At 51.8% G+C, this 56,442-nt stretch carries 61 protein-coding genes (1 of these 61 only partly in view); 50 read left to right on the forward strand and 11 right to left on the reverse strand.

Going from position 1 to position 56,442, the window contains the following annotated elements:
- From R7F07_RS19005 to sul2, 3 genes are all read right to left on the reverse strand, one after another.
- The coding region (locus R7F07_RS19005) for an aminoglycoside phosphotransferase family protein (RefSeq protein WP_219564665.1) at positions 1-80 on the reverse strand (80 nt) is incomplete at its 3' end.
- Complete coding sequence (gene aph(3'')-Ib, locus R7F07_RS19010) at positions 80-883, reverse strand: aminoglycoside O-phosphotransferase APH(3'')-Ib (protein ID WP_077202330.1); 804 nt, start codon at positions 881-883, stop codon at positions 80-82. The genes R7F07_RS19005 and aph(3'')-Ib, both read right to left, overlap by 1 nt.
- A 60-nt stretch (positions 884-943) precedes the next feature.
- Entirely contained in the window at positions 944-1,759 is an 816-nt protein-coding gene (sul2, locus tag R7F07_RS19015; protein WP_001043260.1) for a sulfonamide-resistant dihydropteroate synthase Sul2, read from the reverse strand.
- 306 nt (positions 1,760-2,065) lie between these two features.
- Between sul2 and R7F07_RS19020 the strand changes: the two genes are divergently transcribed.
- The 4 genes from R7F07_RS19020 (at position 2,066) to R7F07_RS19035 (ending at position 4,842) form a co-directional block, all read left to right on the forward strand.
- The gene (locus R7F07_RS19020; RefSeq protein ID WP_000338945.1) at positions 2,066-2,377 is read left to right on the forward strand and encodes a hypothetical protein; all 312 of its coding nucleotides are present in this window, start codon (positions 2,066-2,068) and stop codon (positions 2,375-2,377) included.
- Between the two features lie 173 nt (positions 2,378-2,550).
- A complete protein-coding gene (locus R7F07_RS19025; RefSeq protein ID WP_001151304.1) occupies positions 2,551-3,336 on the forward strand; it encodes a ParA family protein in 786 nt (261 codons plus the stop codon).
- 3 nt (positions 3,337-3,339) lie between these two features.
- Positions 3,340-4,521, forward strand: a complete 1,182-nt coding sequence (locus R7F07_RS19030) for a ParB/RepB/Spo0J family partition protein (protein ID WP_001207227.1) — start codon at positions 3,340-3,342, stop codon at positions 4,519-4,521.
- 48 nt (positions 4,522-4,569) lie between these two features.
- On the forward strand, positions 4,570-4,842 hold the full coding sequence (locus R7F07_RS19035; protein WP_000703827.1) for a helix-turn-helix domain-containing protein: 273 nt from the start codon (positions 4,570-4,572) through the stop codon (positions 4,840-4,842).
- A gap of 52 nt (positions 4,843-4,894) precedes the next feature.
- Here the strand turns inward: R7F07_RS19035 and R7F07_RS19040 are convergent, their stop codons facing one another.
- The gene (locus R7F07_RS19040; RefSeq protein WP_000074431.1) at positions 4,895-5,530 is read right to left on the reverse strand and encodes an N-6 DNA methylase; all 636 of its coding nucleotides are present in this window, start codon (positions 5,528-5,530) and stop codon (positions 4,895-4,897) included.
- Positions 5,531-5,621: 91 nt separating this feature from the next.
- Positions 5,622-5,765 carry a hypothetical protein gene (locus R7F07_RS19045; RefSeq protein ID WP_000939033.1) on the reverse strand — a complete coding sequence of 48 codons (144 nt, stop codon included), beginning with the start codon at positions 5,763-5,765 and terminating at the stop codon, positions 5,622-5,624.
- Between the two features lie 318 nt (positions 5,766-6,083).
- Here R7F07_RS19045 and R7F07_RS19050 point away from each other — a divergent pair, with 318 nt between their 5' ends.
- The 11 genes from R7F07_RS19050 to R7F07_RS19100 all read left to right on the forward strand — a co-directional run bounded on the left by R7F07_RS19050 (position 6,084) and on the right by R7F07_RS19100 (position 12,442).
- The gene (locus R7F07_RS19050) at positions 6,084-6,461 is read left to right on the forward strand and encodes a hypothetical protein (protein WP_001125905.1); all 378 of its coding nucleotides are present in this window, start codon (positions 6,084-6,086) and stop codon (positions 6,459-6,461) included.
- A complete protein-coding gene (locus R7F07_RS19055; RefSeq protein WP_000044824.1) occupies positions 6,454-6,735 on the forward strand; it encodes a hypothetical protein in 282 nt (93 codons plus the stop codon). The genes R7F07_RS19050 and R7F07_RS19055 overlap by 8 nt, the downstream gene beginning before the upstream one ends.
- On the forward strand, positions 6,710-7,384 hold the full coding sequence (locus R7F07_RS19060; RefSeq protein ID WP_000344151.1) for a thymidylate kinase: 675 nt from the start codon (positions 6,710-6,712) through the stop codon (positions 7,382-7,384). Before R7F07_RS19055 ends, R7F07_RS19060 begins: the two co-directional genes overlap by 26 nt.
- On the forward strand, positions 7,377-7,883 hold the full coding sequence (locus R7F07_RS19065; protein ID WP_000566600.1) for a hypothetical protein: 507 nt from the start codon (positions 7,377-7,379) through the stop codon (positions 7,881-7,883). Before R7F07_RS19060 ends, R7F07_RS19065 begins: the two co-directional genes overlap by 8 nt.
- 5 nt (positions 7,884-7,888) lie before the next feature.
- Positions 7,889-8,200, forward strand: a complete 312-nt coding sequence (locus R7F07_RS19070) for a hypothetical protein (RefSeq protein WP_002210541.1) — start codon at positions 7,889-7,891, stop codon at positions 8,198-8,200.
- 8 nt (positions 8,201-8,208) lie between these two features.
- Positions 8,209-8,709, forward strand: coding sequence for a hypothetical protein (locus R7F07_RS19075; RefSeq protein ID WP_000647189.1), 501 nt, complete (start codon positions 8,209-8,211; stop codon positions 8,707-8,709).
- Positions 8,710-8,712: 3 nt separating this feature from the next.
- Complete coding sequence (locus tag R7F07_RS19080; RefSeq protein ID WP_000936896.1) at positions 8,713-10,140, forward strand: DNA cytosine methyltransferase; 1,428 nt, start codon at positions 8,713-8,715, stop codon at positions 10,138-10,140.
- On the forward strand, positions 10,140-10,796 hold the full coding sequence (locus R7F07_RS19085) for a hypothetical protein (RefSeq protein ID WP_000268551.1): 657 nt from the start codon (positions 10,140-10,142) through the stop codon (positions 10,794-10,796). Before R7F07_RS19080 ends, R7F07_RS19085 begins: the two co-directional genes overlap by 1 nt.
- 205 nt (positions 10,797-11,001) lie before the next feature.
- Positions 11,002-11,220, forward strand: coding sequence for a hypothetical protein (locus R7F07_RS19090; RefSeq protein ID WP_000362482.1), 219 nt, complete (start codon positions 11,002-11,004; stop codon positions 11,218-11,220).
- 93 nt (positions 11,221-11,313) lie between these two features.
- The gene (locus R7F07_RS19095; RefSeq protein WP_000464631.1) at positions 11,314-11,931 is read left to right on the forward strand and encodes a hypothetical protein; all 618 of its coding nucleotides are present in this window, start codon (positions 11,314-11,316) and stop codon (positions 11,929-11,931) included.
- Positions 11,932-12,163: 232 nt separating this feature from the next.
- Complete coding sequence (locus tag R7F07_RS19100) at positions 12,164-12,442, forward strand: hypothetical protein (protein ID WP_014386427.1); 279 nt, start codon at positions 12,164-12,166, stop codon at positions 12,440-12,442.
- A 91-nt stretch (positions 12,443-12,533) separates the two neighbouring features.
- Here the strand turns inward: R7F07_RS19100 and R7F07_RS19105 are convergent, their stop codons facing one another.
- Genes R7F07_RS19105 through R7F07_RS19120 form a run of 4 tightly spaced genes read right to left on the reverse strand, consistent with a single transcriptional unit; the run spans position 12,534 to position 16,061 of the window.
- Positions 12,534-13,022 (reverse strand): hypothetical protein, encoded by a 489-nt coding sequence (locus tag R7F07_RS19105; RefSeq protein ID WP_000468105.1) that lies wholly within the window; start codon positions 13,020-13,022, stop codon positions 12,534-12,536.
- Positions 13,023-13,036: 14 nt separating this feature from the next.
- Positions 13,037-15,229 (reverse strand): DNA topoisomerase 3, encoded by a 2,193-nt coding sequence (locus R7F07_RS19110; protein WP_000366822.1) that lies wholly within the window; start codon positions 15,227-15,229, stop codon positions 13,037-13,039.
- Positions 15,229-15,462, reverse strand: coding sequence for a hypothetical protein (locus R7F07_RS19115; protein ID WP_001191892.1), 234 nt, complete (start codon positions 15,460-15,462; stop codon positions 15,229-15,231). The genes R7F07_RS19110 and R7F07_RS19115 overlap by 1 nt, the downstream gene beginning before the upstream one ends.
- The gene (locus tag R7F07_RS19120; protein WP_001249396.1) at positions 15,444-16,061 is read right to left on the reverse strand and encodes a hypothetical protein; all 618 of its coding nucleotides are present in this window, start codon (positions 16,059-16,061) and stop codon (positions 15,444-15,446) included. The genes R7F07_RS19115 and R7F07_RS19120 overlap by 19 nt, the downstream gene beginning before the upstream one ends.
- Before the next feature lie 167 nt (positions 16,062-16,228).
- Between R7F07_RS19120 and mobH the strand changes: the two genes are divergently transcribed.
- The 24 genes from mobH (at position 16,229) to traN (ending at position 44,395) form a co-directional block, all read left to right on the forward strand.
- Positions 16,229-19,207 (forward strand): MobH family relaxase, encoded by a 2,979-nt coding sequence (mobH, locus tag R7F07_RS19125; RefSeq protein ID WP_001337757.1) that lies wholly within the window; start codon positions 16,229-16,231, stop codon positions 19,205-19,207.
- A complete protein-coding gene (gene traD, locus R7F07_RS19130) occupies positions 19,204-21,069 on the forward strand; it encodes a conjugative transfer system coupling protein TraD (RefSeq protein WP_000178856.1) in 1,866 nt (621 codons plus the stop codon). Before mobH ends, traD begins: the two co-directional genes overlap by 4 nt.
- Before the next feature lie 49 nt (positions 21,070-21,118).
- A complete protein-coding gene (locus R7F07_RS19135; RefSeq protein ID WP_000228720.1) occupies positions 21,119-21,664 on the forward strand; it encodes a hypothetical protein in 546 nt (181 codons plus the stop codon).
- Positions 21,621-22,250 (forward strand): DUF4400 domain-containing protein, encoded by a 630-nt coding sequence (locus R7F07_RS19140; protein ID WP_000743450.1) that lies wholly within the window; start codon positions 21,621-21,623, stop codon positions 22,248-22,250. The genes R7F07_RS19135 and R7F07_RS19140 overlap by 44 nt, the downstream gene beginning before the upstream one ends.
- A 47-nt stretch (positions 22,251-22,297) precedes the next feature.
- Positions 22,298-22,474: a hypothetical protein gene (locus tag R7F07_RS19145; RefSeq protein WP_169342285.1), complete on the forward strand. Its 177-nt coding sequence runs from the start codon at positions 22,298-22,300 to the stop codon at positions 22,472-22,474.
- Between the two features lie 241 nt (positions 22,475-22,715).
- Complete coding sequence (locus tag R7F07_RS19150; protein ID WP_000869261.1) at positions 22,716-23,093, forward strand: hypothetical protein; 378 nt, start codon at positions 22,716-22,718, stop codon at positions 23,091-23,093.
- On the forward strand, positions 23,093-23,755 hold the full coding sequence (locus R7F07_RS19155; RefSeq protein ID WP_001231463.1) for a hypothetical protein: 663 nt from the start codon (positions 23,093-23,095) through the stop codon (positions 23,753-23,755). Before R7F07_RS19150 ends, R7F07_RS19155 begins: the two co-directional genes overlap by 1 nt.
- Before the next feature lie 180 nt (positions 23,756-23,935).
- Positions 23,936-24,079: a hypothetical protein gene (locus R7F07_RS19160; protein ID WP_001275801.1), complete on the forward strand. Its 144-nt coding sequence runs from the start codon at positions 23,936-23,938 to the stop codon at positions 24,077-24,079.
- A gap of 11 nt (positions 24,080-24,090) precedes the next feature.
- Positions 24,091-24,456, forward strand: a complete 366-nt coding sequence (locus R7F07_RS19165) for a hypothetical protein (protein WP_001052531.1) — start codon at positions 24,091-24,093, stop codon at positions 24,454-24,456.
- 144 nt (positions 24,457-24,600) lie between these two features.
- Positions 24,601-24,882: a type IV conjugative transfer system protein TraL gene (gene traL, locus R7F07_RS19170; protein WP_000805625.1), complete on the forward strand. Its 282-nt coding sequence runs from the start codon at positions 24,601-24,603 to the stop codon at positions 24,880-24,882.
- On the forward strand, positions 24,879-25,505 hold the full coding sequence (locus R7F07_RS19175) for a TraE/TraK family type IV conjugative transfer system protein (protein ID WP_001049716.1): 627 nt from the start codon (positions 24,879-24,881) through the stop codon (positions 25,503-25,505). The genes traL and R7F07_RS19175 overlap by 4 nt, the downstream gene beginning before the upstream one ends.
- Positions 25,489-26,406: a type-F conjugative transfer system secretin TraK gene (locus tag R7F07_RS19180; RefSeq protein ID WP_000794249.1), complete on the forward strand. Its 918-nt coding sequence runs from the start codon at positions 25,489-25,491 to the stop codon at positions 26,404-26,406. The genes R7F07_RS19175 and R7F07_RS19180 overlap by 17 nt, the downstream gene beginning before the upstream one ends.
- A complete protein-coding gene (locus R7F07_RS19185; protein WP_024131605.1) occupies positions 26,406-27,719 on the forward strand; it encodes a TraB/VirB10 family protein in 1,314 nt (437 codons plus the stop codon). Before R7F07_RS19180 ends, R7F07_RS19185 begins: the two co-directional genes overlap by 1 nt.
- The gene (gene traV / locus R7F07_RS19190) at positions 27,716-28,294 is read left to right on the forward strand and encodes a type IV conjugative transfer system lipoprotein TraV (RefSeq protein ID WP_000793435.1); all 579 of its coding nucleotides are present in this window, start codon (positions 27,716-27,718) and stop codon (positions 28,292-28,294) included. The genes R7F07_RS19185 and traV overlap by 4 nt, the downstream gene beginning before the upstream one ends.
- Positions 28,295-28,372: 78 nt before the next feature.
- Positions 28,373-28,690, forward strand: a complete 318-nt coding sequence (traA, locus tag R7F07_RS19195; protein ID WP_064754699.1) for a TraA family conjugative transfer protein — start codon at positions 28,373-28,375, stop codon at positions 28,688-28,690.
- Between the two features lie 200 nt (positions 28,691-28,890).
- Positions 28,891-34,422 carry an Ig-like domain-containing protein gene (locus R7F07_RS19200; RefSeq protein WP_000606833.1) on the forward strand — a complete coding sequence of 1,844 codons (5,532 nt, stop codon included), beginning with the start codon at positions 28,891-28,893 and terminating at the stop codon, positions 34,420-34,422.
- Between the two features lie 148 nt (positions 34,423-34,570).
- On the forward strand, positions 34,571-35,278 hold the full coding sequence (locus R7F07_RS19205; protein ID WP_001259347.1) for a DsbC family protein: 708 nt from the start codon (positions 34,571-34,573) through the stop codon (positions 35,276-35,278).
- Positions 35,275-37,722, forward strand: coding sequence for a type IV secretion system protein TraC (gene traC / locus R7F07_RS19210; protein ID WP_000637386.1), 2,448 nt, complete (start codon positions 35,275-35,277; stop codon positions 37,720-37,722). Before R7F07_RS19205 ends, traC begins: the two co-directional genes overlap by 4 nt.
- 14 nt (positions 37,723-37,736) lie before the next feature.
- Complete coding sequence (locus R7F07_RS19215; protein ID WP_000351984.1) at positions 37,737-38,054, forward strand: hypothetical protein; 318 nt, start codon at positions 37,737-37,739, stop codon at positions 38,052-38,054.
- A complete protein-coding gene (locus tag R7F07_RS19220; RefSeq protein WP_001010738.1) occupies positions 38,051-38,581 on the forward strand; it encodes a S26 family signal peptidase in 531 nt (176 codons plus the stop codon). The genes R7F07_RS19215 and R7F07_RS19220 overlap by 4 nt, the downstream gene beginning before the upstream one ends.
- The gene (locus tag R7F07_RS19225; RefSeq protein ID WP_000621288.1) at positions 38,544-39,809 is read left to right on the forward strand and encodes a TrbC family F-type conjugative pilus assembly protein; all 1,266 of its coding nucleotides are present in this window, start codon (positions 38,544-38,546) and stop codon (positions 39,807-39,809) included. Before R7F07_RS19220 ends, R7F07_RS19225 begins: the two co-directional genes overlap by 38 nt.
- A complete protein-coding gene (locus tag R7F07_RS19230; protein WP_001337754.1) occupies positions 39,806-40,477 on the forward strand; it encodes an EAL domain-containing protein in 672 nt (223 codons plus the stop codon). Before R7F07_RS19225 ends, R7F07_RS19230 begins: the two co-directional genes overlap by 4 nt.
- The gene (locus R7F07_RS19235; protein ID WP_000983283.1) at positions 40,474-41,481 is read left to right on the forward strand and encodes a TraU family protein; all 1,008 of its coding nucleotides are present in this window, start codon (positions 40,474-40,476) and stop codon (positions 41,479-41,481) included. Before R7F07_RS19230 ends, R7F07_RS19235 begins: the two co-directional genes overlap by 4 nt.
- A gap of 115 nt (positions 41,482-41,596) precedes the next feature.
- Positions 41,597-44,395 carry a conjugal transfer mating pair stabilization protein TraN gene (gene traN, locus R7F07_RS19240; protein WP_001256487.1) on the forward strand — a complete coding sequence of 933 codons (2,799 nt, stop codon included), beginning with the start codon at positions 41,597-41,599 and terminating at the stop codon, positions 44,393-44,395.
- Between the two features lie 38 nt (positions 44,396-44,433).
- Here traN and R7F07_RS19245 read toward each other — a convergent pair whose 3' ends face one another.
- Together R7F07_RS19245 and R7F07_RS19250 are read right to left on the reverse strand one after the other, a co-directional pair.
- Positions 44,434-45,294 (reverse strand): hypothetical protein, encoded by an 861-nt coding sequence (locus R7F07_RS19245; RefSeq protein ID WP_000709517.1) that lies wholly within the window; start codon positions 45,292-45,294, stop codon positions 44,434-44,436.
- Positions 45,295-45,416: 122 nt separating this feature from the next.
- Complete coding sequence (locus R7F07_RS19250) at positions 45,417-46,058, reverse strand: hypothetical protein (RefSeq protein WP_000796664.1); 642 nt, start codon at positions 46,056-46,058, stop codon at positions 45,417-45,419.
- 293 nt (positions 46,059-46,351) lie between these two features.
- Here R7F07_RS19250 and R7F07_RS19255 point away from each other — a divergent pair, with 293 nt between their 5' ends.
- The 11 genes from R7F07_RS19255 to R7F07_RS19305 form a co-directional block, all read left to right on the forward strand.
- Positions 46,352-46,672: a hypothetical protein gene (locus tag R7F07_RS19255; protein WP_000547566.1), complete on the forward strand. Its 321-nt coding sequence runs from the start codon at positions 46,352-46,354 to the stop codon at positions 46,670-46,672.
- 303 nt (positions 46,673-46,975) lie between these two features.
- On the forward strand, positions 46,976-47,161 hold the full coding sequence (locus R7F07_RS19260) for a hypothetical protein (RefSeq protein WP_001186917.1): 186 nt from the start codon (positions 46,976-46,978) through the stop codon (positions 47,159-47,161).
- Positions 47,162-47,380: 219 nt separating this feature from the next.
- Positions 47,381-48,349 carry an AAA family ATPase gene (locus tag R7F07_RS19265; protein ID WP_000085162.1) on the forward strand — a complete coding sequence of 323 codons (969 nt, stop codon included), beginning with the start codon at positions 47,381-47,383 and terminating at the stop codon, positions 48,347-48,349.
- Between the two features lie 10 nt (positions 48,350-48,359).
- Entirely contained in the window at positions 48,360-49,268 is a 909-nt protein-coding gene (locus R7F07_RS19270; protein ID WP_000739139.1) for a hypothetical protein, read from the forward strand.
- A 60-nt stretch (positions 49,269-49,328) separates the two neighbouring features.
- On the forward strand, positions 49,329-49,859 hold the full coding sequence (gene ssb, locus R7F07_RS19275; RefSeq protein WP_000987165.1) for a single-stranded DNA-binding protein: 531 nt from the start codon (positions 49,329-49,331) through the stop codon (positions 49,857-49,859).
- A gap of 94 nt (positions 49,860-49,953) precedes the next feature.
- On the forward strand, positions 49,954-50,943 hold the full coding sequence (bet, locus tag R7F07_RS19280; protein ID WP_001282585.1) for a phage recombination protein Bet: 990 nt from the start codon (positions 49,954-49,956) through the stop codon (positions 50,941-50,943).
- A 62-nt stretch (positions 50,944-51,005) separates the two neighbouring features.
- Positions 51,006-52,016, forward strand: coding sequence for a YqaJ viral recombinase family protein (locus tag R7F07_RS19285; RefSeq protein ID WP_000706865.1), 1,011 nt, complete (start codon positions 51,006-51,008; stop codon positions 52,014-52,016).
- A 199-nt stretch (positions 52,017-52,215) separates the two neighbouring features.
- Entirely contained in the window at positions 52,216-53,493 is a 1,278-nt protein-coding gene (locus R7F07_RS19290) for a DUF3150 domain-containing protein (protein ID WP_000170086.1), read from the forward strand.
- A gap of 84 nt (positions 53,494-53,577) precedes the next feature.
- Positions 53,578-55,374 (forward strand): VWA domain-containing protein, encoded by a 1,797-nt coding sequence (locus R7F07_RS19295; RefSeq protein ID WP_000039318.1) that lies wholly within the window; start codon positions 53,578-53,580, stop codon positions 55,372-55,374.
- A 61-nt stretch (positions 55,375-55,435) separates the two neighbouring features.
- Positions 55,436-55,771, forward strand: coding sequence for a hypothetical protein (locus tag R7F07_RS19300; protein ID WP_001071288.1), 336 nt, complete (start codon positions 55,436-55,438; stop codon positions 55,769-55,771).
- Between the two features lie 264 nt (positions 55,772-56,035).
- Positions 56,036-56,442: the 5' portion of a hypothetical protein gene (locus R7F07_RS19305; protein ID WP_000018872.1), read on the forward strand. The gene runs 133 nt beyond the window's last position; 407 of the gene's 540 nt are visible here — the first part of the coding sequence; the start codon lies at positions 56,036-56,038; its stop codon lies off the right edge, out of view.

Below are 56,442 nucleotides of genomic sequence, written 5' to 3' on the forward strand. Positions count from 1 at the left end.
ACGAGGCTGGAAAAGGTGTCCGCAATGAGAACAGGTTGCGAAACGTGCCAATGAGCAGGAAAAACAGGCGGCATGAACATCAACCCCAAGTCAGAGGGTCCAATCGCAGATAGAAGGCAAGGCGTTCGCGGTCGGGGGCTTCGATCCCCAATACATTGAATAGGACAGCGAAGGCGCGCTCTGCTTCATCTGGCGCTGCCCAGTTCTCTTCGGCGTTAGCAATCATGAGTGCCAAATCGGCATAGCGATCTGCTGTTCCGAGCCGCCCAAGGTCGATCAGACCCGTGCATTGAAGAGTTTTAGGGTCCACCATGAAGTTCGGCATGCAGGGATCACCATGGCAAACAACCATATCGGTGCGCTCTTGGTCGAGCCGCACCGGTAGCTCTCGTTCGACACGAGCCAAAAGATCGAGCTGCGGCGTACTCTTGTCCTCGTCCGGTAAGAAGTCGGGATTGACGGCATTGCGGGACACCACATCAACGGCGCGTCCGAACATTCGCGACAGCCTGCGCTCAAACGGACATTGATCAACCGATAGGCTGTGAACAGCGCCAAGTTGCTGCCCCATTGACGGCCACGCTTTGAGCAAATCCGCTCCAGACAGATCAGCCGCCGGTACTCCCGGAATTGCCGTTATCACCAAGCATGCACCCTCCTGTTCCTCCTGCCAGTTGATCACCTCGGGGCAAGCCACACCTCGACCTTTGAGCCAAATGAGGCGGTCACGCTCTCCAGCGAGCTCACCGCGGCAGGAAGCAGGTGCGATTTTCGCGAAGGCATGCCCGTCACCACGTCGAAAAACAAAATCACCAGATTCTCCGCCTCTGACAGGCAACCAGTCAGAATGCGATTCACCAAAAAAAATATTAGTTCGATTCAATGGAGGTTCCTTCAGTTTTCTGATGAAGCGCGAATATAGAGAAATATCCCGAATGTGCAGTTAACGAATTCTTGCGGTTTCTTTCAGCGCCGCCAATACCGCCAGCCCGTCGCGCAAGGGGCGCGGCTCGTGTGTGCGGATGAAGTCAGCTCCACCTGCGGCGGCGGCAAGCTCTGCAGCGAGTGTCGCGGCCCCGACATCCCCCGGACCACGGCCTGTGAGCGCGCGCAGAAAGGATTTGCGCGAAACAGACAGAAGCACCGGCAAATCGAAGCGCAGCCGCAATTCATCGAACCGCGCCAGCACCGAGAGCGAGGTTTCGGGAGCAGCCCCCAGAAAAAACCCCATGCCGGGATCAAGGACAAGGCGGTTGCGTTTGATACCGGCACCCGTCAGCGCCGCGATGCGCGCGTCAAAGAACGCCGCAATGTGATCCATGATGTCGCCAGCGGGTGCCTCGCGCCGATCTGCCTGCCCGTCTTGCACCGAATGCATAACGACGAGTTTGGCAGATGATTTCGCCAATTGCGGATAGAACGCAGCGTCTGGAAAACCGCGAATATCATTGAGATAGGCTACACCACGCGACAAGGCATAGGCTTGCGTCGCGGGTTGATAACTGTCGAGCGAGACGGGAATGCCATCTGCCTTGAGCGCGTCCAGCACCGGCGCGATACGCGCGATTTCTGTGTCGGACGAAACAGGCGCGGCGTCGGGATTGCTGGATGCCGGACCGAGGTCGATCACATCTGCCCCCTCGGCCATCAGCTTACGCGCCTGCGCAATGGCTGCGTCTGGCGCCAGATACCGGCCTCCATCGGAGAAACTGTCCGAGGTTATGTTGACGATGCCGAAAATGATGAGCGATTTATTCATGGGGGCTTCTATAATAATAATAATCGAGCATGAGTCTCATACGGATGCTCGGGTCGAAAGGGAATCCCCAGGCGAGTAACCTGTTTGCGGTGATCCATTAGCTGCAGGAGCAGAATAGCATACATCTGGAAGCAAAGCCAGGAAAGCGGCCTATGGAGCTGTGCGGCAGCGCTCAGTAGGCAATTTTTCAAAATATTGTTAAGCCTTTTCTGAGCATGGTATTTTTCATGGTATTACCAATTAGCAGGAAAATAAGCCATTGAATATAAAAGATAAAAATGTCTTGTTTACAATAGAGTGGGATAAATGGACGCTAAAGAACTGAACCACATGATAGCTGAGGCCTACAGCCGGGATTTGCAAAAGCCTGAGCTGGTATCGTTCAAAGAGGTGAGTCGCTGGGGGCGTAAGTACGGTTTCCCCGTCGTATGCACTCTGGCCGATGAAAGTGAAGAAAAGCAGATCCACTGGGCTGCCAGTTTGCTCATTCAAGTAGCCGGTACTTGGCCGCGAGAAGATATGCCGGAATTGCTCACACCGGAACGGGGCTCCGCGCTGTTCAACGATGCGATGCAGTTATTGGCGAATGGGCTTGGAGCAGCAAATCAATTGCGCTGACAGCACAAACCTTGTCAATAAGCGGCCTTCATGGCCGTTTTTTTGTTTAAAGTTTGTTTTAACAGAACCATAATTAGATATTGCAGTATCATTTTATGATCGCTACAATCTTTCACATGTGAAAGTTTGGGGGTGGTCTTGATCACCTGCGAGAAACCAAAATAGAGGTGGGTATGGCAAAAGTAATCAGCTTCGCCAACCAGAAAGGCGGAGTGGGTAAGAGTACCCTCTGTATCCAGCAGGCCTTTTATCTGGCGTTACAGAAGAAAAAGAAAGTGCTGGTCTTGGATATGGATGGTCAGGGGAACACGTCCTCTCGACTGGCCCCCAGACGAGAGCTTGAGGATGGTGACTACGAGCCCATCCTCACAGGAACCAAAACCGCAGAGCTGTTCGCTTACGAGCTGGACGGCATTGAGGTCATGCACTGCCCTTGCGGTGCAGACCTCATTCATACGCCGAAAAACGACCCGGATCTGTTTGAGATGGAGGCTGTGCCTCTTGACCAGGCCATGAATCCGGCTCGCCATTTGGCTGAGCTGTTTGAGAACTACGACTACGTGCTGATTGATTGTCCGCCTAGCCTCGGCAGAAAGCTGGTGGCAGCGTTGGTGATGTCTACCCATGTGGCATGTCCAGTAAAGCTCTCTGGCTTCGCTGTGGACGGCGTAGAAGGTCTCCTGAACACGATTATTGGTGTGCGCGAGGCGTACAACCAAGATTTGGAGATCCTGGGCATCGTGATCAACGACATGGACCGCTCTGTCAATCACGACAAAGCCCTCAAGTCGCTGGAGAACACAGTTCCGGATCTGTTGTTTGAGAACAAAATTATGCACCGGCCTCCGCTCGATACGGCGACGACTGATGGCATCCCTGTCTGGGAGCTTCGCTATGGACATGTCGCGGCCAAAGAAGTTGAGGCGGTGTTGGAAGAACTATTAGAGAAGGTGGGCTAAGCGATGGCATTGAACAATTTAAAAGGCCTGTCCGAACTTGCTAAAGCCGCCAAAGGCAAGAAAGGCAAAGAGGTTCTTACCGTACCTGTTGACGACGTTGTATCCAAGGTCCAGGTTCGTAAGCGCTTCCGTAACATTGAAGAGCTGGCGGCAACCTTGCTGACCGAAGGGCAGCAGTCTCCGATCATCGTGTTCCCGAAGAACGAAGAAGGCAAGTTCGTCATCCAAAAAGGGGAGCGGCGTTGGAGAGCGTGTAAACACGCTGGTATCGAGACCATTGACTTGGTGGTGAATGATAAGGTCCAGAACAACTTGGACGAGACTGCTGGTGAGCTGATCGAAAACATCCAGCGGGATGACTTGACTCCGGTAGAGATTGCCGAGGCGTTAAACCTGTTTATTGAAGAAGGTTGGAAGCAAAAGGATATTGCTGATCGGCTCGGTAAGAATATCACTTTCGTATCTACGCATCTGTCGTTGCTCAAGCTACCTGACTGTGTGCGTGAGTTATACGATAATGAAGTATGTTCTGATACAGAGACCTTGAATAACCTTCGTCTCTTGTTCGATCTGAATGAAGAAAGATGTCGCGCCGTCTGCGCGGTGGCTATGTCTGACGGGATTACTCGTAAACAAAGCCGTGAGCTGCTGAATGATGCCAAACGTATCAAAGACGAAATGGAAAAAGGCCCACTGACTGGCTCCCACCAGAATGATGAGCTTGGCGCTGGCAACACCGACGAGCAATCCCTCAACTCGGGTGGGGATGGTACGTCGGAACAAACCGGGAATGACGACCTGAACCTTGCCCAGGAGGAACTGGAAGGGGGTAAAAATTCCAATGGTCAGGACGATGATGACGAAGACCCTTTGCGTGATGAAGAGGGTGAGCACAAAGATCCTGTCAAGCAGCCAGATAACAGCGGCAAGGACAAAGATGAAGAAGGCGGTGATGCTCTTCCTCCTCTGCCGAAGGACAAGGAATGGAAGAACGTCCGGGCTGACAGTTTGATTTTTGCTGTCAACGTTAACCTGGATGGCGAGACCAAACGTGGAGTCATCATGACCGACCGTGTTGCTCTGGTTCCGTCTACTGTCTGGGTTAAAACGCTCGATGGCGAAGGCAAGGAAAAGCATGTTCATGTGCCTGTGTCAGACATTGAACTCCTGAGTGTCGAAGGCTAATAAAGGAGGCCCAGCCAGAGAGGTTGGGCCTGTCAAGAACAGGTGAATATGAAGATCTCACAGGACATGAAAAGAAAATTTGCTTTGGTGAATGCCCTGTCTAAAACGGAGAAGCCAAGTCTCCAAGACCTTCACAAGGCAACAAATATTCCTGAATCAACGATCAAGAGACAGTTGTCTGCCCTGCGTGATGAGTTCGGAATGAATATCTTGTTCGTCAGGGAGTCTACCGGCGAACGAGGTGCCACCGGCTACTACATGCTGACAGACTGGGGGATCTTAGACAGGTCTTCGTTCTTGAACCGGTACGGAAAACTGTAAGGTGCCATAGAGCAGCGCATTGAATGCAAAACCCGCCAATCGGCGGGTTTTTTTATGCTGCCACGGTAGCGGCGGTTGCTGGAGGTTTTTCGGCGTAGTAGGCGATGTTCTTGGTTCGTCTGCTAAGGGTGTCTATGCCGACGATACTCAGCGTTTTGGGAGTGGTATTGCGGGACTCGAAATAATGGAATAGCTGGATCATGCAGCACTTCACCATCAACGGATCGATGTCTTCCAGGTAGATTGAGGCTTCTCTCAATGCTTCGGGACCGTGGTTCTCGATCAGGTTTTCCATCCAGTGAATGGCGTTGATGCCAGAACCACAGCAGGGCTCATAAAAGTCTGCCGAAGACTGTGAGCCAACAATGAGTGACATCAAGCGGCCAATCTCTGGAGGAGTGGGGAAGTAATTGGTGCCCTTCTTGTGGAAGCCAGACATGCTTAGGACGTAACCCAAAACATCGCTGGTGGGGTCGCGCTTAATGGCGGCAGACAGGACGTGAGAGAGCTCGAAGGCGACCGGCTGAAGTTCTTCCGGGATCTCCTCCTTGGCTGGGTATAGGCCAGTCTGCAAGTATGCCCACTGGTCAATAAAGGCCTCAACAAACCGAGATGTGCCCATTCTGTATCGGGACTGCTCGATGAGAGATAAAGCCTTGGATGTAAGTTGCTGTGTTTCTGGTGACATAAGCGCTCCAGTTTGTTCTGACGAAACATTCAAGAGGTAGAAACGAAGAACCCCGCCGAAGCGAGGTTCTTTGCTTTCCTGCCTGATCGCCTTAATGCCGAAGCAAAGACGTCTTGATAAAGTCGGGGCAACCGGACATTTCCCGGTCGATGAAGTCCTGACGTTTCGCCAGCGGCCATTTCATGAACGCCGCGAGCGGGATGCGCTTATTCGTGTTAGTATTGCCTTGCAGCATAACAAAGCTCCTTAATTGCTTGATTGTGTTGTAAGGGCTGCAACGAAGGTCGAAGAGCGATGCGGCCCTTATTTATGATTATTACAGCATCATAAAATAATATCAAGGGACAATAAAACGATACCAAGAAACAAAACTTTCACATGTGAAAGTCTCCCCGCTGTCCACCTCGCACACTCCAAACGCCCAAATAACTTGTCTATCTGCCCAAAATGGGCGCGTAAGCGTCCGATAGAAAGTAATTGTTAGTGAGATATTGACTACACGGAATATGGCTATATCATAGAATCATAAAATGATACTGTAAAAGTGATATGTATGCCAAAGCAAGCAAATCATCTCCGTTTGAAGAAACCTTGCGCCAACTGTCCATTCCGGAAGGAGGGCGCTATCGAGCTGGTCCCTGGGCGATTAGAAGGCATCATCAACGACATCGTTGAAAACGACATGACGACGTTTCATTGCCACAAGACCGTGCATTCAAAGTCAGGTGGTGAATGGGATGAAGAGGGTAACTATGCACCTTCGGGACAAGAGTCGATGTGTGCCGGTGCTGCGGCTTACTTGATGAAAATAGGCAGGCCGACAGTGGCTATGCGAATTGCCTTTGCGTTTGGTGATGCAAAGGTGTCCGACTGGGACGAAGCTCAAGAGCTGGTTGTCGAGCCTTTGGTACAAGGGGACCGAAATGAGTAAGCGATATGCGGTAGTGCCGCATCCGAAACTGAAACGAGAGTACAAAGGTCGGCTGGTCAGAACTACTCGGGTACTAAAAAACGGCTGGGGGGTGATCCCTCTAGGGGCTGTGGCAACGGTCACGCATCAGTCTCCCAAGGGATCAGAACTGACCTTTGAACCATGCGACTGCTGCGGCCTGAAAGCCATTATCAGTCATGTAAGCATGGACTCCATTGAATTTATCGAACCGATTACTGAGGAAGAAGATGGACGAGAACAAGCTCAACATTGAAACGGTCGATGGGCACAACGAGCTGGTAGTCAGCTTTTTGTCCAGAATGGTAAGCCTGAGTGACGAGGAAAAGCAGACAGTATTGTCCTGCCTTCCGGGCACCGGCAAACAAACAATCACCCAGCTCTATGAGGCGCTGCGTTCTCAAGGGCACCAGGATCTTGCAGAGAAGGTCGAACCATACCTCCAGCAGGGGGTGTTTGGGCCGATCTTCGATAACGCCAAGTCCAAGGTGTTCGTTCGGGACGAAGCGCCTTTTTTCCTCATGGATGAAAATCCTTTGAACTGGGATGACGCTAAAGCATTCAATCGCCTACGTATGAGTACGACCTGTGTTCTTGGCCGTGGCGGCTGGACTATCGGTGAGCGCTTTGATGACCGCTTTGATACCGAGGTGGGCGGAACACAGCTTATCGTCACCCAGTCACTCAACGAAAAAGGTGAGATTGAAGGAGGACTTCCTACCTCGATGTCGCTGAATGACTTTGCTGAGTTCCCTAAACAGCCAAGGCCTCCTCAAATAGTCGATTACCAGGAAGACAAGCGATACACGCTTGAGGAAGCGGAAGCTATCCCTGAGCTCGCACCAGTGGTTCAGCGTCTGAAAGAGCGCATCGAAGAGTATGAGGAGAGAAGAGCCCATGATTGACATGACATGCCGCCTCTGTGCTGGTTCCGGTGTTTATGACTTTTCCCCTTCCAAAGAAACCTGCGGTATGTGCCAAGGGCATGGGAAATTTGCTGACGCCAAAGCAATGCTGGTGGCTGCCATCGAGCTGGCAAAGAAGCAACGCGAGCCGGTCATTGAAGTGGTAATGGGGTTGGTGCTCCAGGGTGTGGATGTTAGAGGGAAGGAGCCTGGAGAGCGGTTCAAGGCTGCTCAGGCCTTTAACGCCCCAGGGCACAACCTATTACGATACGGGTGGGATGCTTGGGAGCTCTATGCCCTCCATGAGGGTGTAAGTCCAGAACTTGCATCGCTTGGCCGAAGTGTGATGCGCGAGTGGCATAGCCATTCATGGGGCCGGTTCAGTGGAGAGGTAGGCTTTAACGCCGCCGAGATCATGATCAAACAGGCCAAAGACAACCCAGAAAAAGCAGAAGAGCGCTGGGCGTTCCTGCTTAGTGAAGAATGGATGGTGGAGTAATTGTCGTGACAGAACAAACCAATAAGAAATTGATGCTGGATGAGTCTCCAGATATGCCCCTGCAATTCAAGTGGAGAAAGTTTGGTGGTGCGATTTTTACTGCCACGCAAACAATGGAGCACGTCAAGGAAGGACGTAAGCTCGGGCCGACTCCAGCAGGGATGCTACCTCAAGAAGTGTGGCTGAACCGCCTGATCGCTATGGAAGAAACCCTGCCACGAGGGAAGTTTTTTGACAGATTCCGCCGCCGCGACAAAAACGAGCAGTATGACTTGGCCGCCGATCATCTCCGTCTTGTCGGACAGAAAAAGCGATAGGGGGATAGATGAAAGCCCAGGCATACCCACCATCAGTCATTCGTAAAGGCGCTGTGTTGTACGCAGCCCTTTATTACATCTCTGATGATGATAAAGCAAAGGTCGAGGTTACAGAGTGGATAGTTCGCTCTATTCAGAAACGACGCAACTCAACCAGCGATCAACGCTATGTCAATCTTGCCCAAAAGTTAGATGGGATTACGTGGGGGAAAAGGTCACGGAAGAATGGGGACTTTGGTTGGTTGCCATCTATACCGAGCTGGTGTTTGAAGCAGTTCCGGGAAGGTGGCGAATTGCCTTTTGGCGTTTATACGACGCGACTGGCCGCTCTCAAGTTTGCGAAAGTCAGCTTGCAGGAAGAGGTCCAATATTGCGAGGCCGAGCTGAAAAAGCCTCAGACAGAAGAGGATACTCAGGAACTCCAAGAGGAGCTGGCGGAGAACCAGAGACTTCTGAAAGCTGCTGGAGCAATGGTGAAGCGCGAGCAAAACAAGAAGAAAAGAGGTTGACCAATGTTACCGATCGTCTCCCCCTCCGTAGTAACCAAACAACTTGCGTTCAATCGAGTAGGCGATAAACGCAAGGTTAGGGTTTCGTCCAACTTTTTGGATGTTATGGGGTTCAAGCCAGGTATGGGCATCGCCGTTGAGCCAGGGGAGGGGATGGGCGGTTTTTCGGTGATCCCAGCGACCGATGAACTACAGACACACCAGGTTTATCAGCGCCGGTATCAACCAAAGAGTCGCTCCAACAACCCGCTGGAAACCGTTATTGAGTTTTCTGGACAAGGGCTCATAGATAAGTGCTTCCCTCGCTATACAGAGCGTTTCCACGTCGAAATGCGAAAAGGCCGAGTAGTCTTCACTCCTGTCGCAAACAGAGCCTTTGCCATTGCGGATCGGTTCAGAAAAACCAGCCCTTTCCGTGCCTTTGTGGCATTGACTGGCGGGGTAGACATTCATGTTATGGAAGCGCTTGGCTGGAAGGCTGAGATTGTTTTGGAGCATCGTCCAGTTGAAGCCAGAGACAGAGCATCCGGGCGGAACCTGAGTGAAGTACATGCGCTCAATACGCTGGTGAACAGCTCCCCGCGTATCCTGCTGAATGAAGACATTCATCACCTGGAGCTGGATCGCCTTGGAGCCTTGCTGGCGGAGTGCCCACCAATTGGTTTGGCCCATTACTCGTTGGGGTGTGATGACCACTCAAACGCCAAAAGTCCAAGGGACAAAGAGCGTTCTCTTGAGGATCTCTCCACCATGCTCGACATGGTTTACCCGGCACTAAAACAGATCGAGGTCGTGAACCCTGCCGTCGTGCTGGTGGAAAACGTCCCGAACTTCAAAGCATCCGGAGCCGGGGCGATGATGGGAACGACACTGCGGCGGATGGGGTACTTCCTCACTGAGATGGTCTTGAACGGTCTGGATTTCGGCGCTTACCAGGGGCGAGAACGCTATTACATGGTGGCGTCGGTCTTCCCTGGGTTCGTTCCACCGAAACCTGAGCAGAGAGCTGGTGGACGATTGTGGCCGGTGATCGAGAAGCACCTCGGGGATTGTGCTGACGTCACAGTGTTGAAGTCAATTCAGGCCAGAGAGTCAACTTCTCGCAGGATGCCTGCGTTCTTGACGAGAGAAAGCACCAGTTGCCCGACCATCCTCAAGTCTCAGGATCGTGGGGTAAAGGATGCAGTGTACATCCAAGACGGTGGCCGCATTTACAAGCCATCGGTCGATCTGGTTCAGGAGTTGATGTCGATACCTGATAGCTTTGATGTTTCGTGGATGGCAAAAGAACAAGCGACAGAAACGCTTGGGCAGAGTGTGGATTACAGATTGCATTCAGCGGTCATGGCCGCAGTTCGGGATCACCTGAATGTGAATTGCGGTCGCCATACCGTGGTGCAGCACGGTATCAGAAGTAAGGAAGGTAGATAATGGCAGTCATTTACTACGGCGAGGGAACCCATGACGCCGGTTTCGTCGGGTTCCGTGTCGCACGAACAGTTGGGGTGGCGGATGATTACCGGCAGGAATACTTCTCCTTGAGAGAGTATTCCTACGCAACAGCTCACCGGCTGGCCTACAGCTTGGACCGAAAGTGGGAAGCTGAGGCAGAAGAGGTGAAGCGTCAGAATAAGACTTGTAAGCGGCGACGCAACTCCGGGCCAAACATCATTGCTGAGGGGCTGAGGGCTTATATCAGCATTGAGAACCGGAGCCGGATGGGGGTGAAGAGAACCTACTTCGCGCCTTGTTTTCTCGTCACAAAGCCAGGCTACGGCAATGGGGATATTGCTTTCAGGATTTCCACTCATGGCTACGCAGAAGCCTACGAAAAGGCGGTGGAAAAATATTGTGAGATCCATGATTTGACGGATGAGCAGTATGTTGAGTTGCTTGACCGTATGCCGAGTACAGAGGTGTTCACTGGATACCTGCTGAATGCTCTTTTAATGCGCGGCCATCGCGCTACAAAAGCTGAAATACTGAGTAAGCTGGGGGCTGAGAAGAATGAAGAGGACATTGCCAATGGCAAAGGGAAAAGCGGCCAGAACAGAGTGCGTTGCCCAGAGTATCGGTGGGCGCAATAACAGCGCCACCAGCTTTTGGGACCGTATTTTAACAGTTGAGGAGACGGCCACACTCATTGGCGTCAGGATCTCTGAGCTCAAAGACGCGGTGCGCTATCAGAAACTCCTGAAAGGGAAGGCAGCTCCAGAAGTACATTCGGTATCAGGAACTGGGAAACTGTTTTTTGATGGGCGATCCATTAAATCGTTCATAGAGGACTAACCGGTGGATCTGGATCAAAAGCAAGAACCGTGGATCAGCGTCAACGACAAGATGCCGGTCGTCGGTGTGCCTGTTCATTGCCAGCTTAAAGGATGTTGGTCGGGCAAAATTGTTGAGTACGACTTGATCCATGTTCAGGAAGATGATTGTTCGTGGCGAACGGCGGACGACAACTCGGAAGTCAGCTATGACTTCGATGTCATCACCTGGAGACCTATTTAGGTTTGGGAGTCTTGCATTATCCGGCGGTTATTGCCGTGAAAATACGGATGTTCAAACCATGTTTTATAGCAACACCTCCTTGGGGGCGGAATTATGTTTTTTGATAACAAAGTAGAATCTCACTCGCTCGTAATGGGAGCCAGCGGGAAGGGTAAATCGGTCTTGTCCGAACAAGTGCGGAAAAATGCGAGGCTGCGCGGTGATCTGCTGGTGGATACTGAAATGTACCGTGAAGGTCGAGGGTTGAAACCATACGAGCATGAGTACGCTCGTCGCTTAGTTCTGGGGCTAAGTGGACCGTTGCCGCGTGAACTGCGTGGGAAGCCGGTGACGGTTATCTCTGATGTGTCCAGGCCAAAAAAGGTAAAGCGTCAGCCAAAGCAATTTGTTAAGACCGTGAATGGCGTAACCCTTGAACGCCAATTGGTGGCCGATGCAAGAGATCAGTTGGAAATGCAAACAGGCGTCTGGCTCAAACAACCACAGCTCATCGAGCTGATGGAAGAGTCGGGCATAGACGAAACTCTGGCCGATTTTGGTGAGGCTGAAACACAGATCCGAGAAATGCTGGCGGATGCGTTGGCGATGAAACTGGTAGGACGCTCATGGCCCAAGTGTGGAGCCCTCTATAACGCGGCAGAAAAGTCCGACGTTAACTTCTCCTCCGAGCTTGATGCTGCGGCCAAAAAAGCTGGATACATGGTTCGCTAAATGGGATTTGGTGTGGACAAGATAGATCGGCAAAGTTGGCTCGTTAAATTCAGGCGAGCGAAGTGTCAGGACACTTTAGACACGATGAGGGATGCGGCCATTCGCAACTATGAAGGGAATATTCGTGTTATCGCGGATATTGTATTGGCCCATGAGGCGAGAGAGACAGAAATTGAAAAAGGGATGTTTTGTCGAATAGTTAGATAGTCTGATGGGCTATCAGGTGGTGATTATGAAAAAGAGAATACTTCATCTGCCCGTAAAAAAGATTTACTTCGATCAGATCAAATCTGGAGAAAAACCAGATGAATATCGCCTCGTTACAGACTACTGGATAAAAAGACTAGAGGGGCGCGAGTATGATGAAGTCCATGTTAAGTGTGGCTACCCAAAGGCTGGAGATATGTCCAGGATAGAGATTCGCCCTTGGCGTGGCTTCTCAAGGAGTGTTATAACGCACCCGCACTTTGGAGATTGTCCGGTTGAAGTATTCGCTATCCATGTGAATTGAATGGTGTATGACAACTGTGCTTGGTAGGAAAATCAGGTATCAAAAGAAATTGGGTTATTAAAAATTAGGGGCCATCGGCCCCTTAATTGTTTTAGTCTGTGAACATTGAACAATCGAGGTGGGATAGTGCTTGTTCGTAGCTGTCTTTGTTGTTCGTCTTACGTAGTTCCACCAGCTCAACAATCACTGGACTTAAAGCCAGAGATTGAGGCTCCCAGACGCGCTTGCATTTGACCGCCATGTTGGCATTTACGTCTGTAACAACGTAGAGAAACTCAGGCGCTTCTTTCAATGTCCCCAGGCCCTTTGCCATATCCACAGCCTCAGAGTTCTTATAGCTTCGAGTAAAGCTCAGCTCGTCTTGGGGAATGTAGCTGGCAGTCGCCGCAGCCAAACCTGACACCATGCCTTTACCTGCGCTTTTTGCAATGGCCGAGCTGGTAGCTAAAGTTGGCATTACGGCCTGCCCCATTTGGCTGGCGGATGCCGCCGCCAAGCCTGAGGCGATGTTCTTCCCTGCATCTTCGGCAGTGGCTGAGCTGGTGGTGAGCATCGCAGTTAAAATGATTGTTCCAAACATACTTAATTCCTCTATCAATCCATAAAGTCCGACTTTTTGAAGGGCATAGTGCCTTTGCAATCGGGATAGGCGGTGCAGCCCCAGAACTTAGAAGCTCGCTTCTTGCCGGGCGCTTTTCCTTTCCTGAGACGCATCGGGCTACCGCAATCTGGGCAGTCTGGACAATCCTCAGCCGCGATACGCTTCTCGGGTTTCCCTCGGTTGTCTGGGAACGTCTTCTTGCAAGCCTCGTTCTGGCAGCCCCAGAAAAATCCGTTCTTCCCTTTGATCCGGTGCATCTCTCCACCGCAGTTGAAGCATTCGTGTGAAGGCGGCTTAGCGCCCTCGAAGGCTTTAGCCATCGCGCCACCTTCTTTGGTCAGAACCGGTGCGGGCACTTTGAGCTGCTCAACCATTTGGCAGATCCAGGTGGAAATCTGCTTCATGAAGACAGACATATTCCCGGAGCCGGAGGCGACTTTCTCAAGCTCCTGCTCCCAAGCCGCAGTCATGCCGGGTGATTTGATGGCTGGTGGAAGCACTGCGATAAGCGCATGAGCCTTATCAGTTGCAAGCAGTACCTTTTTCTGACGTTTGAAGTAGCCTTTATCAACAGCGCCCTGGATGATGCTTGCGCGTGTTGCTGGAGTGCCTAAACCGGCTGTGTCTTTGAGAATTTGCTTGAACTTCTCCTCAGTCACGAACCGGGCAATGTTCTCCATCGCGGCAAGCAATGTGGCTTCGGTGAAGTGCGGTGCTGGCCGCGTCATTTTGTTTGCCAGCTCGGCACCATTAAGCAAAGCGGGTTCGCCCTGGCTAACCCTGGGGAGCTTCTCTTGTTCAACCGGCGCGTCGGTGTCTTCCCCCTCGTCCTTGGGACTGCTTTCACTATCAGAAGCAAACAAAACCTTCCAGCCTTGTTTGGCAGGTGTCTTACCAGAGGCCGCAAAGAGGTGACGCCCACACTGCACCTCGATGGAGGTTTTGGTGAACTCGAACTCGCTGTAGAACTGCGCGATGTAGAAACGACGGATGGCGTCGTAAAGATTGAACTCGATCTCAGACATGGCACTGATGTCTGTTCTGGCCGGTGTTGGAATGATCGCGTGGTGCGCGGTCACTTTGGCGTCATTGAATACCCTGGCCTTGCGATGAGGATCTGCGCCAGCCACCAGCCCAGAGACGTTCTGATCGGACAAAATGAGCGCCTGGAGAATGTCCGGAATGTCTTCCTTTTGGCTCTCGGGTAGATAACGACTATCAGTACGAGGGTAGGTGGTCGCTTTGTGCGTCTCGTACAGAGCTTGAGCTGCATCCAGTACCTGCTGAGCGGTGTATCCCCATCGTTTGCTTGCGTATTGTTGCAGCGACGTTAGATCGAAGGGGAGGGGGGCTGACTCTTTACCTGGTTTGGTTTCTGCTTTGCTGATAACAGCATTGGCACCATTGACCTGGGAGGCTACCTGCTCGGCATAGGCCTTATTGACGCACCGGCCTTGCTCGTCACTGCACTCTTCTGGTGGTATCCATTGGGCGGCAAACTGTCCATTCTGTACGGACACGTTCACACCCAGAGTCCAGTATGGTGAGGGGGTGAAACCGGCGATCTCTCGGTCCCGTTGACAAACAAGAGCGACGGTTGGGGTGATAACCCTGCCAACGTGAAGAGTGTGGTTGAAGCCGACATCTCGGGCCAGCACTGTGTAGAGGCGGCTCACGTTCATGCCTACCAACCAGTCAGCGCGTTGCCGTGCCAATGCGGCGTAGTAGAGTGAGACCGTATCCTTGCCATCCTTTACGTTGTTCAGCGCTTTCTTGATGCTTGACTCATCGAGAGCCGTCAAACAAACCCGGCGAATAGGGCCAGAGTAGCGGAATCGATCCAGAAGCGAACGGGCGATAGCCTCACCTTCTCGGTCGTAGTCCGTTGAGATGTAGATGGTGCTCGCCTTTTTGACCAGTCCCTCAACAATTTTGTACTGTTTGAACGCACTCTTGCGAACGTTGTACCGCCATGACTCTGGTGCAATAGGGAGGGTCTCCAGTGACCATGACTTGTAGCGTTCGTCATAATCGTCTGGCATATACAATTCCAGCAGGTGGCCGAACGCCCACGTAATAACGCGGTTTCCTCCATCATGGAGAAATCCATCACCTCGTTGGGAGGCCTTCATTACGCCAGCCAAATCTTTGGCCTGAGAAGGCTTCTCGCAGATATAAAGGTCCATTAAGCAGCTCCTCTCATCTTTGATTCCAGATTCGCCAGCTCAGCCCAGCTTTGGGCCAGACCTTTGACTTCGGGGTAGTCTCTGGAGAGGTTTTCGAGGACTCCAGAAATGACATAGGCCGCTTCGCGGGAATTACCCCTCGAACCGGCCTCCTGGAGCATGATTGATAAAGCGTCGAAGAGCTCAGCCTTACGGCTTGGCTCTGTCTGGTTTCTTATTTCAGAGCTTTGCATGGGTTCACCACTGAATAGGGACGCACGGACTCGCGCACAATGCGGCGATCTGCGTCAGTTACAGCCTGGCTGGTGCAAAAGTGCGTCCAGGCATTCAGATAATCTTGATAGGTGTGGGTAGGTGGTATGCAGCCGGTTACAACATCCTTGGGGATGTTTGTAGTCCCCTCGGCTTCCACAAAGCGCCAATCGTGCTCGTCCATACCTTTGCCGCCATCGCAATAGCGTTCCCAGCGTGACAACTCGTACAGCGAGTAGCCTTTGCCTTTATTCATGGACTTGAAGGTATTGATGGCTTCGTTCACATCCCCGTGCTGCTTGATCCCTGCTGGAGTTTTATCTGAACCAGCGGAGTCATCTTTGACCTTGTTCATCGTTGCGCTGACATTACCGTCGCCCAGCACATGGATATAACCAGGTTGACGTAATGCAGCACCACCGCGCCCCATGTTGTCCCATGCCATCGACAGTTCCCGGCTAACTCGGGCAGGTTTGTCATTTTCGGCAGGGGCAGTCTGGGGCTGAGGCTTTTGCTCGGGGGCGTTAGAGGCACACCCGGCCAGAATTGCCACTCCCAGAATTGCTATCAGTTGTCTCATCGTGTCGTTCCTCATCAAAAATTGTCGATGAGCCCATTCTAAAAGGGGGGGGATGGAAAGCTGGTTTCTCAAACTGCCCAAATTGGACAGATAGGCGTGTGTGCGATCTAAAGGTGTTTTGAGAGCATGTAGCGACGAGAAATACGATAGGAATATGGTCAACCTACATGCTGAAAGCCCTTAACAAGTTATTTGGTGGGCGAAGTGGAGTGATCGAGACCGCGCCGAGCGCCAGAGTGTTGCCGCTTAAAGACGTGGAAGATGAAGAAATCCCTCGATACCCACCTTTTGCCAAGGGCCTGCCAGTGGCCCCACTAGACAAGATACTGGCAACCCAAGCTGAACTGATTGAGAAAGTGCGGAACTCTCTCGGTTTCACTGTGGACGACTTCAACCGGCTTGTTTTGCCGGTGATCCAGCGGTATGCCGCGTTTGTTCACCTGTTGCCAGCTTCCGAATCACACCACCACCGTGGCGCTGGTGGTCTGTTCCGACATGGGCTTGAAGTGGCCTTCTGGGCAGCTCAGGCATCTGAGTCAGTTATCTTTTCCATCGAGGGGACGCCTCGGGAACGCCGTGACAATGAGCCGCGTTGGAGACTGGCGAGCTGTTTCTCTGGGCTGCTGCATGATGTGGGTAAACCGCTCTCGGATGTGTCCATTACGGACAAAGACGGGTCAATCACATGGAACCCGTATTCGGAGTCACTTCATGACTGGGCACACCGTCACGAAATCGACCGTTACTTTATCCGGTGGCGCGACAAGCGACACAAAAGACATGAGCAATTCTCGCTGCTGGCGGTGGATCGAATTATTCCGGCTGAGACTCGGGAGTTTCTGTCCAAGTCTGGCCCGTCCATCATGGAAGCGATGCTGGAAGCTATCTCAGGAACCAGCGTCAATCAGCCTGTGACCAAGCTGATGCTTCGCGCTGACCAAGAGAGCGTCTCACGGGACCTTCGCCAGAGTCGTCTCGATGTGGACGAGTTCTCCTATGGTGTGCCCGTCGAGCGTTACGTGTTCGATGCCATCCGCCGCCTGGTTAAAACCGGAAAATGGAAGGTCAATGAGCCAGGCGCGAAAGTCTGGCACCTCAACCAAGGTGTATTCATTGCCTGGAAACAGCTTGGGGACCTTTATGACTTGATCAGCCACGACAAGATCCCCGGTATCCCACGAGACCCTGACACACTGGCCGACATTCTCATCGAACGTGGTTTTGCTGTACCAAACACGGTGCAGGAGAAGGGTGAACGTGCGTACTACCGCTACTGGGAAGTTTTGCCTGAGATGCTCCAGGAGGCGGCGGGTTCGGTGAAGATCTTGATGCTCCGACTCGAATCAAACGACCTGGTGTTTACGACTGAGCCTCCTGCGGCTGTTGCTGCGGAAGTTGTTGGTGATGTTGAGGACGCTGAGATTGAGTTCGTTGATCCTGAGGAAGCCGATGACGGTGACGACCAAGAGGAAGGTGAAGCAGCTCTGAACGATGACATGTTGGCCGCAGAGCAGGAAGCAGAGAAAGCTCTAGCTGGCCTTGGCTTTGGTGATGCGATGGAGATGCTGAAAAGCACCTCCGATGCTGTCGAGGAGAAGCCAGAGCAAAAAGATGCGGGACCAACGGAATCATCTAAGCCTGACGCTGGCAAGAAGGGTAAGCCGCAGAGCAAACCGGGCAAAGCAAAACCGAAGAGTGATACGGAGAAACAACCCCATAAACCAGAGGCAAAAGAGGATCTGTCCCCTCAGGACATTGCCAAAAACGCACCACCTTTGGCAAACGACAATCCGTTACAAGCACTCAAGGATGTTGGGGGTGGACTGGGGGACATCGACTTCCCGTTTGACGCATTCAACGCATCGGCAGAGACAACCAGCACTGACGCAACAAACTCAGAAATCCCAGATGTGGCAATGCCCGGAAAGCAAGAGGAGCAGCCAAAACAGGACTTCGTTCCACAAGAACAAAACTCCCTGCAGGGCGATGACTTTCCAATGTTCGGTGGTTCTGATGAACCGCCATCATGGGCGATTGAGCCGCTCCCTATGCTGACTGACGCACCAGAACAACCAACGCACACGCCAGAAATGCCGCATACGGACAACGTTAATCAGCATGAGAAGGACGCAAAGACCTTGCTCGTTGAGATGTTGTCTGGATACGGGGAAGCATCGGCGTTGCTTGAACAAGCGATCATGCCTGTTTTGGAAGGTAAAACGACGCTGGGCGAAGTCCTATGCCTGATGAAGGGGCAAGCCGTCATTTTGTACCCGGATGGCGCTCGGTCGCTGGGTGCGCCGTCAGAGGTTCTCTCGAAGCTGTCCCACGCCAACGCGATTGTTCCGGACCCGATTATGCCAGGTCGCAAAGTTCGTGATTTCAGCGGAGTGAAGGCAATTGTACTGGCGGAGCAGCTTTCAGATGCAGTCGTGGCGGCCATTAAGGATGCCGAGGCGTCAATGGGTGGATACCAGGATGCCTTTGAGCTCGTCTCTCCCCCTGGCTTGGATGCAAGCAAAAATAAGTCTGCACCGAAACAACAAAGCCGAAAAAAGGCGCAGCAGCAGAAGCCTGAGGTTAATGCCGGTAAAGCCTCGCCTGAACAAAAGGCGAAAGGTAAGGACTCCCAGCCACAGCCGAAGGAGAAGAAGGTCGATGTTACTTCTCCGGTTGAAGAGCAACAGCGCAAGCCGGTCCAAGAAAAACAGAACGTGGCTCGCCTTCCTAAGCGGGAGGCTCAACCGGTGGCTCCTGAGCCCAAAGTTGAGCGTGAGAAGGAATTGGGACACGTCGAGGTGCGAGAAAGGGAAGATCCAGAGGTTAGGGAGTTTGAGCCGCCTAAGGCGAAAACAAACCCGAAAGACATCAACGCGGAAGATTTCTTGCCGTCTGGTGTTACGCCTCAGAAAGCACTCCAGATGCTCAAGGACATGATCCAAAAACGCTCGGGCCGATGGCTCGTGACACCTGTCCTGGAAGAGGATGGCTGCTTAGTAACCAGTGACAAAGCCTTCGACATGATTGCCGGTGAAAACATCGGCATCAGCAAACACATCCTCTGCGGGATGCTGAGCCGGGCACAGAGACGCCCTTTGCTCAAGAAACGTCAGGGAAAATTGTATTTAGAGGTAAATGAAACATGACAATGAGTTATGACCCGCTCGCCTACGAGATGCCGTGGCGGCCCAACTATGAAAAAAATGCTGTAGCAGGCTGGCTTGCCGCCTCCGGCGCGGCTTTGGCCGTAGAGCAAGTCAGCACGATGCCGCCGGAGCCATTCTATTGGATGACGGGGATCTGTGGCGTGATGGCGATGGCTCGTTTGCCCAAGGCTATCAAACTTCACCTGCTCCAAAAGCATTTGAAGGGGCGTGATCTGGAGTTTATTTCCATTGCGGAGCTCCAAAAGTACATCAAGGACACGCCGGACGATATGTGGCTTGGTAGTGGGTTCCTGTGGGAAAACCGCCATGCCCAGCGCGTGTTTGAGATCCTGAAACGCGACTGGACTTCCATCGTAGGGAGAGAGTCCACGGTCAAAAAGGTTGTCCGGAAGATACAGGGTAAGAAAAAGGAGCTGCCAATCGGCCAGCCCTGGATTCACGGGGTAGAGCCCAAAGAAGAGAAGCTGATGCAGCCACTCAAGCACACTGAGGGGCATTCGCTGATCGTTGGGACCACCGGCTCGGGCAAGACCCGTATGTTCGACATCCTGATTTCACAGGCCATTCTGCGTGGGGAAGCCGTGATCATCATAGACCCGAAAGGGGATAAGGAGATGCGGGACAATGCCCGACGTGCCTGTGAAGCTATGGGGCAGCCGGAAAGATTCGTCTCATTTCATCCAGCATTCCCGGAAGAGTCGGTGCGTATCGACCCTCTGCGTAACTTCACCCGCGTGACTGAAATCGCAAGTCGTTTGGCAGCGTTGATCCCGTCCGAAGCAGGGGCCGACCCGTTCAAATCATTTGGATGGCAGGCACTGAACAACATCGCTCAGGGCTTGGTCATCACTCATGATCGTCCCAACCTGACAAAGCTCCGCCGATTCCTTGAAGGTGGCGCTGCTGGCTTGGTCATCAAGGCCGTTCAGGCTTACTCAGAGCGAGTTATGCCCGACTGGGAGGCAGAAGCAGCGGCTTACTTGGAAAAAGCCAAAAACGGTTCGCGTGAGAAGATCGCTTTCGCGTTGATGAAGTTCTACTACGACATCATCCAACCTGAGCACCCGAACTCTGACCTGGAAGGCTTGCTGTCGATGTTCCAGCACGACCAAACCCACTTCTCCAAGATGGTGGCGAACCTCCTGCCGATCATGAATATGCTGACGTCCGGGGAGCTAGGCCCTCTGCTGTCTCCAGACTCATCTGATCTGAGCGACGAACGCCAGATCACCGATTCCGCAAAAATCATCAACAACGCTCAAGTTGCTTATCTGGGGCTCGACTCCCTGACCGACAACATGGTTGGTAGTGCTATGGGGTCCATCTTCCTGTCAGACCTGACAGCGGTTGCCGGTGACAGATACAACTACGGCGTCAACAACAGACCCGTAAATATCTTTGTTGATGAGGCTGCCGAGGTGATCAACGACCCGTTCATCCAGCTCCTGAACAAAGGTCGCGGTGCGAAACTTCGTCTTTTCGTTGCAACTCAGACTTTTGCTGACTTCGCAGCTCGACTGGGTAGCAAAGACAAAGCGCTCCAGGTGTTGGGGAACATCAACAACACGTTTGCTCTGCGTATCGTCGATGGTGAAACCCAGGAGTATATCGCGGATAACCTGCCGAAGACCCGGCTCAAGTACGTCATGCGGACTCAAGGCCAGAACTCGGATGGCAAGGAGCCCATTATGCACGGAGGCAACCAAGGCGAGCGTTTGATGGAGGAGGAAGCTGATCTGTTCCCAGCCCAGTTATTGGGAATGCTTCCGAACCTGGAATACATAGCCAAAATTTCAGGCGGAACAATCGTAAAAGGCCGTCTGCCCATATTGACCCAGTAAGAGCAGAGCTATGTGTGACAAGAAGTATAGAGATTACGAGGTAGCCATCATGGTCGATGTGAACCCTTTCGACAGGGTTATGAATGAATTGAAAAGTCGTGGCCGCAAGAACGCTCACATCCTGAGCATCCTCCAATTCGACTGGCCTGCATCGGAGGCCATCATCGAGAAGCTGAGCTGCTACATCACAGACGGGATTAAGGCTAATCAGGAGCCTGTGATTTACCCGATCATTGAAGAAGCTCTGCATCGCTACAGCCAGCTCGTGTTTCATGAGCAGAGAGAGAAATATGAAGACCCGGCCAGAATTGGGGCATTTCTGGAAACCCTGATCACCGAAACCTGCCGGGCGTTGGAAGTGCAAATTGTCGATAGTGGCGGTGATTCATGGTCTGTCGATTCAGGAGAGTCGTTCTCACTGTGGCTTTCTTCCCATCCAGGAGAACTATCCATTAACCCGCAGCCCCATGAGGATGAGACCTCTTTGCGTGGCTTGCTGTATGAGCTCATCACCTGTGAGAGCGTGAAAACTGTTTTAAGGAGAACCGACTATGAAGAAGCCGTGGTTGCTGGTCGCATGGCTGCTGGTTATTGAGTTGCTGGCAATATTGCTGCTGATCCCTGGCGACTGGACAGACAGAGCCATCAAAAGGGAATCCGTGCTGGTGGAACAGAGTCTTGGTGTCGAAGCAAGAGACTGGATACAGAACAAAGCATCTACCTGGTTCAGGTCGAGCGTTATTGATTCAGGCTTCTATGAGGGGATGTACCAAACGCTGATCCCATCAGAAGAGGAGCGCCAGAAGTCCAAGGGGATGCAGGATATGGGCAAGGGCTGGTTTGTGTGGGTCAAAGGCCGCATGGAAGCCTTTGTCAACGTCATTTACCAGTTCTACACACGGTTGGCGCTGTTAGCCGCGTGGGCTCCCTATATGCTGATCCTGTTCGTACCTGCGGTATATGACGGGATGATGACATGGCGAATTAAGCGGACCAACTTCGATTATGCGAGTCCGGTTCTCCATCGTTATAGCGTTCGCGGAACGATGTACCTGATGGCCGGATTGTTCATCGCGTTCTTCATCCCCATAGCGCTCGATCCGGTTGTCATCCCGATGACAATGATGACGTGCTGTGTCCTGGTTGGCCTGACGTTCGGCAACCTCCAGAAACGGGTATAGGGAGGGAGGATGAGCTACTCCGTTATAAATCAAGATGGGGTGCATCTGTGCGACATCCCATTGAACGTCTACCAGGTGATACGTCGCCAATCCTTGTCTGCGTTGTGGCTTTACTGGGCGCAGAGCTTGAATTTGGTGAAGGTGCTCATTGCTTGCGTCGGAAAGATGATCTTTGTGATGCCGGTAATGTGGTTCTGGGTGCTGGTGGTGTGCCGCTTGGTTGAACCAGAACGTATCTCAGACGTGCCAGGACTTATCTCTCCGGACGTGATCGGGTGGGCCGCTGGTGCGGCCATCACCCTCATTATCTATTCCGTTTTTACACGCCCAGCTTTGTACGGATACCACAACTTTTTCAAGCAGCATATTTGCTCAAGAGTAAAGCAAGTAACGCCGGAACTCAGAACAGTCACTGGGCCACTGTTCTTTTACCGAAACGAAATTGGAACGATATAGAGAGGAACCATGAAAGTAACCAATAAACTCAAACTGCTGGCACTGGGGCTGTGTATGGCCGGTACTGCCATCGCGGCTCCTGATGTGCTCAATGACGACGCAAAGCTCAAGAACCTTGAGAAGGTGTGTCCCGACTGTAAGATGGTGGCAAAAGATGTACTCAATCTGCGGGTTGAAAACTGCCAGCTCAAAGACACTTCCAGTGCAATGATGATTGGCACCATGCAAAATGACCCTATGTTTTCGTTTATGCTGGCAGTACACACAGCGGCAGGCTCGGAGGCATACAAAACGGTAGTTGGTGCCGCTGGCAACCATGTTGACTGTGAAAACCCGTTGAACTGGATCAAGCTGACCCAGCAAGCGATTAAAGGAGGCAAAGTCTAATGCGTAAGAGAGATTTCTTTTTTGGAGAGGTGTATGAGGGGGGTGCAGGAGCCACTCTACGACTGAGTGATATGGAACCATTGGCAAGAAAAGTGTCGGCAGAGTTCTTCACTGCACAACTGAACCGTATGCTGAAAGAGCATGACGGTCAGTTGACGCTCAGCGATGGAACGTCGTACCCCAGCTTTTGGAGCTTCATCGACAAGGTTGTTCCAGAGCAGGTTGGTTTCGTGGAGATCTACGCTCGGCAGGATGTTAACGATAATGTTGAAGCGACACTGGCGTGTGACATCGTTTTGGTAAATGGTGTGATCACCGTTAAACCTCACTGGTGTGCTTACAAAGACATCAGGGCTGACGAAGTGATTTCCACCTTACTGGTGCCTTTGCATTTGAAGGCTCTCCAGGGTAAGGCTTACATTCGCTGGGATGATGGTGAAACCGAACCTCTGTTACAAAACGACGACTATCAGGCTGAACTTGAAAATGTGTTTAGTGTTTCCAAGTACCCATCAGCCATGAGCTGGGGCGATACAGCAGACCAGAAGGTTAAGCAGTACAAGATGGACCTTGAGTGCGCCACAGATGTTGGTTGTCGAGGTGTCTCATCAGAGCAAGCATGGGATGCTTATCGAGAACTCCGTTACAATAGAACAGTGTGAAACAAGCGGCCATTGGCCGCTTTGAACTTTCACATGTGAAAGTTTTTCGCCTCCCGCTCTTATCATCTCCTCGAATAAACCTCCATAAAGTGCCCAAAATGGGCCGTAACAGCACTGTTCCTAGATTGATCAATTAAGAGACGATTACTCCGTGATGACGACAAGTTATTTGGAGGGTCTATGTCCGCACAAGCTCACGTCAGAGAAAGCGAAAGCTCATCTGGTTCATTCATCTCCTGGCAGTTCCTTGTCTGGCAGGTGATGTTCGTTATAGGTGTTGTTGCAGGGATGAACCTGGAACACGCATTCAATTTTCTAGGTTAATGGGAGGAAGTGTGAACCTTAATAAACAATTTTTCTGGTTTTTGATGAACGCGGTGCTGATGTGCATCTTCATCGTTCCAGTGGCCGTCGCGTTTTGGCTGTCTGCTTTTGCGGCAGGTTTTGACTGGAGTCAGTGGGTTAAGTTGGCTGCTGATACGGCCAACAGAGCTGCAAGTGACCCGGCCAAGGCTCTGGGCACGGTTCAGACCTACTGGGGCATTCTCAGCTTCTTCCTGCTGGCGGCGTACAGTCTGATGTTCAAGTTTAAAGCCAATGCTAACAAGGAAGTGAAAACTCTGGGGGTGGCCCGACCAGCCAATGAAGTTAGCGTTGCGGCTTCGGAAAAACATTCGGAAGCGGTTCCTCAAAATCAATAACCGATCCAGTAAACGCAAAAAAGGCGGCTTAGGCCGCCTTTTTTTATTTGTCGCTGGAAGTGCCCGAAAAGGGCGCGAAGCCGTGGCAGAAAATCAGTGACCCTGAATGAGAATACAGGCCACTAGGAAAAGAAGAGGGTTGCTATGAAGCCTGTAAAGATACCGCGCCGGGTCGATGAGCCCCCGCATCTGCTGTTGTGGAGCGCAGATGAGTTGGCCCCGATGCTTTTGGGGCTAACGATAGGGGTCATCATCGGTAAGGCCCTGATCTGCTTTCTGGGGGGGTTACTTGTAACCAACCTTTATCGCCGATTCAGGGATAACCATCCGGATGGATACCTGCTCCACATGATCTACTGGGCCGGGTTCATCATGACCAAGGCCAAATCTCTCAAGAATCCGTTTGTCCGGAGGTATTTGCCTTGAACCTGAAAAAGTATCTCAAGACCTGGGAAGGGACCCAAACAGAAAATAAGTGGGGACGAATCTTCCAGGGTGGTCTTATTGCTATCGTTTTCCTGCTGGTGGTCCAAGTATTCAGCAAGGAAACCATCGTCACTATCCAGCCTTTCACGCTCACGGAAGAAGCCTGGGTGACGAAAAATAACGCCTCTCAGTCCTATAAAGAGGCTTGGGGTTTCGCTTTTGCTCAGCTCCTTGGCAATGTGACGCCAGGAACCGTTGACTTTGTGAAAGAACGGATCACCCCGCTTCTCTCCCCGAGCATCTATCAGGACGTGATTGATGCCATCGAAATTCAAGCTCAACAGATCAAGAACGACCGCGTAACCATGCGGTTTGAGCCGCGTTTTGTTGAGTACGAGCCCAAGAGCGACAAGGTGTTTGTCTACGGATATTCCTACGTCAAAGGGGCTTCTTCTAACGAAGAGCGTAGCGAACGCTCCTACGAGTTCGCCATCAAGATTTCAAACTACGCGCCCGTGCTGGACTACATCGACACCTATGTAGGAAAGCCACGCACCAAAACTGTTTTGGAGCAACTCCAGCGCAAAGAAGAAAACCGGAGAAAGCATGAAGAACAACGCTAAACTTTCGCTCCTGGCGCTGTCCTTGGCGCTTGGAACTTCAATGGCCTATGCCTCGGATGACATTCCTGTTGTCCCGGCCAGTGTTATGAAAAAGGATGTTCCTGCCCCTGTGACGTCAGGACAAAGCTCCCATGAGGTTGTGGGCAGCATGAATGAAAACCCCTTACTGACGATGAAGCCGGGGGTTAACCAGATCATCCCGATAGCCGTTGGTCATCCGAACCGAATCGTCACGCCTTTCAGCAATCCTGAGATCGTTTCAACATCTCTGACCGGGGCGACGGATAACGGCCAGTGTGGTGAGGTCTGCATCAAAGAGAATGTGGTCTATGTCGCCACGGATAAGCAGTATCCGGTGACTATGTTCATTACTGAAAAAGGCTCGGAAGCCCAAGCTCTCAGCCTGACGATGGTTCCCCGTCGTATTCCGCCCAGAGAAGTCTTTCTCAAGCTCGATGGTGGTGTAGGTATCACTGGTGCTTTTGCCAATACCAAGGCTGAGACCTGGGAACAGAGCCAGCCTTATGTCGAAACCATCCGGTCAGTATTCCGAAAGATTGCTCTTGGTGAAGTCCCTCAAGGTTACACGTTGAACCGCATCCCTGCTGGTGCTGCGGTGCCGAGCTGCGCTCATCCTGGGGTAAAGGTGGATTTTAGCAAGGGGCAATACATGATGGGCCACCACCTTAACGTGTTCATCGGTGTCGCCCTGAACGTCTCTGATCAGCCTATTGAGTTCAAAGAGGCGTTGTGTGGGAGCTGGGATGTGGCTGCGGTGACTACGTGGCCGCTTAACGTGCTTGAGCCCGGCCAGAAGACGGAGATCTATGTGGCGAAGAAGCAGAAGCGTGGTCTCGCACCAACGTCTAAGCGTCCATCGCTGCTGGGAGGTGCCCAATGATTAAGCGATTTTGGACACAGTTAGACCCCAACAAGAAGCGTTGGGTGTCTATCGCTGGCGGCGTCTTCGTTCTTTTTGCGGTCGTGACAATGTTCTCTGGTGAACCCAAGAAAGAAGAGAAGCGCGGTCGCCAAGAAACCATCAAGCACGTTCTCACAGACAAAAACACCCGTGAGATCGGGATAGATTCGTTGTCTGCCGATGTGAAGATGGTGTCTCGTGAAAACTCCGACCTGAAAAAGGAGCTGGAACGAGTCAAGAAAGAGCTGGAGGAAACCAAAACCACTGCCGGGAAATCCAGTGATGTTGGCCGTGAGATGACCCGCCTTCGTCAAGATTTGGACCGCCTGACCCAGAAGAACATGGAATTGGCTAAGAAAGTCGAAACCGGCGCTGCTGGTGGAAAAACATCCTCTTCATCAGAGGATGCCAGAGCCGATGTTAATGGTGCATCTGGTGGTGATGGTCAGTTCATGGAGAAAAAGCTCGACTACAAAGATCCAGCATCCTTTTTTCGGGACGCACCGCTTCCTGACTCGAAGGGTGGGGCTCCTGCAACTGGCAAGGGAGACGGTCGTGATGCAACTAAACCAGGCATCCAAATAGTGAGCTACTCGCAGAAAGCGCCAGAAGTTGAAGAGAAGGACAACAAGGATGATGAGTCTATCTACCTACCTTCTGGCTCCATCCTGACAGGGGTGCTCATCAACGGTATGGACGCACCAACATCTCAAGGTGCTCGTCGAGATCCGTTCCCTTCGACCCTCAGGATTCAGAAAGAGGCTATTTTGCCTAACCGCTTCCGTGCGGATGTTCGTGAGTGCTTCCTGATTGTTTCAGGCTATGGAGATCTCAGTTCAGAGCGAGCGTACCTGCGTGGCGAGACCTTCTCGTGCGTTCGGGATGATGGGGGGGTCATAGAAGCGAAGCTGGATTCCTATGCAGTGGGTGAAGACGGTAAGGCCGGTGTCCGTGGTCGCGTCGTATCGAAGCAGGGGCAAATCATCGCCAAGAGCTTGATGGCAGGCTTCCTTGGTGGCGTTTCCGAAGCCTTTGACGTCAATCCTGTGCCGGTCGTCAGCACTAACCCTGGCTCAAATACCCAGTACCAGTCTGTGTTCTCCGACCAGATGTTGCAGGGAGCAGCAGTGAAGGGGGCCAGTAAGGCGCTAGATCGCATCGCTCAGTTCTATATCGACATGGCCGAAGGCATCTTCCCCGTTATCGAGGTCGATGCTGGCCGTCAGGTAGACATCATCGTGACCAAAGGAACCAAGCTACAAATTCGTTCCACCGGGGGAACCAAGAAATGAAAAATTTGAACATTTTGACCAGAAAGGGCAGTTCCAGAGGCGAGGCTCAAAAGGAACAGGCAGTAAGATCCGCAAAGATGTTGGGGGTGGGTGCAGCGCTACTTATTTTGTCGGGCTGTTCGACGTTCAACATCGGCAAGGATGAGTATAGCTGTCCGGGAATGCCGAATGGTGTTCAGTGTATGTCAGCGCGAGACGTTTACGCCGCAACCAATGACGGAAATGTCCCGCGCCCAATGAAACCAGAGGAAGTCGAGGCCAAAGCGGAAGCGGATGGCGAAGGTTCCTCAAACGTTTCAGCGAACTCATCTAGCTCCGGAGACCCGGTGATTGACAACTATGTCGCACCGCGTCTTCCGGATCGCCCGATTCCAATTCGTACACCAGCACAGGTTATGCGGATTTGGGTAGCTCCCTGGGAGGACACCAATGGTGATCTCATCGTGACAGGGTATGTCTATACCGAAATCGAACCGCGCAGGTGGGTGATTGGGGATGGCACACCGCAAAGTGAGCCAGTTTTGAGACCGCTGCAAACGGTACAACACGAACCGAAGTCTGAAACAACCAAATAGGAGATGTTCTTGATGAACGCAAATCAGTTGGCGAATGCCTCAAGTAAAAACAACGCACTCTTCCTCTTCCTGGGGTTGATGGTGGTAGCCTTCCTGCTCGTGCCGGATCAGGCCCACGCTGGTACTGGTGGTACAGCGTTTGACGACGTATGGGTAACTCTCAAGGATTGGACCCAAGGTACTTTGGGTCGAATCGTTGCGGGTGCGATGATCCTGGTCGGTGTTGTTGGTGGTATCGCTCGCCAGAGCCTCATGGCTTTCGCTATGGGTATCGGTGGCGGTATGGGCCTGTACAACTCCCCGACCGTAGTGGAATCCATCATGTCTGCTACTCTGGAACATGCAGAGAAGGTCATCCCGGCTGTTGTGCAACTCAGCAATGGCCTGGGGGTGTAAAAGACACCTTGCCGTTAATCAACGGGTGATAGGGGCAGCCTAAAAGCTGCCCTTATTTTTTGGCAAAAAGTCCAGTCATAACAAATTCCAACTATTTCCTTATTTGCTCAAAAAGGGCACTTCCACAGCCCATGTTTATGCACTCCCTCCCGTAACCTCCAGCATTGGGTTCTTGTAACTCAAAACGAATGGAGAATGCGATGATCAATTTCAAGCCTAAAATTCCGGCGATGCTTGGGGCTCTGGCGGTTCTTACCGCTGGTGCTGCTCATGCAGAGCTGCTGGAATACACCTTTAAGGCTCCAGATGGTACGCAACGGTCTCTGACTCCGAATGCCAACTATGCCAACCCAACGGGCAATATCTCGTTTGCCTTGAGTGCCGGTATCGACCGAAAGGTAAAGATTTCGGTGATTCGGTCGGATGGAACAGTGGTTTCGACAGCGACCAGCCACCTTCTTGGGGCTACTGATCGCATCACAGTGGGTGGAAAATCCTACTATGGTGCGGAACTTCAACTACCGGCTCCTTCCGAGGGAGTCTACAAACTAAGGGCCGAAATACTGGCGTCAGACGGAAGTTCCGTTCAGACTGATGAATACCCGCTTCAAGTCGATACGACAGCGCCAAGTTTGGCAAACGTGACAGTAAAAGGGGAATGGAACCGGGCGCTTTCTGATGGAACGCTACTGCGAGGTCCTAACCGATTTTCAGGTATAGATGTGTCTGCATCTGATGCCGGTTCTTCGGTTTCCTCTATACAGGCGTATGCTGTAGATAGCAAAGGCAAGAGGAGTCCTGTTGTCTCGGTTAATTACGCCAACGGCCAAGGCCAGTTGTTGAACTGGAGCACTGTGTTCCCTAATGGGGAGGATCTATATACGCTTCATTTCGAGGCCCTGGATAAAGCAGGGAACAAAGGGTCAATAGCCTATCCTATTGCTTGGGATTCAGTAGGTGCAAAGTCTGGAGAGAATCCTGAGCCAGTAGCAGTGTATGACCCTAAGAACCCGCAGGCCTCAACTTTTAAGGTTAATGGTCAGGCCCTATCAGGTTTTGCGCCTTATCAGAACGGAATGACCATTTATTCCGATACCTACAGGGTGCTCTACCGGATACCCAAAACAAACTCCTATCCTTCTTCACCTTACGGTGCTCAAAGCGGTAACTGGTGTGATTATAAAAACTGTATTGAAGGCAATATCATTGCCGAAGACGGTACATATGATTATCGGCAGACGCAAGCTGATGTATTCCAGCAACATGGGACAAAAACTAAGTCGTTTATTATTTACGACTGGGTTATGAACTCTCTTGGTAATACATCCGTCAGTGTGAAAGCTGATCCATCGGTTAGCTTGGCTCCCATCGGTAAGTATGTTGAATATCTTAGGGATGATGGTCAGTGGGTCCGCGGTGAAACCATTAATATGAGCTCAGTTAACCATTATAAAAAACTGAGATTTCATGTTGAGCCGAGACCTTACGCTCAGGAGTTATGGGGATCTTGGTTGCCTACTACTAAAATTCCGGCAAATGCTTCTTATGCAGAAGTGGATACGGATATATCGTTCAGTGGGCGCTCATGTTCATGGCCTGGATATTGGTCTCGACCGGAAGGGAAGCCTGAACTTCCGTCTGATCGGATTGGGGCAACGTTCTGCTATGACCTTAACCCTCCTGAAATTGCTGGGTTAGAACGAAATGGGCGGATTTTTAAAGCTCATTTCCGTGAGCCTGATTCATTTGACGGTTGGGGTGTTAACCAGTGGGTTATTTCTAACAACTCAAGTGCGTCTGCGATAACCTCGACTGGCGAAGAACGTCCGTTGTCTCGTACTGAAGTTCTTCGTAGTAGCACAAATGATTGGTTTTTCACATTTTCTGCTGAGAATCTGTCAGAGGGCACATATACCGGCATATCTCTCGTAGCTAAAGATGCTTTCGGTAATGAGGTTAAGCAGGTATTCACTGGCTCCCAATATGCTATGAGCATAGATAATTCAGCGCCGACACTAACCGTATCGATCAGTGATGGAGCACCAATCCAGTCTTTGGATGATGTTGTAATCACCTTGACTGATACTGCCGACCCGAGTCCTAAGCTGACCTCTATTGCCCTCGTCGGAGGCCCAGCCGATGACAAGGTGCAGTTGTCTTGGCGTGAGGAGTCGAAAGGTCGATTCCGCCTTGAGTACCCGGTAATGTTCCCGTCTTTGAAGGAAGGGGAATCTTACACGCTGACTGTTTCCGGTGAGGACGCACAAGGCAACGCGGTTCAAAAGGCGGTTGGCTTCGAGTACAAACCGCGTCAGGTGATGCTGGCGGATGGGATGGATGGCAAGGTTATGGTCCCCGCTGTCACTCATGAATTTGTTCATGCAGATGGCAAGCGGATCATCGAGACCAAGCCGCTGACGCTCAGTGATGGTGCTGTCGTGACAGGTTCATACGACGTGTTTGCGACCCTCCGTTCTGATGCGAAAGTGCCGCTGGTGGTGAATGGGGTGCGTATCGAGCCGGGCCAGACAATGGGGATCATGAGCCAACATGATTTCGGTGCGTCAGGTGGTCGTTTGAGCATTCCGGTTAAACCGGCTGTTCCTGATGTGGTCGGCTCTTCCAGTCTTCTTGTCATGACCTCCGCGCCGAACTCACCCATCTTGGTTGTGGACATCAATACCTGGAAAGGGACGGCCAAGCTCTCGGCTGAATCATGGACAATTCGCCAGGTTATTGACCCGGTGAAAATCTATGCCCTGCCAGAGTCGGGTGTGCCTTGCCGGTTCACCACGAAAGAGGATGTGGCTATGGCCGCAGACCCAATTCGTGACCCGGTGTGTTTGCTCCAATGGGACAGAACTCCGGATGAGGCTGAACAAACTACGCAGGACAACAACGGGATGAAAGTTGCCGGGCTGGTGGGGCAGGCTGTGAGCATTGGTGAACAACCTGTCGAATACAGCCTGTACCTGTTCAGTGGTGACGGTTCCAAGGTAAAAGTTGGGTCTGGCTCTCAGAACCTGACGGTAACTACTGCCTATGGCTCTGTTGGTTACACCCCGATTGATGACATTGCTCAGGTGAATCGCGTCATTGAAGACTTTGATGTGAACTTCAAGCAGAGCAAAGGTCCTGATTGTTCAATCACTCTCAGTGCTGACCGTGCGAAAAACGAGGCCGCGAACAAAGCTGTTGGCAGTGCAAGCCGCACCTGTCTGTTCGAGTGGCAGCAGATCCCCGATGGACTGGTCCAAGACCCGTTATCGGAATCTCCTTCGTTGTCAGGTTCCCTGGCCGAGAACGGTGATCACCCTCTGGGGTGGCGGGTAAGTATTTTCACCCGTAACGGCACTCGGGTGACGTTGAACGACGAGACTTTCAATGTCGAAGCGGTTGACCCACCAGCTCCGACCGTTGAACTAGCCTCCGACTACAACTTCAAAGACAACATCTACTTGGTGCCGATGACAGGTAACTACCTGGGTGATGCCATTATCAACTCTGAACGAGCTGATCTGGATATTGCCATATCGCGCAACTCTGATGTTCTTGAGTCTGAGACCTTCACTCCGGGATGGGGTGCCACCAATAAGGTGTATCGCCGCATCAATACCGATGAGCGAGCGTTGTGGGAGGAGACCACCTACAAGGTGAACGCGGCCTACAACAAGGTGCCTGATGTGAAGACTGAGGTTGTCTACCGGGCTATCTCTGCACCTTCTGACAGTATCCGTCCTATCGTTGAAGTTAAAGGTGATACCGCGATTGACACCCAGGCATTGCCGGTTAGGGTTCTCATCCGTGATCAGTACAAACCTGATGGTGACTATGACGCTAACACGATGGGGGTGTGGAAAGTACGCCTGATCCAGCAAAAGGCCTACAACGAGACGGTTGCGCTCACTGATTATGCGGAAGCATCGAACGGTGAAGCTCAGTTCTCAGTAGACCTGTCTGGTGTGGATACTTCCTCCGTCCGTATCGCTGCTGAGGCTGTTCTGGAAAGCCCTGTTGAGGGTTACAACCGCACAGAGTTGTCTATCAGACCTGCCTTCTTGACAGTGCTTCGTGGTGGTGCCATCGGTGCTGGCGTGGAGGCTCGCAAGTTGTCTGGTGAAGCTCCGTTCACTGCTGTGTTCAAGCTATCTTTGGACGACCGTCAGGATCTCCGGGCTACCGGCCAGGTTGTGTGGGAAACCAGTAAGGACGACGGTAAAACCTGGGAGCAGTTCATCCCAGAAGATCGATACAAGTATCAGCTTGTGAAGACCTTCGACAAGGGGGAGTACCAGGTTCGGGCCAAGGTGGTGAACGTCAACTCAGGTGCGGAAAAGTACACCGAAGCGGTCAGTGTTGTCGCTTACGACAAACCTGATATTGCTGTTATCGGCCCGACCACGTTGTTTGTCGGAAGTGAAGGCAAGTACACAGCGAACCTGACGTTGAACGATGAGCCAATCTCCGGTGGCAATGCCATTGTTGAGTGGTCTACTGACGGTGGCAAAACCTACGCGCAGACAGGGGATAGCATCACGCTTTCGAGCGATGAAGAAACCCGATACCGCCTGTGGGCTCGTGTGCGCTCTGCCACTGCACCGGCTGATGACGGCTATGCCTATGAAGTTGCGAAAACGGCAGTTGACTTCCGAGCAGTGAAGGCCCCCCGTCCTTACGTGACAGGGCCGCGAGTCATTGAGACCGGTAAGAAGTATGTGTTCAAAGCCGAAACCAGCCTGCCTTACCGTGGGATGGACGTGAAGCTGAACGGGTTCTTCACGCTGCCTGATGGCTCAATTGTGCAGGGTGATACTGCTGAGTACGTGCCTTCGGACACTGACCTCAACCAGGCTACTGTAGAAACGAAGTACACCACCTGGATCGAAGGATACCGAGATCAGGGTGCAGAAGCCTCGCATAGCCTACGCTCCCGCGTGTGGCAGTATGTATGGCCGAGCTTCGGAATGCAGGTCAGGAAGAACGCTGACGTGGCTCCTGCGACGATCACCGCGTCAGTGCGGCCAATTGCCTTCAACGGCAAGCTGGAAGAACCGACCTACGAGTGGGAGTTGCCGGAAGGCGCAGTGATTCAGGATCAGCGGCAGGATATTGTCCGGTCCTTTGTGATCAATGAGCCGGGCGATTACAACATCAAGGTGACTGTCCGTGATGCTCGCGGCCATGAAACCGTGATCGAGCAACCGCTCAAGATCGGCCAGGCAGAGCCCTATGCTATCGACCTGCAATACTCTGGCTCGAACAAATACGAGCGTGAGCCTCTGGATGTGCTGTTGCGACCGTACATTTCTGGCGGCCACCCACGCGACCGTATTTCGACTCGCGTCTACTCGGTAGATGGTACGCCGTTGGAAAGCAGCGGTTACTACGGCAGAGCAACTCTGGGCGCTGGTGAGCACAGCATCAAGCTGAAAATAACCTCAGAAATGGGGCATGAAGCTGAGGGCGAGGTGAACATCAATGTGGCAGAGAACAAGTTGCCTGCATGTAGCCTGAGCTCACGAGAGACCGTTGGGTCGTGGATCGTTTATGCGAACTGCGAAGATACCGATGGCCGCATGAAGTCCTACGAATGGACCATTGCCGGTGAGTTGCAGAGCATCAGCTCTGATCGAGTGACTATCAGCAAGGGCACCTATGAAACGATGCCGACCATCTCTCTGGTTGGGGTCGATGACTCTGGTGGCAAATCCGAAGCTGTTACCATGAACTAAGGTTCATTCCTCTCAAAGCCCGGTTCAGACCGGGCTTTTTTTTGTATCGCGCTGGAATTGTCCAAATTGGGCTATTACAGAGGCGAGTCTATTTCCCTCCCCCGGATACACTGCCCAGCATCCAGTAATCCAATCTTAGGGGATAGACATGCGGACAAAATTACTCGGGGCGCTGATGGTGTTCGGGATTATTACCGGCACGGCTCATGCGTCATCGAAATTGGAAATCACCGATCCCAGAGCGGCGAAGATAGAGGACATCGTAGAGCTACCCATCAAAGGGGTTCGAGCCGTCCAAAGTGATGGGCAGATCATGTTCCTCTCTGAAAACGGGCGATTTGTTATTTCAGGACAAATCTACGACCTGTGGAGCAAGAAGCCCCTCAACACGATGTCCCAAATGAGGGATGTAGCGGAGCGTATCCACTTCAAGAGCATGGGCATGGATGTGGACACGCTGAACACCGTTTCGATGGGGCGTGGTGACAAAGAGGTGGTGGTCTTTGTCGATCCTAGATGCGCGGTTTGCCATCAGCTCATGGGTGATGCCAAATCGCTGGTGGATGATTACACCTTTAAATTTATCGTGATTCCTGCTCTGGGTGCTGAGTCCAACCGCTTGGCAAAGAACTTGTACTGCGCGAAAGACAAAACCCACGCGCTCGATGCGCTGATGAACAACACCTTGGGTTCCCTTCCTTCAAAAGAAACCTGCGACCCCGGCCAATACGATCAAACGCTGCTGACAGCTCATTTCATTGGGATTGAGGGCGTTCCGTTCGTGGTTGCTCCGGATGGTCGTGTCAGCAAAGGACGTCCGAAGAACCTGAAATCATGGTTGGAGAGTGTTGAATGATCGTAACCATCAAAAAGAAACTCGAAGAAACGTTGATCCCGGAGCACTTGCGAGCTGCCGGGATTATTCCTGTCCTGGCCTATGACGAAGACGATCATGTCTTCCTTATGGATGACCACAGTGCAGGCTTTGGTTTCATGTGTGAGCCCCTGTGTGGTGCCGATGAAAAAGTTCAGGAGCGAATGAACGGTTTCCTGAATCAGGAGTTCCCGTCGAAGACTACGCTCCAGTTTGTTCTGTTCCGCTCCCCGGACATCAATCAGGAGATGTACCGGATGATGGGGTTGCGTGATGGCTTCCGTCACGAGCTGCTGACATCTGTCATCAAGGAACGGATTAACTTCCTCCAGCACCACACGACAGAACGCATATTTGCCAAGACCAACAAAGGTATCTACGACAATGGCTTGATCCAAGACCTCAAGCTGTTCGTTACGTGCAAAGTCCCCATCAAGAACAATAACCCGACTGAAAGCGAACTCCAGCAGCTCGCACAGCTTCGCACGAAGGTCGAATCATCGCTTCAAACCGTTGGTCTGCGTCCCCGCACAATGACGGCGGTGAACTACATCCGGATCATGAGCACCATCCTGAATTGGGGGCCGGATGCTTCATGGCGACATGACTCTGTGGATTGGGAGATGGATAAGCCCATCTGCGAGCAAATCTTCGATTACGGCACTGATGTGGAAGTCAGCAAGAACGGCATCAGGCTGGGGGACTACCACGCGAAAGTCATGTCAGCGAAAAAGCTGCCTGACGTTTTCTACTTTGGTGATGCGTTGACCTATGCCGGGGATCTCAGCGGCGGCAACTCCAGCATCAAAGAAAACTACATGGTTGTGACCAATGTGTTTTTCCCTGAGGCAGAAAGCACGAAAAACACTCTGGAGCGCAAACGCCAGTTCACTGTAAACCAAGCCTACGGGCCGATGCTCAAATTCGTGCCGGTGCTGGCGGACAAAAAGGAGAGCTTCGACACTCTCTATGAGTCCATGAAAGAGGGGGCTAAGCCAGTCAAGATCACCTACTCGGTGGTTTTATTTGCTCCAACCAAAGAACGTGTTGAAGCGGCGGCGATGGCCGCACGAAACATCTGGCGTGAATCTCGGTTCGAGCTGATGGAGGATAAGTTCGTTGCTCTGCCGATGTTCCTCAACTGCCTGCCATTCTGTACAGACCGGGATGCAGTGCGAGACCTATTCCGCTACAAGACCATGACAACCGAGCAGGCGGCTGTGGTCCTGCCGGTGTTTGGGGAATGGAAGGGGACCGGGACCTATCATGCAGCGCTGATTTCCCGCAACGGCCAGCTCATGAGTCTGTCTCTTCACGACAGTAATACCAACAAAAACCTGGTGATCGCAGCCGAATCCGGCTCGGGTAAATCGTTCCTTACCAACGAACTGATTTTTTCCTACTTGTCCGAGGGTGCTCAGGTCTGGGTTATTGATGCCGGTAAGTCCTACCAGAAGCTGTCGGAAATGCTCAATGGCGACTTCGTTCACTTTGAAGAAGGAACGCACGTCTGCCTCAACCCGTTCGAGCTCATACAGAACTACGAGGACGAAGAAGACGCGATTGTCAGCCTCGTTTGTGCAATGGCGTCGGCCAAAGGCTTGCTGGATGAATGGCAAATCTCTGCGCTGAAACAGGTCCTTTCTCGCCTGTGGGAAGAGAAAGGTAAAGAGATGAAGGTTGACGACATCGCTGAGCGCTGTCTGGAAGAAGAAAACGACCAGCGCCTCAAGGATATTGGTCAGCAGCTCTACGCCTTTACGTCGAAAGGTAGCTACGGGAAATACTTCTCTCGCAAGAACAACGTCAGCTTCCAGAACCAGTTCACTGTACTGGAGCTCGATGAACTGCAAGGGCGTAAGCACTTGCGTCAGGTTGTACTGCTCCAGCTTATTTACCAGATCCAGCAAGAAGTATTCCTGGGTGAACGTAACCGCAAGAAAGTCGTCATCGTGGATGAGGCCTGGGACCTGCTCAAAGAGGGCGAGGTCTCGGTCTTCATGGAACATGCCTACCGCAAATTCCGTAAGTACGGTGGCTCCGTTGTCATTGCAACGCAGTCCATCAACGACCTCTATGAGAACGCAGTGGGCCGCGCCATCGCGGAGAACTCGGCCAGCATGTACTTGCTCGGCCAAACCGAAGAAACCGTGGAATCTGTTAAACGTAGCGGTCGTCTGACCCTTTCAGAGGGCGGGTTCCACACCCTCAAGACGGTACACACCATCCAGGGCGTGTACTCAGAAATCTTTATCAAATCGAAGAGCGGCATGGGCGTCGGACGCTTGATAGTGGGCGACTTCCAGAAGCTGCTTTATTCGACCGATCCGGTGGACGTTAACGCCATCGACCAGTTTGTGAAACAAGGCATGAGCATTCCTGAGGCAATCAAGGCCGTGATGCGAAGCCGTCAGCAGGCTGCATAACCAGGGAGACAGTAATGGACATTAAATCAATCGCAATCGCCGCCATTCTCGGTGCCGCTGGTGGCTTCGGCGGTAGCTACTACGTGATGAGCGAACAAACGGCAAGCATCCATCAGCGTTTGAATCAAACCCCGCCAGTGGTCGTGGTTGACTTCGCTAAAGTGGCGTCGGCGTATCCCGCTGGTGCCTCTCAGGAGGAAGTTGAAAGACTGATGGTCAAGACCAATGACGCAATTTTGAAGTTGAAAGACGCAGGTTATTTGGTCCTTGACGCAAGTGCTGTCGTCGGTGCTCCAAGTGACGTGTACCTCCCTGATGAGGTGCTGAAATGAATTTTCCACTCAAGAAGTATTTCGTCAAAAAGGAATCCTGGAAGCGCTTCGGGGTTAAGGCCGGTGTGACACTACTGGTTCTTTGGGCTGCTGGTGCGGCCTTTGCCAGCCGCTACCGTATTGGCATTGATCCACAACAGGAGAAGTGCCTGCCGGGTTACACCTTCTTCCTCATTGATCTGAACGACCAAACTCTGGAGAGGGGAGCTGTTTACGCCTTCCAAGCCAAGAACATGCAGCCTTTCTACAAGGACGGGACTCGCATGGTCAAAATCCTCACCGGTATGCCGGGGGATAAAGTCGAGATCAACGATAAGTGGAAGATCACCGTCAATGGTGATGTCGTCGGAGAGGGGCTCCAGCTCGCAGGGAAACTACATCTGCCAGAGAGCCACTTTTACGGCAAGACCACGCTGAAAGAGAATAACTACTGGTTTATGGGCAAAAGCCCATTCAGCTTCGACTCACGTTACTGGGGGACTGTGAAAAATGATCAGATCATTGGCCGCGCATATCCCCTGTTCTAAGAGCGTTCTGGTGGCGTTGATATTCTCTGTGGCTGGCGGGGCATACGCTCAAGAGTCTCCGCTCACAGAGCAGGATAAGGCGCTTATTGAGAAAGGAAAGCAAATTGCCCAAAAGGCCCAGAAGATGGAAATGCCATCTCTGTTGCAAAACCAACACATGGACGAGGCTCAGGCCGAAGCCAAGGCATTTTTCAAGCAGCTCCAAACTACTAACCCAACGCTCAAGGAGATGCACCGGAAACAGGCTGAAAAGGGTATCTACTCTGACCATCGGATACTGGTTTTCGCCTCGTTGTCTCTTGGCGAACAGGGGTTAGATGACGTCCTAACGGCGGTGTCAGGCCAGCCTGATTCTGTAATTGTGTTCCGTGGCATCCCGGAAGGAATGAACTTGGGGCAGGGAGTTAAAGCTATTCAGGCGCTCGCGGCCAAAAAAGACCCAGTGCCGAACATCATCATCAACCCTACGTTGTTCAAAACGTACAACATCACAGCCGTTCCCACGATTGTGATGCTGGAGGATGAGCCGCTGCCTGGCGAACAACCAAACGTCGTCGCCCAGGTCTCCGGGTTGTCCGACCCGGTATGGTTGGCTCGGGAAGTGGATAACGGAGAAAAAGGCGATCTCGGCGTTAAGGGGCCGGTGGAGAAAATCAGTGAGCCAGACCTTATTGATGTTGCCAAGAAACGCCTTGCCAATATCGACTGGGAAGAGAAGAAGAAACAGGCTATAGAGCGCTTCTGGACCAAGCAGAATTTCAATGAGCTGCCCAGAGCGCCAAAATCTCGAACACGAGAAATTGACCCTAGCGTCATGATCACCAGTGACATCAGCACTCCGGATGGCACTGTGTTCGCTCACGCGGGTGACGTGATCAACCCATTGTGCGATCCGAAGGAAGTTTGCAAGCCTGGAACGCGGCCATTTACCCAAGCGGTCGTAGTTTTCGACCCGCTGGACAAAAAGCAAATGGAGCTGCTCGCCAAGAAGCTGCCTGAAATTAAGCAGGAACCTGGCGTACAACGGATTACCTATATCGCCACAGAGTTCGACAAAGACAAAGGCTGGGATTCCTACAAGAGTGTCACCGACAACTTTGACGCGCCGGTATATCTGCTGACGCCAGATCTGATTACCCGGTTCGAGCTGGAGCACACACCGAGCGTCATTACTGCCAGAGGCAAGAAGTTTGTTGTCCGCGAACTTGCTGAGGAGGGCGGTGAATGATTTTTGCCCCGGCTTTCCAACCAATTAAAGACGTCGGCACAGGTTCGTTTGTCGCTGCTGAGGTACTGGCTCGTTGGTACGACGAAGGCCGGGTTCTTACACCATCCTCTCTGTCATCACCTCCTTATTGGGGGCTGGTGGATATGGAGATGGCACGGTTCATTCAGGACAACCTTCATTATTGCTTGGATCTGTACCCAGCTCTTTTTCTGAATGTCTCTGAACATACTTTGCAATCAGACGTCATTTTCAAAGCGTGGTGGAGGGTTGTCCGCGACATTGCTAAGAATCACTCATCACGGCTTGTCATCGAGATTACCGAGGGCATTCAGGATGCCTCTCTCGCATTGAGATGGGAGGCTCTTACCGAAATAGGGGTTGAGCTGGCGCTGGATGACTATGGAGACAAAAACTCTTCGCTGGAGCGCCTGAGTCGTTATGACTGGCACTATTGCAAGTTTGACGCGAGAAGACTGCGGTCGCTTGAAGACTACTCGGCCATCCTCCACTGCCGCCGAAAAGGCATACAGCTCATTGCTGAGCAGGTGGAGAGCTTCCCATTGGGGGAGAGCGCCAAATTACTTGGACTGTCATGGCAACAAGGTTTCTATCACGGGAAGCCTGCTGTCATGGAGAAACACTTGAATTACGTAAAGGCCTTACCATGATGCAAAAAATTCTACGGGTCATTGCCGTTAGCGCGGTCTTTTGGGTTCGTTCGGTATCGGCTGACCCTGGGTGCCAGAATGCGGAAGTAATCGGCGGAAAACTGATTACTGACATCTGCTGGAGCTGTATTTTTCCCATCAAAGTAGCAGGGGTTCCTATAAGTGGTGGAGGCGGATCATTCCCGAGTGAAGCCGTAAGCAACCCTCTGTGTATGTGCGAGGATAATCTAGGGGTCCCTCGGCCTGGAGTCACCACTTCTATGTGGGAGCCAGCACGGCTTGTTGAATTTCAGAGAGTGCCTGGCTGCTCATCTGTCTTGAATGGTGTCAGGTTCCCGTTTGATAGGACTAACCAAGGGCATCATGGCATGGGAGACATGGATGGTGGTGATGGTTCTTTTATGCACTATCACTACTATGCGTTTCCTCTGTTGGTGATGCTCGATTTATTTATTAAGCAGACCTGTAATGCTGATGGGTATATGGATCTCGACATCATGTACATGTCGGAGCTCGACCCGACCTGGAACAATGATGAGCTCGCTTTTTTTACCAATCCAGAGGCGGCGGCAGTAGCAAACCCAATTGCGGCGGCTGCGTGTACTGCTGATGCTGTCTCATCAACCGCTGGAAAACCTTTAAAACAGCTTTTCTGGTGTGCTGGTTCATGGGGCACCCTGTATCCATTTAGTGGCAACCAGAATGGTGGAAAAGGTGTTATCCGCGATAGCAGTCTTCTTAGCACAAGGGTTCTGGCTGCTTTGCATCGCCGGGGGTTAGCGTGGAAGACAATGGGTTCTGAGGCTATGTGTAGAGGTGTTATTAGCCCAACACTACCCAAAACGCAGTACAAATTCACGCTATTGCATCCGGTTCCAGAGACAAACTCATCTCACGTAATTGGCGAATCCACTCTTACGTGGGGTCTGGCGCGAACTATACCGGCAATTGGGCAAGACCCTATTTACACCATCTGGCGATGGAATGATTGCTGTAACAATTGAGCAGACCCTAACGAATTTGCACGGGCATTTTAGATTATGCCCCAAAAGGGCCACTACACGTACAGGTGGCCCTTGTCTTCTCAGATAGCATGGGAAGGTTGAAATGGAGAACACAATGCGAAGTCATAATTACTTTATGAAAGCTGTGGCCTCGCTGTTGACAGTAACCATGTCTGCGCTGCCGATACATTCCTACGCTAACGGTAGCCAAGACCAGGACATCACAGCGGTGGGTAAAGAGGCCCAGGCTTTCGGACAAAACCTCTCAAACTCATTCAAGTCGAGCTCGGGGACTGTGCAAGATGGCACAATCTCTATGCCGACGTTGAAAGACGGTCAATTCCAAATGAACGGGGGGAGTCAGATTAATGTCAATGATCTATTCCCCGGAACGAGCGGGACCAACAATAAACCTGATAGTTATTACTTCCCTGATGCCAATAAACCTGATGTGGGCGGTCTGCAAGGCATTTACGACTCTGGCGATGACATGGACAGCGTGGGGAATAATGCAAAAGGGTCGCTGTGGAGTGATGCCAATAGTGCTAATCCATCAATCTCTGGTGCGGCATACAAGGTTCTTCTCGATGCCTCTAATCGATCACGCCCTGATTTCAGTAATGACCCTGTACTAAATCTAAGCAAAAAGACCTATGAGGATATGGACCTCATCGCAGGTGGCTTTGGGGATTGTTCTGCCGAAACAACCATCAATCAGAATACTATCAACGCCCACATTCCAGAGTATGAACGGTGTCAGCGTGTTGTAGATCAAAGCGCGGACTGTGAGGTTGTCCATGACTACGATGCCTCTGTGGTGAAGCACTATGATGGTCCATATAACCTCAAATCTTGTGGAGAAGGCTGTACTGAGTTGTGGATTGGCCGAGTTGGTAACGACTACTGGAGTGGCAACTGTTCGATTTATGAGGAATACACGCGGGTCCAAGTCAGTAATCCAGACGCCATAGTGTCTGCAACTCTTGAGTACGCCAAGTGGGATGACTACATGCAAGTTTGGGTTGGTAAATCAGGTCAGGAAACTAAAGTATGGTCCGGCCCTGACGGCAATTTCCCTCCAGAAACGGCTGGCCGATGTGAATTGTCAACAAGTTGGGAGCGAAACCCTAATATTGATGTCACTCCCTATTTCAAGAATGTGAAAGATGGTGATGTTGTTACGTTTAAGATCCGCGTTTCAGTAACTGGCGCAGGTGAGGGTTTTGGCCGCATAAAGCTACGCTATGACCCATCAAAAGCCATTACCAAGGATGAGTGGGCTCCACAGAGCTGCATGGATTCAGCCAAAGGGGTTGTAGATGGTTTTGCGGAAGGCGAGATCACATGTATAGATGACCCGACTGATGCTACGGGCTGCACAGTCATCAATGGGATCAAAGTTTGCGAATCTCAACTCAAGCCGTCACCTTTGCCTGGTATTCCAAAACTATGCAAAAAGGTTCGAGTTAAAGCTGACTATGACTTTTATAAGGGGCAAATGGACTGCTGGACAGACCCTCAAGGTGAAACGCACTGTCCGGTAAACACGGGCGGGAATCTCGATAGCTGTCAGAAATATGAAGAAAACCCTCAGTGCGGCTTCATCAGTTCCAAATGTGTTGATGGTGCTCAGGGAAGTTCTGGTACGTGCTACGTCCACGAGGATACTTATGACTGTGGTACAGATGTTTCTGTTCCGACCTTGGAAAAGGAAACTGAGTACCAGTGCGGTGGGCCTATACGCTGCATGGGAGATGACTGCCTTGATTTGACCAAAACACAAAGCACTGATTTTGCTCGCGCTACTGCGTTGCTCAATGCAGCCCAATTCATGACGCAGGATATGAGCTGCACAGGCCAAGATGGGGATGACAATCCTACCGGGGATGAAAACGTTATTTGCTCTGCTTTTGCAGGGGAAGCTGGCGAATGCAAGATAGCTGTTGGGGGAGTTTCTGATTGCTGTGAAAAGCCAACCAATATATCTCTTGCCGATTATCTGAACCTAATAATGGCCGTTCCAAAGCTCGATGGCGCAGTGATGGGGCTGACTGATGGTAATGCGCTTAAAGGTGCTTATCAGGTACTTAGGGAACCTGCCCTTCAAGGGTGGACAGAAGTCACAAAACCGTTCACAAGTTATATAGAGAACGTTTCAGGTGCTGTTGATTCGTTCTTCCAGCCTGTAGAGCAGTTTGTTGATCAACTCATTGACCAGCTCAAAGAGCAAGTCAAAGAAGTGATGATGGATGTCATGAAATCAGCAGGCCAAGATGCAGCAACAGAGCAGGCGGCTGCCGCAGCATCTGAACAAGCTGCCGAAGCAATGATGGAGACTGCGACAACATGGCTTAGCACTGCCATGACGATATATACCGTCTATGTCGTTGCGATGGTGATGATCCAGATGATTTATAAGTGCGAGGAAGAAGAGTTCACTATGAACGCCAAAAGAGCGCTCAAGAATTGCACCTATGTAGGCTCTTATTGTAAATCTAAGGTGTTGGGCGCTTGTATTGAAAAAAGAGAAGCGTATTGCTGCTTCAATTCTCCGCTCTCTCGTATTATACAAGAACAGGTTCGCCCTCAATTGGGGCAGAACTTTGGAGACCCCAAAAATCCTCAGTGTGAAGGGATTCCACTAGATAAAATTGCCGAAATTGATTGGAGCAAAATTAATTTGGATGAGTGGCTTGGGATATTACAGCAGAACGGTAAATTCCCTGATCCGGCCTCAATAAATCTCGACTCGCTGACTGGAGCAGGGAATGACTTCAATATTGACGGGACGCGGAAGAATGCTCAGGAAAGGGCGTTGGAGCGGTTGGAAGGGATTGATATTGACGCGAAGCGAAAAGAGGCGACAAACAGCATAGACCCTCAAACAGGCGCGCCAACTGGTGGTGGTGGATAAAAAAAGGGGCCTTTCGGCCCCTTTCTCATGTAGATTGATTACGCTTCTGGGTAAACAAATAACTCTGCTTTTCCCTGATCAAGAAGGTAAGGGAAAGCAACTTTTTCGCCATTATCCAGCTCAACCGATTTTGGAGCAAGGTAGAGGTAGGCCCAAGCTGGTAGCTGTTTGCTAATAGCTGCGTAGATCGCTTGCTGAGGAGCATGGCTTGCTGCCCCATTACCGACATTCACAAAGTTGTATGCGGTCTCATGGCCTGATGTGAAGGCATACGCTGTACCTTGAACGCCAGAGACAAAATTAGGAGCTGACCCTAGGCGAGGCTCCACGATTTTCACCTTAACGGAACACATGTCAGCTACCTTACTTTGTCCGTTCACCCACGTCGGGCAACCCCATTCATTCTTGTAGAACTGATAGGTTAGGCGACCATCTTTGTCATACAGAAGCGTGAAATTGGCACCCAAATCAGTCAGCGCTGACTCAATGGAAACTTTCACATGTGAAAGAAATTTGGCCTGAGCGTCTGCCGGTGAAACTGCTTCGTTAGCAGGCATCCAAGCGATCAAGCTATTGCGAGCGCCATGCTGTTTGGGGCCGATAGCCCAGTTCGCAAGGTTGACCAAGCCACCTTGCCAGTCGGTCATTCCGAGCTGAGGGGACATGTAGCCAGACAGCACGTAGGCTGCCCCAAACGTTTTGGTGTCGGTCAGACGCTCCAGCTTGTCACGCGGAACAGAAGCGTCTTGGATGCCTGTTACCAGGCCACCGGCCTCCGCGATGTTGTAAGCGCGACTGTGATTGGTTTTGTACGCTGTGGGTTCGTAACTGCTGGTGGATGCACAGCCAGATAGAGCTGCTACAGCCAGAGCCACGGTGGTGATTAAAGCCTTTTTCATGTTGTTCTCCGTTCTTACCTGAGTTGAATCTGATTTACTTCGATAATATCACAGCATCAAAAAATGCAACCATAAAAGACAAAAAAAAGCCCCTCGGGCGAGGGGCAAAGGTTTGGGCTGGGTTATGCTGCTTTTGTTTTCTCGGCTTCGTCTGCGATTTCCTTGTCGCCGGTTGCAGATTCCGGAGCGGCTTCGGCCACTTCACCTTCTTTGCCTTTGCTGTGGGCGGAAATGCGAGCCCGTTTCTCGATGCCGATGATTCGACCGGCCAGCTTGATGAGGCGTTGCTGCCATTGGTAAGTGGCGTCGGTGCGCTGCTTGCTGGTCAGTACGGTGTTCAGCCAGAGAGTGTCAACGATCCCCATCAGGGTATCCAGTTTGCGGATCAGGTGTGCAAACTGAGCAACCTGAGGAGAGTTGATCTCGATGGTGTATTCATTCGGGTTGGTGTAGCCGGGCATCATGTCGATGCCGTTGTCTTCCATCAGCTTGTTGAGCTGGGCGGTAGCTTTGTCCAGGTCTTCGGAGACCTTGGAAATGTGTTCCAGGATGACGGTTTCAACCTGGTCGATTTCGTCCTGCTCACCGATGATGCGAAGGATCACGTCGATGGAGAACAGGGAGTTGGAAACTCGCTCAAAGCTGCGTTCCATGACGCGCTGAGCTTGGAGGCTGTTTACTTTCAGAACTTGCTTGAAAACAGGGCGAGAGTAGTGGTTGCTGCGGTCGTTGTTTGTGTCCAGTGCTACTTGTGCTTCTGCCATTAGAGATACTCCTAAATTTGAGGTACAGATAAACGCACTGGAAAGGATAAATGCGGTCAATCTGTAACCTGACCTCTCGAAGTGCCCAAAATGGACAGTTACAGCGTTTTCTGTTTAGCAAAGGTGAGCTATATTTGAATCATCTTAGTCGCTCTGCGGCTATAGGTGAGATAGCTGGTCTCCGAAAACAAACAGCATCTAGTCTTATGCCGTATGGCATTACTTAACCCCAAGCCGGGGGCTTCTCCCGGTTTTCGGGTGTTGCCCCTGTTTTTTTACATAGGAGCAACACCATGCACATCATCACTTTCATTGTAGTTCTGCTTGCATCTCTGGGCGCACTGTACGTAGGCGCGAAGGCATTTGCTTTTTCCTTCATCGTTCTCGCTAAAGTGTTCCAGCGTATCGGTTTGTTCCTTTGGAACAAATTCGCAGTTCCTGCAATGCGGTCTGTACAGGCCGTCATCAAAGAACGTGCTGCCAAGGCTGAACAAGCCAAAGCAGTCGTTGAACCTGAGGTAACTCAAGTTCAAGAAGTCGCTAAACAAGAACCTGACTGGGATTATCTCGAAATCCCGACTTACCTTCGTAAGGGCAAGGAACTTGTTTGGTAATAACTGTCGCTGAGTAATCTTCGACACTTTCAAACCCATCGGGGCAACCATACCCCGACGGGGATGTTGCCCCTTTTTGCTTAGGAGCAACATCATGGAAATCGCTATCATCGCTTTGTGTATCCCTACTGGTTGGGCAATCTCTCGTCCTTTCGTGAGAATCGCTGAATCGTTCGGTTACTGCTGATAGTCAACGCAAAGGGAGGGGGCAACCCCTCTCTTTCTGGTCAAGCCTCTGTGGCTTGTCCTCAAAGTCTTCTGGTGTCAGTTGGCTTTGACGACAAGCTACAGGGGGAATGTCGAATGCAACAGAATCTTCATGTTTACGACGATCACGCAGGCATCATCTATCTGGCTGATGGACGCGAGGTGAAATTTGATCCGAAACTGTATTCCAGCTCCTACCAGGCGCACAGTGAAGCAGTGAAGTGGGCCAAAGAAACCGGGGTCATTGGTCAAAACGACGATGTGGTGATGTTCGTCCATTGAGGGAGTGGCCTCCAGGAGAGGCTACTCTCCTCGCTCCTTAAAAGTCTTCTTACTCATGGTGAATACCATCAGTAAGCAGATTTTGTTCTCTTCGGAGAGCGAAAAGTGCGATAGCTGGTCGCCAAAAACAAACAGCAAATTAACGTTAATTTACTAGCCCAACCGGGCGCATCCGCCCGGTTCGGGACGTGGTGCGCCTGTCACAATAGGAGCGCACCTATGTCTCAATACTCTCAATTCTCAGTAAGCAAGGTTTTCGGTATGCCCAGCATTCCGGAGAAGGTAACGGCCATCGGCTACGCTGACGGTTCAAACCCTTTCATCCCTGCCACTGATACCAACTACGTTTTCCGCAAAGAGTTTCTGCGAGAGGTCTTGGCCTATCTCAAAGAGCCTGGCGGTGACGCATTGTTCGTAACCGGCCCTACCGGGTCTGGCAAAACCTCAGGTATCACCGAGATCGCTGGTCGTCTCAACTGGCCTGTTCAGCAAATCACTGCCCACGGGCGGATGGAGCTGACAGATCTGATTGGACATCACGCTCTGGTCGCGGAAAAGCCTGGTCAACCACCTGTCATGAAGTTCATGTATGGACCTCTGGCAGTCGCTATGCGTGAAGGTCATCTGCTCCTCATCAACGAGGTGGATTTGGCCGACCCTGCCGAGCTGGCTGGTCTCAACGATGTCCTTGAAGGGCGTCCCCTTGTGATCGCTCAGAATGGCGGGGAAATCATCAAGCCGCACCCGATGTTTCGTGTGGTCGTTACTGGTAACTCTACGGGGTCCGGTGATGCTTCTGGTTTGTACCAGGGGGTGATGATGCAGAACCTCGCAGCTATGGATCGCTATCGTTTCACCAAAGTAGGGTATGCGGATGAGGAAGCTGAACTCAGCATTCTTGGCCGTGTTACTCCGAAACTTCCGGAAAATGTGCGGAAGGGAATGGTTCGGATTGCTAATCAGGTCCGCAAACTGTTTCTTGGCGAAAACGGTGAAGATGGTCAGATCAGCGTCACCATGTCCACTCGGACGTTGGTGCGTTGGGCGAAACTGTCTCTAGCGTTCCGTGGTGCCCCAAATGCTCTTGAATACGCCCTGGATCAAGCTCTGCTTATCCGTGCGGCCAAAGAGGAGCGTGAAGCCATCCTGCGTGTTGCGAAGGATGTGTTCGGGGACCAATGGCGCTAAGGGGTGACGCATGAAGAAAAATGACTGTTTGTGCCGTCGTTACACTGCTAAAGAGTGGGGCAATGACGAAACCACAATAGAAGTCTTCATTGGCTACAAGTTGCTCCGGGAGCCCAGCTCCTCGGAGCCAGGCCAATTCACGATGGTCGAGCTACGCCGAACCGTCACTGATGGGAAAGCTGAAAATTGGTCTGAGACAAAGCTCGAAGGACCTTTTGAAGCTAACGGCCCAGACACGATCCCAATGTCCTACAAGGACAAAGAAAGCCAGTATGTGTCACAGTTTCTCAGCCAGGGGTACACCTTTCTGGATGAGGTGCTGGTAAACGCAGAGACACAGACGGTGCTGGAAGGGGGGAATGTTTCAGCCGGACAAACAGCCAGCTTGGGATCTCTCAACTGGCTGTTATCTCCGCCCTCTGAGTTACCTCCAGGTGACATAAACCTCTTCAAAGGTTTTGTTGCTGGGGTTTTTGCCAAAGGAGCCGGTTTAATCGGCTTTGAGGTTGCTCGGAGCGAAGGCTCAAATGACTTGCTACCCAGTGTGCTGATGCGTACTGACAGCGGTTATGAGCTTGGGGTTAGCACTGGACTAGGCGAAAACACTATCCATCCAGCTACGCTGGAAGGCGCTGGTGAACTCCGCCCGGAACATGGTCACAAACCCCTGCTGATGTTGGTTTACCTGCAACAGCGTTTCGCGGATGACTTTTCAAACGTAGAGAAGCCGCTGGTGGCATTCTGTGATGAACAGGGTGATACCTTCGACTACGAGCGTTTTGATTCACTAAAACCCCTCATTGAACGGTTTGGTTTCAGCTACGACGAAGTAAGAGCAGATGCAGAAAGGCTTGGCCTTGTATCTGAGCTGATTCGCCTGGCAGAGATCGACGCCGAACAAGAGGATCACTTTTTTTAACCCTTACGGGGGCTTGCTCCCCGAAAGGGGCGTTGGCCCTCTCCAAATAACTTGGAGGTCATGATGTCTAAAGGCGTCAACAAAGTAATTCTGGTCGGTAATCTCGGTTCTGACCCGGAAATTCGCTACATGCCAAGCGGAACTGCCGTTGCCAACTTCAACGTTGCAACAACGGATACGTGGCGCGATAAGCAGTCTGGCGAGCAAAGAGAGCATACTGAGTGGCACCGTATTGTGCTTAAAGGTCGTTTGGCAGAAGTCGCTGGTGAGTACCTGAAAAAGGGCTCCCAAGTCTATCTCGAAGGGAGCAACCGCACCCGGAAGTGGACTGACAGCCAACAAATCGAGCGCTACACCACCGAAGTACACTGCGTTGAAATGCAGATGCTTGGTGGTCGTGGAAATGCACCTCAGGACAACTCTCAACGTGCAGCGCCCCAAAAAGGGCAACGTACAGGAGCCGGTACGCAATCTGCTCCTGTGCAGCAATCAGCACCGCAAGGTGGTATGGGCGGAGGCTATGGTCCCGCTCCTGATGGCTGGGATGATGACATCCCGTTCATGCGGCTGCACCACTTGGCTGGCGGGTAACACCGCCAACTCTTACTAAACCCCACGGGGGCACTCATGCCCCGAGGGGGTCATGGTGTCCTCAAACCGTTCATTCGTGAATTGGAGAAACACCATGTCTGATAACAAATCTCTTGTAACCCGTATCGCAAGCCGGTTTGGCGTGGACACCCGAAAGTTCTATGAAACTTTGAAGGCGACCGCATTCAAGCAGCGAGATGGAAGTGCCCCGACCGATGAGCAGATGATGACGCTCCTGATCGTGGCTGAACAGTACGGTTTGAACCCTTTCACTCGGGAAATCTATGCGTTTCCTGACAAGCAAAATGGGATCATTCCGGTAGTAGGTGTTGATGGTTGGAGCCGCATCATCAACGAGCATCCCCAGTATGATGGCGTCGAGTTCGTGTATTCGGACAAGATGGTCAGAATGCAGGGGGCGAAAGTTGACTGCCCTGAGTGGATTGAATGCGTGATTTACCGTAAGGACAGATCTCGCCCTATCCGCATCAAGGAGTTCATTGATGAGGTGTACCGTGAACCGTTTCAGGGTCAAGGTCGCAATGGTGCTTACACTGTTGATGGCCCCTGGCAAACGCACACCAAGCGTCAACTCCGGCACAAGTCGCTGATCCAGTGTTCTCGTGTCGCATTTGGTTTCTCTGGTATTTATGACCAGGATGAAGCTGAACGCATCCGTGAAATGGAGCAGGCATCGGCCATTAACCCGGCTATTGCCAATCTCCCTTCACCATCTCAAGTTCAAAGCCAAGAGCCTTTGGCTATTGAGCACAAAGAGCTTGACCCGATCCTAACCAAACTCGCAAATCGCGCCATTGCTGAAAACGCATGGTCTGCGGCGCATGAGTATGTGAAGGGACGGTATGAAGGTTCGGAACTGCAATATGCGACTCAATTCCTTCGTGACAAGGAGATGGATCAAATGGAGCCTCCGAAACCTGACTACCAGGAAGCGCACGAGCAAGAGTCCGCCGCTGGTGGTTCTGCAAATGCTGAACCTGGTGCCGAAGAAATGCCGCCTTTGAGTGACGAGGACATGATCCCTGTTACAGAAGAGGAGGGCGCGGAAGGCAGTTACTACTAACCCCAACGGGGGGGACTCCCCCGCTGGGGGAGATCTCCCTCCTAACCATTGGAGAGAGGTCCATGAAAATAGTCAACCTATCGCAACGAGAGGAAGATTGGCTTGATTGGCGGCGTCAAGGTGTAACAGCCACTGACGCCGCTATCCTGCTCAATCGGTCTCCGTACAAAACACGATGGAGACTGTGGGCCGAGAAGACTGGGTATGCGCGTGAAGTCGATCTGAGTCTTAATCCGCTGGTTCGCCGGGGGATAGAAAACGAAGATGCTGCAAGACGCGCTTTCGAGGAGAAGTATGATGACATGCTGCTCCCCGCCTGTGTCGAATCGGTTCAATACCCGCTCATGAGGGCCTCCCTGGATGGCCTGAGAGATAACGGGGAGCCCGTCGAGCTGAAAAGCCCGAGTGCGACTGTCTGGGAAGATGTTTGTGCTGAGAAAGCAAACAGCAAGGCATACCAGCTTTATTACCCGCAGGTGCAACACCAGCTCCTGGTAACGGGGGCCAAGCAAGGCTGGTTAGTCTTCTACTTTGAAGGTCAGATTCAGGAGTTTCCAATACTCCGAGACGAAGCCATGATTCAAGAAATCTTGGCCGAGGCTAAAAAGTTCTGGCAACAGGTAGTAGACAAGAAGGAGCCCGACAAAGATCCAGAGAGAGACCTGTACATACCGCAAGGTGAAGAGGTCAACCGTTGGATTGCTGCTGCTGAGGAATACCGCCTCTATGATGCTGAGATTCAGGAGCTGAAACAGCGACTGTCTGAGCTTCAAGAAAGGCAAAAGCCTCATCTCGACACCATGAAGTCCCTCATGGGGGAATACTTCCATGCCGACTACTGCGGTGTGATGGTAACGAGATACAAAGCGGCTGGCCGGGTAGACTACAAAAAGCTGTTGGCTGATAAGGCGTCAGGCGTGAAGCCTGAGGATGTTGACCAGTACAGAGAGAAGTCATCAGAGCGGTGCCGTGTAACGGTTACTGGCTCTGTGAAGCCACGGTACATTGTTGATGAGGACGTGCTTGCTCCTCTTGATGATTTGCCGGAAGAAGTAGAGACGTTCTACTGGTGAGTGGGGGATTTTCCCCCGCTTTCCCTTGGGGATTCTGGGAGTCTCCAACGGAAAGCAAGATTTTGTTCTCTTCGGAGAGCGAAAAGTGCGATAGCTGGTCGCCAAAAACAAACAGCAAATTAACGTTAATTTACTAGCCCAACCGGGCGCATCCGCCCGGTTCGGGACGTGGTGCGCCCCCAACTTTTTGGAGTGCATCATGACTAAAGTGAACCATCTACAAAGCCTCTGTGTTATCCACGTAGACTTTGACATCTGGAGTGGACAAACCCGTTTGTCTGCATCTGATCTCAAGCTGGGCGAGGGTGGTGAAATTCCACCTGAGAAAGTAGCTCAACTGGGAAGTAAGAAGATCTGTGATCCGGCTAAGCTGAAAGGCTTTCATCGCCTGAAAACAGAAACTCGTCGCCTCCTGCTGAAATTCGGTATGCCGTTCATGAACGGATTTGCCGTACCCGTCAGCAAGACCGATGAAATCTGTAACAAGCTGAATGACATAAACTTTCAGTTTAACCAACTGAAACAGGATTTCATCAAAGGTTACAACAAAGCCGTGGATGAATGGTGTCAGGAGAACCCTGAGTATGAACGAGCTATCCGTGCCGGAGCCCTTCCAAAGGAAACGGTCGAGGAGCGGATTGGCTTTGAGTACCAGGTGTTCATGATCCAGCCTGTGAACGAAGATGAGGCCAACGCCAAACGCCTTAACCGCAAGGTTGAGCGCTTGGGTGACGATCTCATCTCCGAAGTGGTTCAGGAAGCGAATAAGTTCTATATGGAACGTTTGGCCGGTCGAGACCAATGTGCGGTCACTACTCGGCAGACACTCCGTAACATCCGCGACAAGGTGGATGGGCTTAGCTTCCTGAACAGCGCTTTTAACCCTCTGGTCAAGCTGCTCGACCAAACCCTCCGGGGATACGAGCAACATGCCGATGGCCGAAACATCGTTGCGCCTTTCTTTTATCAGGTCGTGGCCGCAGTGCTGATCATGAGCGAGAGGGACCGCATCGAGCAGTATGCCAATGGCTCGATTACTGTAGAGGGCATGGCTAATGACATTGGCGGTTCGGGAGCCCAGATGGGGGACCGTTCTAAAGATGAAAAGGCCGAACAGAAAAGCGATAAAGCCGGTGAGCTTATCCCTGCAACAGAGGGTGGCGAAACCAAGCAGCAACAGGTAGGTGGTACTGAATCTGTTCAATCAGAACAGACTAACAGCGGTGGTAACGCTGTTGACCTGGATGAAGACATCGACAACTTCTTCAAGAGTTTTGCAGAACGAGGCGAGGGTGAATCGGAAGATGAATCCAATGCCGGTGATGTGGTTCGAGAAGAGCGCGTTGATGTTGAGGATGAGCCGGTTTTGCCTGAGGAAACTCCGGTAGAGCAAGAGCCTGTCCAAGAGGAGCCGACAGAGGAGCCTCTCAACCAGGAGCTGCCTAAAACTGACGACGATGGCGACTATTTCTTCTAATAGTCACTTCAACTAAACCGACCCGGAGGGGATAGCCATTCCCTCCAGGGGTGGACTATCTCCTTCCCTACCAGGAGAAAAGATATGTCCAAAAAACGCACCATTTACAGCGCTCTACCAATCGTGGCCGCAGCCTATGGTGAAAAACTCGGTGTCAAAGTCGCCATCGGTAACGATGACGCATACACCGATGGTAAGACCATCGTGGTTCCGAATATCCCCGACGACTATCCTCACATGGATGCTGTCTGGGGGTATTTGGCCCATGAAGCAGCCCATGTCCGGTTTACGGACTTTGGTGTTGAGCGCCGCAGAGGTCTTCATGCTGAGTTGTCCAACGTTTTGGAGGACTGCCGCATAGAACGGGCCATGATGGAACTCTTCCCCGGTACGTCGCAGACCCTGAATGAGGTTGCTCGCTATATGGCTCAAGCTGGTCATTACGAGCACGTCACAGACAAAGAGGCCCCTGCCTCCATTCTGACAGGGTTTTGTTTGTACTGGTTGCAAACCAAGGCTGTAGGGCAATCCGTCCTTCAACCCTATCTCGATTCGGCTACCCCCGTATTCGAGCGCGTGTTCCCTCAGGGTGTTGTTGTTCGGCTGAACGCTTTACTGCGTAAGGCTGTGAACACTAAGTCAACCGCAGAGGTGACATCCTTGGCCGACCAAATCATCAAGATGATCGAGGAGGAAAAGGAGAAAGAAGAGCAAAAGCCCCTGAATGGTCAGGATGGTAACAACCAGCAGAATGCTGGTGGCAACCAACCTCAGAACAGTCAGGGCGGAAGTGGTAACGATCAAAACCAAGGGCCTGATGCCAATGGTGGTGATCAGCAAGGTAAAGACCAGAAGCAAGACGATGCTAACGGGAAATCTGATCCGAAAGGACAGGGCGACCAAGGCAAGTCGGATACTGATGGTGGCAGCAAGGCAGGACAAAGCCAGGCTGGTGGCAATTCTGACGCGGCGAAACAAGACGCGGCCAAAATGCTCCAGCAGGTTCTGAATGCCGGTGCCGGTGATTTGCGTGGTGACGCGCATGATGCACTTAAAGCCGAGCTCAACCGGGTGGCTCAAGATAAGGGGGACAGTAGCTATATGACTGTTCGCTCTGCTGTGAACACCCAGGACAACCCTGCTGTTGGCAAAAGCCTGGTAGGGGATGTGAAGAGCACCACTTCAAAGATAAGAACGCAGCTCTACGGATTGGTCCAGGCCAGCCAGCGAGTTGCTCACCGTAACCAACGATCAGGGAAGCGTGTGGATGCTCGGAAACTACATCGTGTAGTGACGGGTGATACCCGCGTATTCCTCAAGCCGGAAGCCAAGAAACGCCCTAATACGGCGGTTCACATCCTGGTTGATATGAGCTCCTCGATGGCCTACAAGGCCGCCAATGGAAAGGAGCGTCAAGACATTGCGCGGGAAGCGTCCTTGGCTATTTCGATGGCTCTGGAAGCAATACCCGGCGTAAACCCGGCAGTCACCTTTTTTGGTGGCAACCGGAACCAGCCAGTGTTCAGTGTCGTGAAGCATGGAGATACGGTTCAGAATCGGGCCGGTCGGTTTGGGTTCAAAGCAACTGGCGGTACGCCTATGGCGGAAGCTATGTGGTATGCAGCTTTTGAACTCACCAAGACCCGTGAAGAGCGAAAAATGTTGATCGTAGTGACTGACGGGCAGCCTCAAAGCGCCCCGGCATGTCGCTCAGTGATTGACCTCTGTGAACGAAGCGATGTTGAGGTGATCGGCATAGGGGTAGAGACTACCGCAGTGTCAGGACTGTTCCAAAAGAACATTGTCATTGATGATGCGGCAGCTCTGCAACGCACACTGTTTAAGTTGATGGAGCGGTCATTGACTGCTTTTGCAGCTTAACAGGAAGTGAAACGACAAACGGCTATCCCTTCGGGGGTGGCCGTTTTTATTTGGAGAGTCTATGAACCAATTCCATTCATCTTTGGATTTGTATCATCGGAACAAAGGTAGAAGGGCTACAGTGCCGGAGACGCCTTTTTTACTGCTTGCTAAGCGCATTCCTCCGATGTACTGGAGACTGTTCCAGGGTGTTACTTTGGATAGTCGTATGGGATACACAGGCAGGCGGCAGTTCCACAGTCTTGGGCAAGCAATCGACTGGGCAAAGTCATCAGTTGGCGATTCCTGGTCAAATAAGCGCTTTCACAAGCCGGTAGGCCTCGATGTATTGCTGGCCTGTACTGCGAGTAAGGTGCCTGAACATCTGGTCGAAGAACTGAAAAGACGGGGCAGTTGATGCGTCTTTGAGCTTTGCACCCGAAAAGGGCAGTTTGAGCGTTCCTGTTCACACAGCTCTCGTGGAACAATCAAAGTGAGGAGGGAATACCCTCCCACTTTCTCAGAGGCCTTCATTGAGGGTTGCTGAGAAAGTGAATTTTGTCCTCTCTGAGGGCGAAACGTGCGATAGCTGGTCGCCAAAAACAAACAGCATTCAACCTCAGCCTAAGGGCGCACTGCGCCTGACAGGCTCTGTGTGCCCAAGTTACTTTAAGGAGCACACATGTCTCATCTGAACAATCTCAAATCCGTAATGATCTCTCTCGCCGCCGAACATAAGCTGCCTGAAATCTACCAGGATGACATCACTACCGATGTGGAGTCTCTGGATCGATTCGATGGTTTACGTCTGGTCTGGCTGTTGCGGTCTTGCGGCAGCGTATTGGTGCCAGCGGAAGTTGGCGTTAATCCGATCTATATCACCCATTGGTTGTGGTCTAACCACGGTCAACAGGTGGTTCCATTCTCTGTGGATACCCGCACGGGGTTGATTGAAAAAATCGACTTCGAGCAAGCTGAAAAGCTGATCATGCAGATGCCTTGCAACCTCTCTTCATTGCAGAACAAGGAATACTTGGTTGACCAGGTAAACCGAGTGTTGCAACGAGGTTGTGAAATGCGTATCTGGGG

Origin of the sequence: Vibrio sp. YT-16 (assembly GCF_033337405.1) — a bacterium.
Classification (GTDB): Bacteria; Pseudomonadota; Gammaproteobacteria; order Enterobacterales; family Vibrionaceae; genus Vibrio; species Vibrio alginolyticus.

Coding starts and splice junctions, on each gene's coding strand:
- R7F07_RS19085 (WP_000268551.1), top strand. CDS start 10,140: ATGGCAGTCATTTACTACGGCGAGGGAACCCATGACGCCGGTTTCGTC.
- R7F07_RS19290 (WP_000170086.1), top strand. CDS start 52,216: ATGACTAAAGTGAACCATCTACAAAGCCTCTGTGTTATCCACGTAGAC.
- R7F07_RS19300 (WP_001071288.1), top strand. CDS start 55,436: ATGAACCAATTCCATTCATCTTTGGATTTGTATCATCGGAACAAAGGT.
- ssb (WP_000987165.1), top strand. CDS start 49,329: ATGATGTCTAAAGGCGTCAACAAAGTAATTCTGGTCGGTAATCTCGGT.
- R7F07_RS19250 (WP_000796664.1), bottom strand. CDS start 46,058: ATGGCAGAAGCACAAGTAGCACTGGACACAAACAACGACCGCAGCAAC.
- R7F07_RS19270 (WP_000739139.1), top strand. CDS start 48,360: ATGAAGAAAAATGACTGTTTGTGCCGTCGTTACACTGCTAAAGAGTGG.
- bet (WP_001282585.1), top strand. CDS start 49,954: ATGTCTGATAACAAATCTCTTGTAACCCGTATCGCAAGCCGGTTTGGC.
- R7F07_RS19235 (WP_000983283.1), top strand. CDS start 40,474: ATGATGCAAAAAATTCTACGGGTCATTGCCGTTAGCGCGGTCTTTTGG.
- R7F07_RS19095 (WP_000464631.1), top strand. CDS start 11,314: ATGTTTTTTGATAACAAAGTAGAATCTCACTCGCTCGTAATGGGAGCC.
- R7F07_RS19140 (WP_000743450.1), top strand. CDS start 21,621: ATGAAGAAGCCGTGGTTGCTGGTCGCATGGCTGCTGGTTATTGAGTTG.
- R7F07_RS19115 (WP_001191892.1), bottom strand. CDS start 15,462: ATGCAAAGCTCTGAAATAAGAAACCAGACAGAGCCAAGCCGTAAGGCT.
- R7F07_RS19155 (WP_001231463.1), top strand. CDS start 23,093: ATGCGTAAGAGAGATTTCTTTTTTGGAGAGGTGTATGAGGGGGGTGCA.
- sul2 (WP_001043260.1), bottom strand. CDS start 1,759: ATGAATAAATCGCTCATCATTTTCGGCATCGTCAACATAACCTCGGAC.
- R7F07_RS19035 (WP_000703827.1), top strand. CDS start 4,570: ATGAAGATCTCACAGGACATGAAAAGAAAATTTGCTTTGGTGAATGCC.
- R7F07_RS19100 (WP_014386427.1), top strand. CDS start 12,164: ATGAAAAAGAGAATACTTCATCTGCCCGTAAAAAAGATTTACTTCGAT.
- R7F07_RS19060 (WP_000344151.1), top strand. CDS start 6,710: ATGGACGAGAACAAGCTCAACATTGAAACGGTCGATGGGCACAACGAG.
- traV (WP_000793435.1), top strand. CDS start 27,716: ATGAAAAATTTGAACATTTTGACCAGAAAGGGCAGTTCCAGAGGCGAG.
- R7F07_RS19150 (WP_000869261.1), top strand. CDS start 22,716: ATGAAAGTAACCAATAAACTCAAACTGCTGGCACTGGGGCTGTGTATG.
- R7F07_RS19045 (WP_000939033.1), bottom strand. CDS start 5,765: ATGCTGCAAGGCAATACTAACACGAATAAGCGCATCCCGCTCGCGGCG.
- traC (WP_000637386.1), top strand. CDS start 35,275: ATGATCGTAACCATCAAAAAGAAACTCGAAGAAACGTTGATCCCGGAG.
- traD (WP_000178856.1), top strand. CDS start 19,204: ATGACAATGAGTTATGACCCGCTCGCCTACGAGATGCCGTGGCGGCCC.
- traL (WP_000805625.1), top strand. CDS start 24,601: ATGAAGCCTGTAAAGATACCGCGCCGGGTCGATGAGCCCCCGCATCTG.
- R7F07_RS19160 (WP_001275801.1), top strand. CDS start 23,936: ATGTCCGCACAAGCTCACGTCAGAGAAAGCGAAAGCTCATCTGGTTCA.
- R7F07_RS19220 (WP_001010738.1), top strand. CDS start 38,051: ATGAATTTTCCACTCAAGAAGTATTTCGTCAAAAAGGAATCCTGGAAG.
- R7F07_RS19255 (WP_000547566.1), top strand. CDS start 46,352: ATGCACATCATCACTTTCATTGTAGTTCTGCTTGCATCTCTGGGCGCA.
- R7F07_RS19295 (WP_000039318.1), top strand. CDS start 53,578: ATGTCCAAAAAACGCACCATTTACAGCGCTCTACCAATCGTGGCCGCA.
- R7F07_RS19260 (WP_001186917.1), top strand. CDS start 46,976: ATGCAACAGAATCTTCATGTTTACGACGATCACGCAGGCATCATCTAT.
- mobH (WP_001337757.1), top strand. CDS start 16,229: ATGCTGAAAGCCCTTAACAAGTTATTTGGTGGGCGAAGTGGAGTGATC.
- R7F07_RS19030 (WP_001207227.1), top strand. CDS start 3,340: ATGGCATTGAACAATTTAAAAGGCCTGTCCGAACTTGCTAAAGCCGCC.
- traA (WP_064754699.1), top strand. CDS start 28,373: ATGGTGGTAGCCTTCCTGCTCGTGCCGGATCAGGCCCACGCTGGTACT.
- R7F07_RS19040 (WP_000074431.1), bottom strand. CDS start 5,530: ATGTCACCAGAAACACAGCAACTTACATCCAAGGCTTTATCTCTCATC.
- R7F07_RS19215 (WP_000351984.1), top strand. CDS start 37,737: ATGGACATTAAATCAATCGCAATCGCCGCCATTCTCGGTGCCGCTGGT.
- R7F07_RS19135 (WP_000228720.1), top strand. CDS start 21,119: ATGGTCGATGTGAACCCTTTCGACAGGGTTATGAATGAATTGAAAAGT.
- R7F07_RS19110 (WP_000366822.1), bottom strand. CDS start 15,229: ATGGACCTTTATATCTGCGAGAAGCCTTCTCAGGCCAAAGATTTGGCT.
- R7F07_RS19075 (WP_000647189.1), top strand. CDS start 8,209: ATGAAAGCCCAGGCATACCCACCATCAGTCATTCGTAAAGGCGCTGTG.
- R7F07_RS19050 (WP_001125905.1), top strand. CDS start 6,084: ATGCCAAAGCAAGCAAATCATCTCCGTTTGAAGAAACCTTGCGCCAAC.
- R7F07_RS19020 (WP_000338945.1), top strand. CDS start 2,066: ATGGACGCTAAAGAACTGAACCACATGATAGCTGAGGCCTACAGCCGG.
- traN (WP_001256487.1), top strand. CDS start 41,597: ATGCGAAGTCATAATTACTTTATGAAAGCTGTGGCCTCGCTGTTGACA.
- R7F07_RS19025 (WP_001151304.1), top strand. CDS start 2,551: ATGGCAAAAGTAATCAGCTTCGCCAACCAGAAAGGCGGAGTGGGTAAG.
- R7F07_RS19180 (WP_000794249.1), top strand. CDS start 25,489: ATGAAGAACAACGCTAAACTTTCGCTCCTGGCGCTGTCCTTGGCGCTT.
- R7F07_RS19080 (WP_000936896.1), top strand. CDS start 8,713: ATGTTACCGATCGTCTCCCCCTCCGTAGTAACCAAACAACTTGCGTTC.
- R7F07_RS19225 (WP_000621288.1), top strand. CDS start 38,544: ATGATCAGATCATTGGCCGCGCATATCCCCTGTTCTAAGAGCGTTCTG.
- R7F07_RS19055 (WP_000044824.1), top strand. CDS start 6,454: ATGAGTAAGCGATATGCGGTAGTGCCGCATCCGAAACTGAAACGAGAG.
- R7F07_RS19065 (WP_000566600.1), top strand. CDS start 7,377: ATGATTGACATGACATGCCGCCTCTGTGCTGGTTCCGGTGTTTATGAC.
- R7F07_RS19285 (WP_000706865.1), top strand. CDS start 51,006: ATGAAAATAGTCAACCTATCGCAACGAGAGGAAGATTGGCTTGATTGG.
- R7F07_RS19205 (WP_001259347.1), top strand. CDS start 34,571: ATGCGGACAAAATTACTCGGGGCGCTGATGGTGTTCGGGATTATTACC.
- R7F07_RS19120 (WP_001249396.1), bottom strand. CDS start 16,061: ATGAGACAACTGATAGCAATTCTGGGAGTGGCAATTCTGGCCGGGTGT.
- R7F07_RS19230 (WP_001337754.1), top strand. CDS start 39,806: ATGATTTTTGCCCCGGCTTTCCAACCAATTAAAGACGTCGGCACAGGT.
- R7F07_RS19200 (WP_000606833.1), top strand. CDS start 28,891: ATGATCAATTTCAAGCCTAAAATTCCGGCGATGCTTGGGGCTCTGGCG.
- R7F07_RS19245 (WP_000709517.1), bottom strand. CDS start 45,294: ATGAAAAAGGCTTTAATCACCACCGTGGCTCTGGCTGTAGCAGCTCTA.
- R7F07_RS19105 (WP_000468105.1), bottom strand. CDS start 13,022: ATGTTTGGAACAATCATTTTAACTGCGATGCTCACCACCAGCTCAGCC.
- R7F07_RS19265 (WP_000085162.1), top strand. CDS start 47,381: ATGTCTCAATACTCTCAATTCTCAGTAAGCAAGGTTTTCGGTATGCCC.